A 54,214-nucleotide genomic window follows, 5' to 3' on the forward strand; every position below is an offset into this window, starting at 1 on the left:
ATTAAAAATTAATTAATGTAAATTAAATTACATTTTGATAATTTTAGTTTTAATAATTGGCGGTCACAAACAAAAATGAAAATTATATACCAAATCAACAGGTTACTTATAAAAAGTAACCTTAATATAAAAATAGGTAGTATAAACACTAAAATAGATAATGTGAAAGAAAAACTTAAATGTAAAAAACAGATTAATACTTTTTTAAAAGTAAAAACAGAACAAGCATTTTCTTGTTCAGCAATATTAAAATTGGTAAAATAATTTACGACTCAAATGCATATAAATCGCAAATAACTTTAAAGAATTTGATTCACATTTAAGATCTTAAAGATTTTAAATGCTAAAAGTTAAGATTTAAAACAAAAGACTTATTAAGTGATTATTTACAACTTTAAAAATTAAGTTTTACACTTATAACTTTTTTTGCTTAAAACAAGCTGATATTAATTTATTATAAATTGCGCTAATATTTTACTTGTCAAGACTTATTATTAGGAGATAATAAAAATATGAAAAAAATTTTAACATTAATATTGATTTTTAGTTTAACAATTCAAATCTTTGCCACACAAAATAAACAAGATAGAATTGAAAAAGGCATTGAAAGTTTTAATAAATACGAGAAAGAGAAAAAAGGTCCAATCGTACCATTCCTTTTGAATTTATTTTTGCCTTTTGGAATAGGGTCCTTTGTCCAAGAAGATTATATTGGTGGTGGATCAGTTCTTGGATTTAATTTATTAGGAGTAATACTTGGAGGAACTGGAATTATTCTTAACATTCGTGAAACACAATTAACTGGATCCATACTAATAGGAGTGGGAGCAAGTATGTTTGCAATATCTTACATAACTTCACTTATTATTCCATTTACATTTGCAAATAGGCATAATGAAAATCTTAAAAAAAGACTAAGCGCTGAGCTTGTAGGTTTTGAGCCTAATTTTGATATTGGAACAAATGGATTCCAACTGTCGTTTAAAAAAAGTTATTAAATAAATGTAAAACAATAATTTTTATAATCTAATATTAAAATTAATTTGCCTAAGAAGGGCGCATTTACATTTTTAACAATTAATAATAACAAATACTAATTAATATATTCTAAACATCATACTAAAATGATATAATTAATAATTATATTATTAAATAATATTAATAATTAAAACTACTTTTAAAGGAGACTATTTTGAAAAAAACGATTATTATATTTGCCATATTGGCATTTCTGTTTAATTGTACAAACAAAGATAATGATACAAAGCTAAATAATGGTGCGGAGGAAGACTCTCAAACACTACAATCTAAATCAGATTTAGTTGATGAAGATAGAATTGAATTTAGCAAAACAACACCTTTAGAAAAGTTAATAAGCAAATTAAATTTAAATTCTACTGAAAAAGAAACACTAACATTTTTGACAAACTTATTAAAAGAAAAACTATTAGATCCAAATGCTGGTTCAAATTTTAAAAATACCGGTGGGGATGAGAGCAAAATAGAAGAGGCTATACATCAATTTCTATCAGATCTGAAAGAAGATGAAATAAAAGAAATGCTTGCAAAAATTAAAGAAAATAAAGACAAAAAAGAAGAAAATTCTGAAGAGTTAAATACTTATAAAACCATACTTGCTAGTGGATTCGATGGAATTTTTAATAAAGCAGATTCAAAAACTGTATTAAATAATCTTAAAGACGCTGTATAATGCTAAACTAAGCCTAAAATTTGAAATTACTTTAAAAAAAGCTAGCAGTTAAAACTGCTAGCTCTTAAAACAACTTTCTAGTTAATCAACGAATTAAATGTTAAGCTTGTATTTTTTATATTAGGATATTTTTCAATTATTTTTTTCATAGTAACATTAAAAAGCTTAGAATCAAGTGAAATTCTGTAAACTTTTTCATTTTGTGGAGGGTTCTTAGACTTAATGGTAATCTCGGCAATCATATCGTTCCAAATTCCATTATTATAAAGGGCAGTAAAAGCCTCAACCACTCTTTTAGAATCACTAGAACCAAAAGGATACGCAGTTACAAGCCCAGATTCAACTGATTTTTCAGACATTGGGATTCCCCCTAAAAATCCCCCCTTATTGTCATTAAAATTTATATCGCTTCCTTTGTTTATTAATTTAAATCCAGAAACAGAATAAAAAGGATCACTTTCACTAGTAGTTTCAAAAATTATTAAAGGCATAGCATAAGAAATGTAGCTTCCATCAATAGGAGAAACAAGATAAGAATACTTAATGCCATTAAGCTCTTTAATACAATTTCCACGCTCATCACACAAATCTCTGGCTTTAATTTTCACCCAGCGAATATAAGTCGACCAAAGATACAAATTGACTGATTTTGTTCCTTCTAAAAACTCTATTTGGTTGTAATTAATAAATTTATTTTTATTCTCAAGCGCTTTTAAAGGCTCATAATTTTGGAAATTGGATCCCATCCCAGAATCATCTAACAATGACCTAAAATTCGATGAACCTAAAGCCCTTTTTTCTTGACCTAGTCTATCTGATCCATTTTCTTTAAAACCGCCACCCTCATTCTCCATTTTTGAATTATTATCTAAAGAACAACCAAGAATTAAAATCACGACGAATATAATGACTATTTTCAAAACGCTCCCCCTTAAAACTTTTTTATAATATTTAAAATTCTTAAATTATATTATTAGAAGCAAATGTAGAGCAATTAACAAAAAAAGCAAAATAAAAAATTTAACGTCTACTAATTTCTTTTATCAAACCGTTTAAAATGCGATTTATATAATCATAAAGTTTTTTATTTTTGCCAATATTTTTATAATAAAGTTTAAAAATTTCTAAAAGGGTATTTCTAACTTTAAGAATTACTATTCTTTTGTTTTTATTCTCAACAGACCCTAATGCCTGTTTGAAAGATTTGGTTGATTTCTCCATTTCTTTTAAAAATCTATTAACATTATAATTTAGCGTTATTTCTTCTAGCTTTCTCAATATCAACCTAGAATATTCTTTTCCAAGTCTTTTAAATAAATCATCAAGATTCTCAGAATCTAATTCTCCGTCTAATAAAACCCTACAAAATTGTAACGTCTCGTCTTCTTCGTCTGTTAAATTCCGCTTCCAATTTAAATACCAATCAAGCTCTGACTTTGTAGTAAGAGAAAAATTTTTTAATTCAAGAAGCTCTTTGCTAACGCTACTAATTTGTTGATCAACTGTTTTTTCAAGAGCAACAAGAATGTCTGTGTTTGAACCACTAGCATTAATTTTGGTTAAGTAAAATTGTTGACACAAATTCATATCTAAGAGAGAAATTTCATCTTCTCTATCACTTTTATCGGAATAGTTTTCAATCAATCCCACTAAAATACTTATTTTAGAAGACAAATCTCCCCAACGCTTTTTGCCTATATCAATCAAGAACTGATTAACATCTTTTTCGCTGTACTTATACTTTACTAACACCTCATCATTGTTTAAAAGCCATCCACCAAGAGCATATCTATTCTCATCATTTTGCAAAGATTTCTTGAAAAACTCAAAATTTTTATCCTCTTCCAAGTTTAAATGGGGAATCAAACTATCATCATGAGAATTTTTCAGCAAAGCTTTACTGTATCTTGATTTACCAATACTGTGCTTTGAAGAAGTTTTTTGCAAAGACTTATAATTATCTAAATTATTGCTAGCCTGATCTAAGTTTTGCGACATTGAATTTTTAGAATTTCTTAAAGTTTGTAAATCCCTTTTAGAATCTTTAAATTCTCTTGAGTTTACTTGGCTATTTTTTTTGCTTTTAAAATTACTTAAATTGGGATCTTTAGGCTTATTGTTTTTAGAATCCAAAGATTTTTTTTCATTAATGATTAAGTTTTGTTTATTGCTAGAAGTGGTAATTTTTGAATCTTCTTCTAAAGATTTGCTACTGCAATTAATAAACAATAGAAAACTAATAATAAATGAAATTCCTATTTTATTCATAAATTAAATTTCCTCTATTTAATTATAGGTTTAAATAAAAATATAGCTCACTTTACATACACTAAATGTATACAACATTTTATTTCTTATAATACAAGAAATTATACTTGCAATTGTTTTAAAAATTGTTTTTTTAAAACAAAAAAACGAATTAAAATCGTGCAAACAAAGCATTAAGCTTAAATTATTCTAATAATACCTTTTAAAACAAATTGGTATTAATAATACCCATTATTTTAATACGTTGTAAAATTTCAAAAATAAATAAAAAACATTAATACCAGCCAAATCATCTAAATTTGAATTTTTAAATTCAGATATATTTACAACGTAATAAGCAAAAATAAACATATGGGGAAAAATTAACTCTCCAAGGGAGAGTTAATCAAACAATTAATCAGCATAAAAAAGTTAAAACGAAGCAGATGCATCATAATTTTTCACAAGATTACAAGCTTCTTCAATGCTCTTAGTAGTTATAAAAGATTGTCGCAAATTATTTATGTAGGTTTTTTCAACCTGTAACAACTGCTGTTTAGCATTAGCAACATTTGCATCATTTGAACGCTCAAGCTTTATTTTGGCATTTCTTTTAGCTTGCAAACACTTAACAACAGTAGCAAGCATTTCTTTTACTTTGTCTTCATTCAAATTAAAAATTTGATTAAACTTATCAGGATTACTATCAAGAACCACTTGCTCAAGAAAAAACAAAGCTTCTTTTTGGTCATCATTCAAAGAGTTTACAAAAGACATTTCAACCTCTCCATTTAATGCGCTAGAAGAATTTAAAACCTTTGAAGATCTTCTCCTAATATCAGAATAATTAAATTCTTTACAAGAAAAGAATAATAAAATAATAAATAATAAAATATTTTTCATACAGTCTCCCACACCGTGATTACACAAATATTTAAATTAAAAAATTAAATAAACATTTTTTAAAAAAAAATATAAATTATAATATATCTCAACATTTAAAATAATAAACATTTTGTAAAACTTTATAGTAATATTGAATAAAATATGTTAAAATGACTTTGGTAGTTAAAAATGGATATTAAAATTGACGAAAAATTTAATATAGTATTTAATAATGACTTTAAATTAATAGAAAACATTGAAGAACAAAAACAGCGTTTATTCTTCTACCTTAAGACACCAAAAGGCAGCTTAAAAGAAAATCCAAATTATGGGTTTGACTACAGCTTTTACTTTAAGCTTTGCAAAGCTAATAAGCTAGAATCTATTAAAAATTTTTTTTTAAACCTTTCAAAAGAACTTAAAATAGATCTTATTAATGTAAAGCCAAGTATTAAAAACAAAACAATAACAATAAAATTTTTCTTTCTAGGAAAAGACACTTTAAAAATGGATTTTAAAATATGAGTATAATTTTTGATAAAAACTTAGGAATATTAGAAAAAACAATAGAAGAAATTCAAAATGAAAAAAAACATATCCTAAGAACAAAATACGGCATAAACATTAAAGACAATTCAATTTACGACATAATAAACTTTCCAAGCTCAAGCATTGACAAACAAATATCAGAGGTCTTGAGAGAACTTTTTTCCAAAATAAAAGAAAATGGAAGCTATTTTAATGCACTCAAAGAAGACTTAAGCACACCAAAAAGCTCAACTTATGAGGCAATAAGAAAGGCTCTGCTAGGCGTTGAGAAAGTTAAACACATAAATATTGTAAGTGGACCTGGAACAATTGCCCTCTACTTAATACTACAAGACGATTGTTTTCAGGATAAAGAAAAAAAACAAATTAAAATTGAGACTAAGCAAAACATTTGGCAAGCAATATACTATACAGCACCAAGCGGAACTGTTTTTAAAGGTGATATTGAGATTGAATTTTTAAACAAACACAATCAAAAAAAAACATACAAATTCAGCTTGGGTGAGAAAAAATATGCATATCTTAAAGCAATCTACAAAACAGAAGCAAAAGACGCAATCTACAAAGAAATAGATACTCAAATTAGAGACATTTACAATAAAATATTAACCGAAAAATACACCGAAATGGGAACATCTCTTAGATACCAAGACTTTCTTGCGCCAGTTAGCATTATCAGGGGAATAAAAGAGCTAAGAATTGGAACTTGCATTAAAAGTGATGATACAAAAAAAATCACAGAACTTAGTGAGAGTGATTTTACATTCAATAAAGACGAAAACATTAAAGAGAATGAAATTATCATTTTTGATACAAACAAAAGACTGCTTATTAACAGAGAATAAAAATGAACAAAGAGATACCAAAATTTTTAGAAAATACTCAAATTGAAAAGTTTATCTACAATGAGCTTAATTACAAAAAAGAGATATTAAAAGAACTAAAAGAACTGCTTGAAAACTTCAAAACAATCAATGTTAAAAACAGTATTAACTCTAAATATATTACATTACTAATGCTTTCAATATTTAACGCATTCCACTTTAAAAAAGAGTTAGATAAAAATCTTGTCAATTCTTTAAACGCCATTATTTTTGCAATCAAATCTATTGGTACTGATGAGAGCTTTATTGTGCTCTTTAAAGCCTTTTTACACGCAAATATTGAAGTCAGCTCAAACCAAGACGCTCCAGGAGAAATAATAATCAAATTGCTTGGAAACATTAAATCCCCGATTGAATTTAATATTGCAGCAAAAAATCAAAATAAACTAAAAAAAATAACTATAAAACACGCTGGATTTAAAAAAGCTCTAATTTCTCACCATATGCCCAAAGATTACAAAAATTCAGTATATGAGTTTATTAAAATATTAATTCCTATAGGAAGAATAGTAAAAATCATAGACAAAGAACAAATAGAAATAAAAAGTACAAGAACAAAACAATTTTACAAAGTAGATCATTTTTTTTGATCCACCAAAGTATAAATAATAATTTAAAACTAAAAGAAATTTAAAAGGAAAATTTATGAATACCAACGAACCACAAGAGAGTGTACAAATAAAAGATTTAAACAGAAAAACAAAAGTTAATCAAAGCGATCTTATTCCTATTGATGACGTAGTAGAAGATACTTGTGCAATCACGTATAAACATCTCCTAGAACAAATACAAAACGATACATTTTACAACAATGAATTTCGCTGCTTTAAAAAAGCAATAAAAGACGTAATTAGCAAGGAACTTTTAGAAAACACAGAATATATAAAAAACATTTACATTAAAGTATTTTCTACACTTTTAGGACTAAGTGCCCCACTTGAAAACATAGATTTTGATATTGTTTTTAGAAAAGTTCAATCTATGTTTATTTCAAGCTTAAAACATACAAATACAAAATTAACTTCAAATAAAATCTCAATTTACAACACAACCACAAAAGATCTTGAACTTATTCAATTTGAAATTTTTGTTGAAAGTTTAAAAGAAGTTCTTGCAGAAAAATCTGAATTAAATCAACTCAAAAGTGATTTAATCAATTATTTACAAATAAACGATTTTACAGATAAATTCCTAAACTCTTTCAAATCAATACCTAAAAAAACTTTTGATACAAAAAATGAACAAATTGTAAGCTGTTATCAAAACGGAATCCCACAAATTGTAGACACTCCTATTTGGTGGCAAGGAAAACCATATGGCTTTGGGGGACTACACACAATAGTTGACGACTCTGCAATATTAGAATTCCAATATAAGAACAAAGCCACAACCATTGTACTTAAAAACAAAAGCAGCACATCAATTATAATAAACGAATCGTACAAAGGAAGTTACATTTATTTACAAATTGACGCAGAAATCAGGTATTCAAGCTCTACAGAAGATCACAACAAACAATTTTATCTTCAATTCGAAAAAAGCTCTACTAAAATACTAATAGCCTCATTTTCTTCGCAAAACATGCCTACACTCAAAACACCAATTTACAATGGTTGGTACTACGTTGGGTCAGGCAGCCTAAACAAAGGCCAAGAAATGCCAATACTAAACAAAGTATAAAAATAAATTAAAAGGAGATATTTATGGATACAATACTTATTTTTTTGTCAACAATTGACAATACAAAACTCATTATATTGGGAGGATTTATTGTACTGGCAATAATGCCAATGATTTTAGCAATAAAGCCGCAGTTTAAAGAAAGCTTAAACTTTCTTATTAAAAAGCTCTTAAAAAATACAAATAAAAAGGAAACCAAATGAATAGTAAAATAAATATCAACTCTGGCGTTGAAGCTTTAAATAATTTATATGATTTTCTAAAAAGTGGCGATTCTCCAACAGAAATTAAAGTAGAAAAGGGAATATATTTAGGACTCAATCTCTACAGCCTAATAATGAGCATTTACAAAGACACAATCAACACCCTTGAAAAAGAAGAATCAATAAAAATATTAAATGACATTGAAAATGTTAATAATAAAATTACTCAACTTATATTAAGCATCAATGATGAGCGAGATGTAGGCATTATTGAGCATTTAAGAGAAGAAAGAAATGAACTAATGAAAATCAAAACTAAAGCACTCCAAGAACAAATACAAGGGTCCTTAGAAGACTTAAAAACCAACACTAATAACAAAGCCCAAGACTTAAAAGGAGATAAAATTGAAAATTAAAAATTTCCCCTTTTTGTTTTTATTAAACACGCTTGTAATCTTTTCATGTTCTACAATAGCAAGCCTTCCAGAAGAGCCATCATCTCCAAAAGAGACAACATTAAAGGCTTTAAGCTTATATGAAGCACATCTTTCAAGCTATATTATGTACTTACAAACATTTCTTGTAAAAACAAAACAAAAAGTAAATAGCAAAAATTATCCTGAGTTTAAACTTTTTGACGCTAGTAAATTAGAAAAAGATCAAACTCTAAAATCAATCAAAGCAAATATTGCTAATTTGAAAAATCACATTGACAAAATAAAACCAATCGCAATGCAGATTTACAAAAAATACTCAAAAAATATACCTTAAAGTTAAAGTCATTTAATTTTTCTTTTTTCCAAAAGTCCCAGAAATGGGACTTTTTTCAATAAAAATCCATATTAGATTTATACCTAATTTAAAATTATTATCATTTTATTTTTTTTTAATTTTCTATTTGTTATTTATTGATCTTATACTATAATTATACTTGTATTAAGTTATATTAATATAATATAAAAAGGAGAATATATTATGAAAAAATATTTATTGGGAATAGGTCTAATATTAGCCTTAATAGCATGCAAGCAAAATGTTAGCAGCCTTGATGAAAAAAACAGCGCTTCAGTAGATTTGCCTGGTGAGATGAAAGTTCTTGTAAGTAAAGAAAAAGACAAAGACGGTAAGTACAGTCTAAAGGCAACAGTAGACAAGATTGAGCTAAAAGGAACTTCTGATAAAGACAATGGTTCTGGAGTGCTTGAAGGTACAAAAGATGACAAAAGTAAAGCAAAATTAACAATTGCTGACGATCTAAGTAAAACCACATTCGAACTTTTCAAAGAAGATGGCAAAACATTAGTGTCAAGAAAAGTAAGTTCTAAAGACAAAACATCAACAGATGAAATGTTCAATGAAAAAGGTGAATTGTCTGCAAAAACCATGACAAGAGAAAATGGAACCAAACTTGAATATACAGAAATGAAAAGCGATGGAACCGGAAAAGCTAAAGAAGTTTTAAAAAACTTTACTCTTGAAGGAAAAGTAGCTAATGATAAAGTAACATTGGAAGTAAAAGAAGGAACCGTTACTTTAAGTAAGGAAATTGCAAAATCTGGAGAAGTAACAGTTGCTCTTAATGACACTAACACTACTCAGGCTACTAAAAAAACTGGCGCATGGGATTCAAAAACTTCTACTTTAACAATTAGTGTTAACAGCAAAAAAACTACACAACTTGTGTTTACTAAACAAGACACAATAACTGTACAAAAATACGACTCCGCAGGTACCAATTTAGAAGGCACAGCAGTCGAAATTAAAACACTTGATGAACTTAAAAACGCTTTGAAATAAATAAGGAGAATTTATGAAACAATATTTACTAGTATTTGCTTTGGTATTAGCTTTAATAGCGTGTTCTCAAAAAGGTACTGAGCCAAAAAGTACTTCACAAGACCATAATGATCAAGAAATTATAAACTCAGACAATACACCAAAAGACTCTAAAAAAGATCTTACTTTTTTAGCAGAAGAAAACTCTGTATCTTTATTTAATGGCAATAAAATTTTCGTAAGCAAAGAAAAAAATTCTGCTGGTAAATATGAGTTAAGAGCAACAGTTGATACGGTTGAGCTTAAAGGGGTTTCTGACAAGAATAATGGATCTGGCAAGCTTGAAGGTACAAAAGCTGACAAGACTAAAGTAGCAATGACAATTGCTGACGATCTAAATACAATAACTGTAGAAACATATGATGCAAGCAATAAAAAAACTGGAAGTGAAGTTGTTAAAAAACAAGGGTCAGTAATAAAAGAATCTTACAAAGCTAATAAATTAGACTCAAAAAAAATAACAAGAGAAAACGAAACTACACTTGAATATTCAGAAATGACAGATTCTAGCAATGCTACAAAAGCAGTAGAAACTCTAAAAAATGGTATTAAACTAGAAGGAAGTCTTGTTGGTGGAAAAACAACCGTAAAATTAACAGAAGGTACTATTACATTAACAAGAGAAATAGAACAAGATGGAAAAGTAAAACTCTACTTAAATGCTACTACATCTGGTAGTACTAAAAAAACAGCAATATGGAACGAAACTACTAACACATTAACAATTAGTGCTGACAGTAAAAAAACTAAAGATCTTGTGTTCTTAACAGATGGTACCATTACAGTACAAGCATATGACACAGCAGGTACTAAACTTGAGGGCAACCCAAGTGAAATTAAAGATCTTGCAGCACTTAAAGCTGCTTTAAAATAACATAAAAGTAAACATCCTACATCGGCTAATACCTTTGTAGGTGTTGTTTATTACAACTTAAAAATTGAATTTATATTTTTCAATTTGTTACTTCTGGGAAAAGTCTCTTAGGAGACTTTTCCTCTTGTAAAAAAGAAAATATAAAACCAATACACAGGTCGGCCCATTTAAGCCTTAAAATCAAACTAAAAAGCTTTAATAAAACTAAAATGCATGACTAAAATTAAGCAAACTAATGGGGCTAATTCCCCCACTCAAGCCTAACTCTTGAATGAAGGATATAAATAAAACAATTTAATCTAAATTCTTAATCATCTTAATCAAATTAAACCCATCGCTAATAAGCTTACTATTTTAAATAAAAATTAACGCGTAAAAATAATTTACTCTTAATATAAGTTAATATTCTATTATATTTTATTACAAAAACTTACTTTTGTAAAGTATATTTAACAAATATGTATTAAATATACTTTTTTTTATATTTTTTATATAAAAATACTTTACTTTTTTAAGAAACTGTACTATTAATTAATTTAGAATTAAAGAAATTACTTATATTAGGAGTATAAAATTGAAAACATCAAAACAAAAATCACCAAACACTACAAAAAGGGTAAAAAAAACTACAAAGAACTTCCAACACAACTTGATTGTATTAATCTCTACTCTCAACTTTATAAACTTAAACTTAAAAAAATACACACAAAAAAACATCCTTTATTTTCTAAATAAAAACCTTGAAAGAAATAAACAAAACCCCATAAAACTAAAAACACTACAAAACTATTTATACACACTAGAGAAAAAATTTAAAATTACACTAAACTACTGTAAACATTTGGGAAAAAATTCTGGAAGTGAAACTTATTATAAACTTAAATATGAAAAAGAAAAATGCTATTCAATAATTAACACATACTTCAAGGAAAAAACAAATAATAAAATTAATGAATTTCTGCAAAGAATAAAAAAATTTAATCAAATAAATAGCAGTGTTAAATGGGAGTGTATTAATAATACTAATAATAATATATATAAATATAAAGAATATAGAAATATATACAAAAATTCTAAAAAAACAACACCTGAGAAAATATTAAATAAATATTTAAGCAAATGCAATTTCAAAACAGAAATTCCATCTCTGATAATGAATTTAGAAACGACACACAAGATTAAAATCTATCATTTAAGAAACTTAAAGCACATTGAAAATGATCTTAAAGAAATAGACCCTAAAAAAATCGAAAAATACCTATCAAACGCAATAAAAGAAAATATAAACAATCCTGGATACTTATGTAAATTTTTCAAAAACAATGGATACAAAAAGTTAATAAATAAAATAAAAGAAACAAATAAAAAATATAAAAACAAAACAGAAATTTTAAAAAAAATACTTAAAGAAAAAATAAAAGAATTAGAAAATGAGCAATATAAAAAAGAAGATCTTGAAAAGTTTTTTAACAAAACATATGAAATTTACAAAATAAAGCCACATTTCATAATAGAATACAAAAAATATCCAGATTTAGATAAATTGGTTCAAAGGGCAAAAAAAGAAATTTGTAAAATTCAAGACAAAATGATACAGCTTAAAAGTATAAAAAACAACATTTTTAGTATATTATTAGAACAGTTAAGGCATAAAGTAGACAATGATAAACTAATCCCTACTTTAAAAAAATTCATTGAGAATGAGCCTGACCTTAAATATAGCAAGGTATTTGACAATTCTTACTATAATAATTTGATTAAAATAGTGAGCTGAAAAGAAAATGCAAAGTTTAGCTCTGATATTAAGGAAAAAGGAAAAAAATGACGGCTTTACTTGAACGATTAAAGCAAAAGCAAAAAGAATTAAAATTAAATACTAATGATAAACCGAAATTCAAAAAAGAAAAAAAGGCAAATGTTTTTTCTAAAATTGAGGAGGTTAAAGGTAGAAAAATATATCATACTAAAATTTTTAATGATTTTTATACATTTGGAATAAGCAAGAATGAACCCACCAAATTTTTCATCTCTTTAAGGGGAATCTTTAACATAGAAGACATAAGTATGTTTCATTTATTTTCCTTAAGAGAAGACGATGAATTTATGGGAATTTATTACGGAATAAGAAAGCTTGACAAAGCGTTTATTGTAAAGAATTTCAACAAAAAAGAAACTTATACATTAAGAAAATGTGAATATATTGAATTTAAGTTTAAAAAAGGTTCTGTTTTTTGTTATTTAAACGGTCTTCATATTTTACTTAAAAAGGATAGGGTCGACAGCCCCTATTATAATACGCTTTTAAATATTATTTTAGAGTTAGAAACCGAACTTTACGCTTTTTATAACAAAAAATTATCAAAAGGGGGAATTATTCCTGAATGGATAAAAAAGAGACAAAAGTAATAACAGTTGCAAGCATAAAAGGTGGTGTTGGCAAAAGTACAACAAGTTTAATTTTTGCCACATTGCTTTCAATCAAATGTAAAGTTCTTTTAATAGATATTGATACTCAAGCTTCAACAACAAGCTATTTTTTTAATAAAATCAAAGATAACAATGTAGATTTAATAAACAAAAACATATACGAAGTGTTAATATCAAATTTGCATATAGATAATGCAATAATAACAATTAACAAAAATTTGGATTTAATTCCAAGTTATTTAACATTGCATAAATTCAATTCAGAATCTATTCCGTACAAAGAATTTAAATTAAAAGAACAACTAAAGCTACTTAGTAATCATTATGATTACATAATACTTGATACAAATCCCAGCTTGGATTTTACTTTAACGAATGCTCTTGTATGCAGCAATTATATAATAATACCAATAACGGCAGAGAAATGGGCTGTTGAAAGTTTAGACTTGTTTACTTTTTTTATGAACAAGCTATTATTAACTTTGCCAATGTATTTAATCAATACCAAATTTAAAAAAAACAACACACATAAAGAACTTTTAAAGGTTTTAGAGAAAAATAATAATTTCTTAGGGACAATATCTGAGAGAGAAGATTTAAATAAAAGAATAGCAAAAAACGACAGATTTGATTTGACGAAGGATTACATAATAGAGTACCAAAACACGCTTGACGCGTTTTTAAATAAATCAGGTTACGTACACTAAGTGTACTCGATTGTAAAGGAGGAGCACAGGTGGATATAAAGATAAATAAAAGGAATTTATCTGAGAGTGTTAGAGAAGAAGAACAAGCGCTTATTCATTATAATAAGCTTAAAGAAAAATTAAATATTAATTTTCAAAAAGAAATTTATTGTAAACTAGAAGCAATGAAGGTTTTAAAAGAAATTAAAGATAAAGAATATTATAGGCTAGACAACTATTCTAATTTTGATGATTTTGCAAAAGACTATAGGCTTGCTAGAACTCAAACATATAAGTATCTAAAAATTGCAACAGCAATAGAAGAAGGTTTGATTGAAGAAAAGTATGTAGTTAAAAACGGGATTAATGAGACAATTTGTTTACTTAAAACAAAAGAAAGTCCGAGTTTAAAAAAATCTACCCAAAATCCAATAAAACCACTAAGATTTCAGCTCAAAAAGGAAGAATCTTATTCTTTTTATAAAAAAAATGCTAAGCTTACGAGCTTTCTTTTAGAAAAAATTTTTTTCGAAGAAAAAGATTTTTTATTAAAAATAATTAACGAATTTGAAAGTTCAAGGAATAAACGAAAATGAAATATTTATTTGCAAAACTTAAAAAGTTAGTGTATACTTTATAGGTACAGACTGACACGCAATGTGTCGCTCTTAATATAAGGACCTGTTACCTTAAAGGGTTTATTGGGGATTCTTTAAAAAGAAATTCCAGTAAACCCTTTAATTTTTGATTTAGTGTTTTTATTTTTAAACATTAATTTTAGAAAAATTTAGAAAAGTATTTACAAAACATAATTTTTTTTATACTATAATATTAGTAAAAAACTTATATTAGGGGTTAAGATGAAAAGGCTTAATAAGATTAAAAGGAAAGGATACTACAAGTTTTTAATTAAAATTTTTGCCATTAAAAACAATGGGTTTGAATGGCTTGGTTTTAGCAATATTAAAGATTATTCTTAAACTAAATATTTTCTTATTAAGCTTTTGGATTCTAAATTGAGATTTCTTCTTGCTGTAAGACCATTAAAATATAAAAAATAAAATATTGGATTGTCGATGTTTGCGCAAGTTTAAGAGTATGTCTTTATAAGAGATCTCAAATGTGTGTTCCTTATAAATAAAAATGGAGCAGACATGTTTGATTATTTAAAAATAATATTTAAAAATTGTTTATTTTAAAATATGTGAAAAACAAATTGTGCGTGCAATCACAATTTGTTTTAAGACAAGTTTAATTTTAAATAATAAACATTTTTACAATTTAAAGTTTCAGGAGAATTAAAAAATGTTTATTGAAAAAATATTACAAAACAATAAAGAGCTTTTAAAAGACATTCAGAAGTCCGGGTGTTATTTTTTATCTCTGCACTATTGGATATTTATTTTAACAGGTTTTGATTTTACGGAAAAAGACGTTAATTTAAACTACGAACGGTTTTTAAAATTAGGCTATATTAGAAATGATTGCTATATTTTAAATCCATGTAAAATTCTTAGTTGTTATAAAATATTTTCTCAGGTCAGATATGAAAGTCCGCTTTATTTGCCTGTAGCAGGCAAAGAGTTCGAAATAACAGAGATTAAGCTAAAAGATCAGGTTTTTGTTCATTTTATTGCAATGGATAATAATAAGGTACTTTACGACAGTCTTGATTTAAGGTCTAAAGGAAAGAAATTTGAAATAATATCAAAAAGAATATTTAATTATTTTGTTTGAAAAGAGGAATGTTAGCCAAATTGCATTAGCTTAATAAGGCCAAGCAACTTAAAACCTTTAGATTGCTTGGCTTAGTGTTTCAATTAGGTATGAAAACAGTGTTTATGTAGTAGCATTATTTTTGATTTTTAGTTTGTTTTTCTTTAATGTTTTCCACTTTTGCTTTCATTACTTTTACAATCGCAATTATCCCATTAGCTGTAGTTTTAGGATTTTCTTTAGCGGTATCTTCGACCGCTTGTTTCACTTTCATCCCAATTTTTTCTACTGCTTCTGCGGTTCTGTATATTAAATCATATATTCCTGAGAATTCATCTTCCCCCGCTCCATTTTCTTTAAATGTAATAGTTTCCTCTTCTGTTGCTTTTAGAAATTCGATTGTTAAGTCAGCGACGAGCTTTTTTGCGTCTCTTATTTGAGAGCCCGCCACCTTGCCACCTGTTTGTGTTTCTGTGAACGCGTCTGTATTTACACCAGCGTCTTTAGCTGCTTTTATAGCTTTATCTATTTCATTTGTAATGTCTTTAACTGATGATTCCAATCTAGCTTTTCCTGTTAAACTACATGCTGCTAACAGGCTAGCAAGTAAAGTTAGTGTAAGTATAATTTTATTATATTTAATCATAAAATCCCCTTTTTGAATTTAAATTTTAATAAAAGCATTTAATGCATTAAATTGTAAACATTAGGACGAGCTAAAACGTTATTTTTAGCTAATTCTAATTACAATGTGTTAAGATTTATTTCTTTTTTTTGCCTTTATTACTTTTTCTCTCCTTATTAAGATTTTGTTTTTTCTTAACCTCTTCCATCTTATTTTCTATTTGCACCTTAACCTCAATTAATCTTTCAGATGTGCTTATAGGGTTACATTTAGCTTCCTCTGAAATAAAGTCTTTTAAGCCTTTTATTCCAATCGGTTCTAATGATTCTAAAACTTCAAGCAGTAAGTCAAACAGCTCCAAGAATTGACCACTATTTCCATGTTCTTTAAGTTTTAAAGCCTCTTCTTCTATTCTCTTGAGAAACTTTTCCACTTCATTAATTGCTTGTATTTTTGCTTCTCTTAAAGCTAATCCCCCATTTGTCACTTTAGAACCGGTTTCACTGCTTGTAAAAGCTGCAAAATTTACACCCTTGTCCTCAGCGTCTTTTTTTATTTGTAAAATTTTATTTTTCACATCCTTAGAGGATGATTCAAGCGCTATTTTTGTTTCTTCCATTAATCCAAAATTACAAGCTGTTAATAGAATAGCAAACAGCGCCTCAATTATTAAATTGAACTTTTTCATTTTTTCTATAGTTGTTACCTCCATATTAAAAATAAATAATTTTAAATCTAAATTTTAGCCCACTTTATTAGAAATAAAATAAAATGAATTTTTCAATAAAGGCAAAATAATTTTTGGATTTGTACTGGATGTTAAAATTTTATTTTAAAGTCTATTATTTTAAATTTTATTTTGCCAGGGGGCGTAAATTTGTTTTATCTAAATATAGCAATAATATTATTTGGAGTTATAAGCTAGCTTAAAATGCAGTTTTTAATTTTAAGATTCAATGCCAGTTTGTCAAAATATTATAAATTGGTTATTTTGTAAATGCGATCAAAGATCTAAAAAAAATTAGATCTTTTTAAAAAAAAAGAGAAGCCATGCTCCCGCAATTTACTGGCTTCTCTTTTGACTCTTTTGACTATTTTGATTACTATTTTTTATTAAGGGGTAGTAGAGGTGGAAGCAGAGGCAGGTGCAGCGGGTTTAGAGGGCATAACAGCATCTTTCAAGCCTTTAAAGAATCGCCCTGTTTTATGTGCTCCAGAGACTATTTTATTTTTTCCTCTAATTATTATGTCTAGCAAACTTTCATTAGATGTGTTGTTACCAGCAGCTTCTATTAAGCTTTTTAATGCCTCATTTTGTTCTCTAACAACGATTTCTTTAATTCTTGTTTCTTGTTCTTGAGAAAATCCCCTACTGTCCATATTACAGGATAATATTAGCGCTGGCAATAAAATATATTTTATTTTAAACATTTCTTTCTCCTTTACCATTTATTTTGTTCTATTTAAAAATATAGATCTTTAAATTAAATATTCACAATAAAAACATTTAATTTTTCTTGAGTTTTTAAAAAAACTTAATTAAAATAAAATAATGATATTTAAAAATAGAAAAGAAGAATATATTTTTTTATTTAAAAAAGGTTTAAAAGATTTAGATATTGCTCAAATTCTGGGTGTTGGCGAATCTTTTGTAACAAAAGCACGAAACAAATATTTTAAATCCAATGATTCTGTTTGTAAAAAGAACTTTTTTTCTAGTGATTCAACAATAGAGAATGCTTCTAAAGCATCCTTTAATCAGGACGATTTTGACAATTTGGCGCTATTTGCTATAAAAAAGTCCTTTGAGTTAGAAAATGCTAAAAATGAGACTGAAAGATTATTTTATGAGATAGTTTGTTCTTTTATTGATTCCCATCACAGATATAAAAATCTCAGTTTAAAATCAATAAAAAAAGAGGCATTAATTTTAGACTTAAAAATTAGTAAGCTTCAAAGTGAGATTGAAAGCAATAAAAAAAGAGGCTTTAAAGGTGATGAAGGGCTTGAAATAGAGCTTACTTCCAAGATTAAAAAGAGAGAAGAGCTTGAAAAGGAGCTTATTAACATTTGCATGAGAGAAGATTATGATACCCTTGTTAAACTTAAATCTATTTTAAGTAGTAAGAATTTAAAATTGGAGTAAAATTTGAAATTTTCAAGATCTTTAATCTTTCTCAATCTTCAGAAAAAGTTTAAAAATAAATTTAATATCAATATTTTGGATTATATTAAGCCAAGACCAATCAATATTGGTTTTAAAGATTTTGAAAACCAATATTTAACCACTAAGCAGAAAGAAGTGCTTTTTGACATAGAAAGTCATACTTATTCAAAAGTAATATTTAGTGGCGGGATTGCAAGTGGTAAGACATTTTTAGCCTCATATTTGCTTATTAAAAAGCTTATTGAAAACAAATCTTTTTATGAGCAAGATACTAATAATTTTATTATAGGCAATTCTATTGGTTTGTTAATGACAAATACTATAAAGCAAATAGAAAAGATTTGCGGGCTATTAGGAATTGATTATCAGAAAAAGAAAAGCGGGCAATCTTTTTGTAAAATAGCAGGGCTTGAGCTTAATATTTATGGGGGTAAAAACAGAGATGCTTTTTCTAAGATTCGAGGGGGCAATAGTGCAATAATTTATGTAAATGAAGCAACAGTAATCCACAAAGAAACTTTGCTTGAGGTAATGAAAAGGCTTAGAAAGGGCAAATCAATTATTATTTTTGATACAAATCCCGAAAGCCCAGCACATTATTTTAAAACAGACTATATTGAAAATACAGATGTTTTTAAAACATATAATTTTACAACGTATGACAACCCTTTAAATTCAGCAGATTTTATTGAAACCCAGGAGAAGCTTTACAAACATTTTCCTGCTTATAAGGCCCGAGTACTTTATGGAGAGTGGGTGTTAAATGAATCTTCATTGTTTAATGAAATGATTTTTAACCAAGATTATGAATTTAAAAGTCCAATAATGTACATTGATCCTGCATTCTCAGTAGGTGGGGACAATACAGCTGTTTGTGTTTTAGAACGCACTTTTGATAAGTTTTATGCATATATTTATCAAAGCCAAAAACCAATAAGTGATAGCTTAATGCTTAGCTCTATTCAAGTTTTAATAGAAAATTTCAATGTAAATACGGTTTATATTGAGGAGAGAGATAGTACCAAAGGGGATGGAATTTTGACCAAAACAATTCTTTTTCTAAGAAATAAGAGTTTTTGTTATTTTAGAGTTGCGCCAATAAAACCCTTGAGCAATAAGTTTAAAAGAATATGTGCTTTAATTCCTTTGTTTGAAAGCCGCAAAATAGAATTTTTAAAAATAGTAAGCAAAAATGTAATAGCTGATATTTACAGCTACAAAGGCGACGGCAAAACAAAAGATGATGCACTCGATTCTCTTGCAAATTCTTATCTTCTTTTAACATTAAATTATAAAGAAAAATTATTACATTTTGGAAAGTTTAAATATTTATAATTTGATCTAAATTTTTAGTTATTAATTTAAGTTTGTAATTAACAACCATTTTAAAATTTTTTATTTTTCGTACTCTCTTTGATTAAAATTGGCTTTGCCCCAAGCTAAGGTAAGATTAAATAAATTTAAAATAATTAAATATTTTTTTAAAAAAATTGCAATTTTTTTAAAAAAAACAAGGCCAAAATTAAATATTTTAAAATCTTTGAAAAATTAATTTTTAATTTAATTGTTTGGTAAATTTTATTTACATGAATTATAATTGAATTTCTATAAATTCTTATTTTAAGGAGTTGTTATGAAAAACAGATTTTTTTTTATATATTTATCATCAGCTTTAGTTTTTTTGTTTAGCTGTAATGGTTTTTTGACACTTGAAAGCAAAGAAAGATCAAGCTTTACAGATAAACAAAGAATAAGTATTTTAGAGACCATCAAAAACCACTATAATGGCGACTCTGAAAAAATAGCTAGAGTTGACAAATATTTTGATCGATTAGAGGATTCTCAAAAAGATGTTTTTTTACAATTGTTTTCGGCTGGATTTGACTATATAAACTCTAAAGAATCAGAACCTAAAGAATCAGCAAATAGAAGAGCTAATTTAGATGCTTTAAAAAGTAATTTTGAATCCAAACTAAAACAGCTTAATTACACAGAAGAAGATTTTAATAAATTGGTAGACGACTTTAATGAGTTTGTTGATCCTAAGCCCACTTCTTAGCAGAATATATTTAATTTAAGAAAATTTAAACAAGTTGATTATAAAAATGTATTATTTAATAGTTTTGATAATTTAAAAAGACCAATTAGGCATTTTTTATCTATTCAAATTGTATTTCAAGGGGAGAGAAATATGAGAATGGCCTTTTTACTTTTTTTTTTAATATGGCTTTTTGGTTGTAGTTCTTTTAATGCGCACAATAAAGATTCATTAGCATCCCATAATAAGGAGAAAACCTCTAATTATAACAGAGAATATTATCAGAGGAACAGAGAAAAACTTAAATTAAGAGCAAGAGAGCGATATCGTAGAAATAGAAGGAATTAAATTAAATATAAAGAATTAAACTTATTAAAAATTTAAAAGTAATTTTAATATTAAGCAATATATTTAAGTTGATTGGTGAATTTATGTAAAAGATAGATGTGTTAAATATTTAGAATATTTTATGGTTTTGAAATAAATTGAATTTTAATTAGGAGAATATACATGAAGAGATATATTTATGTGTATATATTGGTAATAATAGTAAATTCTTGTTATTTAAATGATTTTTCTAGTATGAATAAAAGTAGCCTTAATAAATATGATTTAAATTTTAATAAACTTTCTTTACCTGAAAGAGAAAGTGCTATTTTAAAAGTTCAAAGAAAATTTAAAAGTCTTAATGATAAAATAAGCTCTAGAATTTCTAATTATAATGAGATTAAGGTTAGTAATTTCTTTAACGAATCTAATGAACAAAAAATTAATCTTTTAAATAAAATATTAGAGATTTTAAAAGTACAGCACGGTTTAATGGAAAAAAGTAGTAATAGTATAAGCAAACTTAACATGTCAAGTGGAGGTAATTATACTGTTTTTGATCCACAGCCAGAATTACGACTTTTAAATCAAAAATATTCAGATATAGATGAAAAATTAAAAGAAATATGCAATTACATTCTTAGTAACAATGTTGACTTTAATGAGGTTTTAAAAGATCTAACTTCTTTGAAAGAGAGCTCTTTAGCACTAATGCAAAAATAAGTTTTAATTTATTAATTTTTAAAGGCTCATTTTTAAAAAACCTTTAAAAAAATAGAGCCATTTTTTTGACTCTATTTTTTAAAAATCATTTAATCTTCTAAAGGTTTTATTTCTGATAGGGCAAATCTTTCTGAATTGTTGGTGTTCCACCCCGTCCATTTATCATTTCTAAAAAGATAGTTTCCCGCAGCGCTGTATATTGGAATTACTGGGTAATCATTTTCAATAATTATTTCTTCAGCCTTTTTAAACAATTCTAATCTGATTTTTTCATCCACTTCAAACTTAGATTTACTTATCAGTTCGTTAAGCTCAGGATTTGAATATCCGTAAGATGAAAAATGAGTGTTTTCAGTTTCAAACATATTAAAGAATGCCATGGGATCTAAATAATCTCCTTGCCAGGACCTTATTGAGATCTCATACTGTCCTTTTAAAATGTTTGATACGTAATTATTCCATGTTTCAGGCTCAGTTTCTATATCAATATTTAAAACTTTTTTCCATTGGCTTTGAATAAAATTAGCAATTTCCTTTCTAAGGTCATTTTTATTATATTTTATTGTAAGGGTTGGAAATTTTTTTCCATCCGGATATCCAGCTTCGGCTAAAAGTTTTTCTGCTTTTCGTGGGTTGTATAGTTTTAATTTTTTCCCATAATTATAATTATTAATATTAGGAACCATTTTTCTTGTTGCTTTAAAGTTATTATCAAGCACTCTGTAAACCAATGTTTCTCTGTCAATCGCAAGAGACAATGCTTCTCTTACTTTTGGATTGTTAAGAGGTTTAACATTTGTGTTTAATGAAAGAAACCCAATTTGGTTAATGTCAGTTGAATAAAAGTCTTCTCTTAAGATAAGCTCATTAATAAGGCTTAAGGGGATGTTGTTAAAAATAGCATCTATTTCGTTGTGTTCATACATGCTGTAAATTCTGCGGGCGTCGTTTATAGTAACAAATGTAAGCTCACTAATAGCAACGTTTGCAGCATCATAAAATTTTTTATTCTTTTCAAGAGATATTTCTTCGTTTAAGATTCTTCTTTTTAGTTTAAAAGGCCCGCTTGTGACCATGTTTTCTGCGCTTGTCCATTTATTTCCAAACTTTTTAATAATATGGATAGGAACAGGCATAAATATTGGGTTTGTAAGTATATCAAGAAAATATGTTGTTGGTTGAGAAAGAGTTATTTCTAAAGTTTTCTCATTAATTACTTTTATTCCAACTTCATCTGGATTTAATTTTGTTTCGTAAAATTCTTTTGCATTTTTTATTTTTGATGTTAATAGGCTAATATTTGGCAGGCTCTCTTCAGTTTCTAAGGCCATTATGTATGAGCTTTTAATAGTATCTGCTGTTATTTTAACACCATCACTCCAATAAATGTCGTCTCTTAAATGGAATATATAGCAAGTGTTATCGTGAGAAATTTCCCAGTTTTTTGCAAGTCCTGGTCTGTATCCACCTGTTTTAGGATCTCCTCTTAAAAGTCCAATAAATAGTTCATTTATAATTAAAGTGCCAAATTTATCACTACAAAACTGCGGATCAAGTGTTGTTGGTTCGTTTCCAATTCCAACTCCAAAGATAAAATCATCTTTTGTTTTAGAAATTGTACACGAGTTTACAAATATAATTAACAGCGTTAAAAGTGGGATTTTTTTTTTGTTCATAATTATAAGCTCCTCTCTTTATTGTCAATAATTAATTTATTTTATAGCAAATTATATTGCAATATATTTTTTTAAAATACATTTTACATTTTTGTTAAATATCTTAAAAGGTTTGTTTGGTTTTTTTGGTTATTAATTTAAACGTTTTCAGTTTAATTAAGATGCAATTGAATCTAAAAAGAGCAAAAGAGAATATTCTTTTTTAAAGAAAAAAAAAGATTAATTGGGTTTAAAACTACAAATAGGGCCTTAAGGCCCTATTTGTAGTTTTAAAGAAGTTTTCAATGAATTGTTAATTTATAACAATAAACAAGTATATATCTCACTATAGTTTTTTTCAAATAAAATTTAGACTTTTATTTTGGGCCTTAGAACTTTTGTAAGAAATAAAATTTAAGTTTTGATTATTTTATTTTTAATAGCAAAGAACAAAATTAATCAGGGTGATTTTTTGTATTGTTTGATAATGTTGAAAAATGAACTATAATGGCGACTTATTTCATGGGAGGTTTTAATGAAAGGAATAAGTATTTTATCATTACTATTATTGGCATTTTCTTGCAAACAATATGGTAGTGTTAAGGCACTCACAGAAATTGCTTCTGATTCTGGAGATAATAATTCTCTTGTCGTTAGTGATAATTTAGCAGCTAAAGAGCTGATTGCCGAAAAAGGGCCTACTTTAACATCACAGGAATCTGAAAGATTAGAGGCTTTAAAAACCTTTTTAAAAGACGCAATGGGTGTTAATGGTAAAACAGGCGATACAAAAGCCGAGTACGACAAATCTTATAAAGAATTTTTTGATTGGCTTTCTAAGGATGTTAACAAACAAAAAGAGTTTGTAAGTTGTTTTAACAATATTTGTGGCATTGTTACTAAAGCAGTAGATGCAAGCAAGCAAAGGTATAAGGGCAATCAACAATCCTTAGGTTTTAATGAATATGTTTGTTATGATATTAAAACCAGAACTGGAGATGATTTAAGTTTGTTTTTCCAAAAAGTAGCTGATGCATTTGGTACTGAAGAGTACAAAAAGAAAGATGAGGATAATGATGAGAATAATCAAAAGCCTGAGAAATGCAATGAAGAGATTTTCAAAGTAATCAAAAGAGTGTTTACAGAAAGTGATAGTAATAATGAATTGAGAGATTTGAAAAATTTAAATAGTTATAATTTAAAGAGTAATAAATAGGAATGTTTAACATTTGAGGTATGTTTTATATAAAAGGCAGGTTCTAATGAGAACTTGTCTTTTTTGTGCTTTAAGAGACTTTTGAAGTACCTTTTCAAGGTTGTATCTTTTTAGGTTATGGGTGATAATAACAACGCAAAGAGTAATTTTCAAGATTTTAAATTTAATAATGTTGAATTTGCCAAAGAATTATCAACGCAAGTTATCAAGGCTTCTTTAACAATAGAGGCCAATTTAAATAAAATTTTAAAGACAAAAAATTTGGATGATGCTTGCTTAAAGGCCGAAAACTCAAAATTAAAACTTATTTCTACGGTTAAGCTAGCTAAAAAACTAAACAACCATTTACTCTTAGAATTTGATAAAATTCCTTTTGATTTTGATATTCCCATAACATTTAGCATTGTTGACAAGATTTTAAAAGTATTTTATTGGACAATAGTCAATTTTGATTCTCATACTGTAAATGAAATTGAATTAATAGGGTTAAAAGAGCTGGAGTTTTTATATGAAGAGGAAGAAGGAATGAAATCTGCAGAAGAAGAGATTAGTAATATTAAAAATCTTAAAGAAAGAGAATTTCTTTCCGGGTTGCTTTTAGTTATGAAATTTACATTTCAAGCAGACAAAGCCTTAATAAAAGCAATCAAGGCGTCTCTTTTAGCAACGGCATTTATTGCTCAACGGGGAATAGAAGGCAAGCAGATTTTATTTTTTTATATTTAATGTATATTGGTTTGATTTTCAAATGTGTTTAAATATTAAAAGGTAGAGAACTGGCTCTCTACCTTTTTAATATTTATTGGGATTGGATAAAGTATTAATTTATTTTCTTTTTAATATCAATTTATAATGTTCATCTTTTAACAATGCGTGTAACAGTAAAGAGAATATTTTGTAAATTTTTACTTATATTCTTAAATTAATATTAGCATAAATATGCTAAAACGTATTAGTTTTTTATAAAATTTTAAATGAATTTTGATATTTAAATCATATACATAAATATTATTTGATAATTCATATTAAATAATAATAATTTGCACAAAAGACAGTTTTTGATATAATAATATTTAATGATATTTAAAAAAATGATTGATGAATTTAAAATGGAAATAAAAAACAATAAATCCAAAATTAATCCTGTTGATGTTTACCGGTATTCAATTTTTTTTAGGAATTACATAGACAGTACAGCAGAAGATGCGCTGAAAAATGGAATTAATTTAAGCTTACTTGAAACTTCTTGTTTAAAAGAAGGTAGAGATTTTCTTTCAAGCTTAAAGGTGGAATTAAAAGAAGCTCTTCTTGAAGCAATGATAAGCTATAGATTTAATGGAGCAGGTTATATTTTAGTAAAACCCAAAGGTGAGGATGAAGATTTAAGTAAAAAAGTTAACAACGAATTACCTACGGGGTTTAAATATTTAGATTTTCAAAAGATTGTTAACAAAAGAGAATCTGAGTACATAGAATATTTCTCCAGTTCAAAAGACTTAGATGGTGTTAATGAGAAGGCAAGGGTTGTAAAAATAGATAAAAGTAGAGTAATAATTTATGAAAACTATGATTATGTTTTAGGTTCACACGAACCCTCTTATACACAAAGTTTACTTCTTAATATTTGTCTTTTAGAACAAATTTATTTAGAGATAGAAAAAAGAATAAGAAATTATAATTTTTTGTTCTACAAAGACGAGCATTTAGTAGGGCTTGTTGAATCTTTAGAGCTTGCAAAAGAAGAAATTAGCGTTTTAGCAAACAATAATAAAGGCATATTTTCCACCTTTTTTAAAGGTCAAGATTCAAACAAAAGTTGCTCAGCATTAAGTAGCGCTTCTGAGCAGCTTACCAGAGAGCTTAGCAAGATTAAAAGCACCCTAAACAATGATGGAATTTTTTATACAGCATCAGAGAATGCACGCCTAGAAGTAATAAAATATGATTTAGAGTTTTTAAAAGACGCATTTGAACTTGTTAAAGCAAAAATTGGTGCTGATACTAAAGAGCCGCTTACTAGAAGTTTTAATGAGCAGGTCAAAGGACTTGGCAGCAGTGGCAAGGGAGACAAAAGCAATTATTACGACTATTTAAAAGGCGTACAAGAATCTGTTGCTAATGCGTGCAATCTTAAGCTTAACAAATATTACCGATTAAATATGAAGTTTAACGAGCTTGAAGTTTTAAGCTATGAGCAAAGACTTGAGAGGGACAATTTACTTCTTGATGTTTATTGCAAATATTTAGAGTTAATTAAAAATGAAAATCTAAGTCACAAGGCAAGAGAAAATTTAAAAGAACAATTAAGTTTAGTTATTTAAAAGGAGTAATTATGGAAGAAATGGCTTCAAGTATAGATTACAAAACTAAAAGCGACCAAGAAGATTCAAAAAAGTTAAGTTTAAACAATGAAGTTTTAAATAATGCTTTGCTTGAGGAGTTTTTAGAATATAAAAATCTTAAAAGCGCCAATAATAATTCAATCAGTTTTTCTCACAATGATCTAAGAGAATCTGTTGAGATAAATAAACTTGCAAATGATAATTTAAGTTTTGAGTATAATACAGAAAATCTTTTAGCAAAAGGGTATTCTTTTAAAGAAGTTGTAAAAGGCCAAGCCGAAGAACTTATTAGAAAGTATGTAAAAGCAACTCAAATCTTAGCAATAGCTGGAACTAACAATCTTGATGAGATTGACTTATCGTCTCGTGCAATACTAATAAGGGTTGCAAAGACCAATATTGATCAGAATAAGAATGCTGAAAATTCATACAAAATAATAAATTTTCAAAGAACAAACTTAAATCAAAAAAACAATTTAAGAAACAAAAATGCTTTTTTTAGTACACATCATGATTTAAGAAAAGCAATGTTTAACGAATGGGAAGAGCTTAAGCGTGAATTTTATTGTAATAAAAAAGTATTAGCTTAAATTTTTGCAATTTAAGCTTTTAATAAAAAATTAATTTAAAAAAGGAGATTATTAATGAGTGATTCAGTTGATTTTAAAAAAGAGATAGAAAAACTAAAAGCATCAAAAGTAGAACTTGAGAGTCAGCTTGAAAGTTTAAAAAAAAATCAAGCTCAAAAAATTGTTTTAGACAAATTACAAAGTGTTAATGCTAACAGTTGCCCTGTGTTTGAGAGCAATTCTAAGTTTCAAGATGAGGGATTTTATTTTGCTCAAAAAGGCGGACTTAAGAGATCTTCTGCTGATAAGTTTGAAAATTACCAAGCTCAAGATTTTTGCTACAAATGTGGGGTTAAGCTTATTGTTAATGGTTCACATTTGCAAATAGCAAGAGGCGGCGGCAGTGATCTTTATGGGGTTTGTGTTGACTTTGATGATTTTTCAAGAACCGGGACAGTTGTTCCAATAACTTGTAGTTTTGAATGTGTTTTGATTGCTAAAGATAAAACAATTAAAGCAGGAGATAAATTAATAATAAACAGCGAAGGGTTTTTAGAAAAAGCTTTTGAGAATGCATCAATTATTCACGCTTTAGCATTAGGATCTGCTGAAGAATTTAAAGACAAAAGAGATGTTTATGGTGTTAGAGTTCTTTTTTTGGTCAAGCAAATAAAAGATGCAATTTAAAATAGGAGAATTTAAAATGGATGAGAGTATATTAAATAACGATGAGTATGTAAACGTAGTAAGGGATGTTTTAGTGCAGGAGTGCCCAATTCCGGAATATTATCATTTTTTAGATTCACAGCAAATAGAAAGCAGTAATATTTCTCTTGGAAGCGATAGAATTATCAAGTGGTATTCTAATTTAACAGACATTCCCACACTAAAGGTTAATGATTTTAACACAGTCTCAACAATAAAGTTTCAAAGACAAATAGTAAAAATCAATTATTTACCTTTTCAGTATGCATTTACGTACTATGCACCAGACGGGAAAGTTAGTGTAGAGGCAAACACAAATATTAACATGAGAGAAGGACTACTAGGAGCAATAATTGAGATACAAAAGTTAATGAGTGCTCATTATTTAAAGGGCGGACTTGCACTCTCAAAAGGCAATAAAAGAACGCTTCTTGTTGATGAGTCTAACAATGAAACTATGTACGGACTTTTGAATTTGCCAAATCAAATAGATAAAACAGTTAAACAGACAAACATATTAGATCAAATAAAATCAATAAATGATGATCTTGGAAAGATTAATTTAGAAGATGAGAGAAAAGTGCCTTTTAAAATACTTACAACTAGTAAAATCAAAGGTCGTTTACTTGAGAGGCTCCCAAACAATAATTATTCATACAAGGACATGCTTTTTGATTTTATAAGTGCAATTAATAATGATGCAAATATTGAGCTTGAGACTACAAATTTATTAGACGATGAAATTTTAATATATCCAAGAAGCAGTAAACTACTACTTTTGAGAGACGGTCACCAGCCGATATTAAATTCATACACAGAAATCTCAAGTAGCAATTTTAGAACAAGTTTTCTTGACTTTTCTATTGGAACAATTTTGGCAACAAAAAATTCAATCCTTAGAATAAAATTGAGCTAAAAATGAATGAAAGCAAAATCGATACTGATCAGGTTCTCAGCACAAAGTTAAAAACTCTAGATAGCGAAAATCTAAGCCCAGCTTTACAAACAGTATATGAGCAAATACTTGAGCTTTTAATGCTTGACTTTAAAGATCTAAGCATTAAAGAATTTTCTTTGTATTTAAATTTACTTGAAAATATTTTAATTCTTAAGCGAATAAGAATTAAAAGCTTAAATGATTCTACAATGTTTGTTTTAATTTATTATTTTATTGGCTGTGAGTTAAAAAAACGAAACAGATTAAAAGGTTTTAATTTAAATAGCATCAAGTCTGAAAAATTTAAAGAGATATCATTAGAATATTTTCCCACAACGCTTAGTGGTAAAAGTTGTGGGGGGGATTTTTGTGAATATTTAGATAGTTTAATAGAAGAGTTAAGAGTAAAAGACTCTTTAATAGGAGTAGTTAAGTGAAGTCTTTAGAAATGAAATCTTTAGAGATGATTAATTTGGGTTTAAGTAATATTATAAAAACATATTCACAAGATCTTTTTTTTTGTAAATTTAGAACAATCAAAGATCCAATGAATGCATCTTATGAAACCAGATTTCAAAGTTCTGATACTGTTGCTTTTAAAGGCATGTTTTTATTAATAAGTCCAGAAGAAGTAGTTGAGATTGAAGGTGTAAATATTTTTGACAAAAATAGTTATGCCAAGGTGTATACTCTTGAGAATTTTGAATTTGAGTGTGGAGATTTGATTAAGGCCCATGATGATTTTTATTCGATCTTAGGGGTTCAAAAGAGCTACAAAGAAGGTTTAAATTACAACACGCTAGTTTTAAGGAGTTCTTGTTGAGTATAAAAATTAGATTTAAAGACATTTATTCTTTTAACACAGAAAATAGTGTTAATATTAAATCGGAAGAACTTGAGAAAGAGATTACTTTTAAATTAGCAAAGGTTGCGTACAAAGAGTTTTATTCTAATATTGTTTCAAACAAGGGAATAAAAACTGCTTTTAGGAAATCTATTAACAAAGGGCTTGTTGAAATAAAAGATCAGTTTAGAGTTTTTTGTAAGAATTATTTACTTAGCAGGCAAGGCCTGCAGTCAAAAAGAGCTTTTAATACTAAAGAATTTAAAAATTTGATTAACAATATTGAAAAGCTTAATCTTTTAAAAAATAAAACAAAAGGACAGTTATGATTGTAGGACTAAATGAATCTGTACAGTTTTTAATAAAAATACTTACAAAATTTAAAGAGTATTTAGATCTTAAAGAAATAGAATTAGAAATCCTAAATACCTACAACCACCCTTATTTAGAAAAGTTTGCTACAAATACCAGCAATTTAATTGTATTAAAAAGCGAATCTTTTGAAGGGCTTACTCCTAGAAATCTAAGGGGTAGAAATTTCTGTAAAACATCTAATGAGTTTAGATTAAGGTTTTCGCTTTATTTTTTGAGTTTTACGGTATTAAAAGCTTACAAACATTCTTATGAGAGTGTATGCAGAGTGTATGAGCACTTTTTAGAATTTTTACATGAGAATAGATTTAGGTTTGAATTTACAAAAGAGCTTGATAATGTTTCTTATTTGCTTTTAACTTATTATCTTTCTTCGATTAGTGATTTAAATAATGATGGGCTACTTGGTGTTTCGAATATGAGGAGCAATATGTGTTTTAGTTTTAATCAGATTTTTGTTGCAAACATACAGGTTTTAAAACAAGAGAGATAAATATTTAAAAAATAAAAAATTTAAAAAATAAAAAAATTAAGTTAAAAAAGGAGGATAAATGCCAAAAGATACAATAAGCGTTAGTTTGGCGCAAAACAGACTGGTTACCAATAATATTAATTATTACAATCCGCTTTTAATCTACAAAAGTAGTGTTTTAGCAAGTAAATATTTGGCATTAAGTGTTACAAATTTTGAAGATCTGCTTAAAAAACTTGAGATACAAAAGGGTCAAGAGTCCGATTCTTCTAAGAAGAAAATAGCAGAGGAGCAGTTAATTGCTTTACAAAAAGCAATGGGTGATTTTTTTGGACAAGACGGACTTAAGTCTGTTGATTTTTATGTTTACAATCAGATTAAAGAGATTAAAGATTTTTTAAAATCCAATTTACATCCGTTTGTAGTTTTTGTAAATGAAGCAGAAGACAGTATTAGTGGTGATTTTGAAGCTATTAGAAAAGCTTACAATTTTATTGTAATTTCCACTAAAGACAATACATTAGTGAATGTTTTAAAAGGTAAAGACAAAAGTGAGTTTAAAAATATTATTGCTATTTACAGCGACAATGAAAATTTGCATCTTAAGTTTACAGCAATGTATTTGCATCAAGCAAGCATTTTCCATGCTGTTAATCCTTATGGGATGATTTTAAATTCTACTCCTATTTATGATGATTCTCTTATTGATTCTCTTAGAAAATCCAATATTAATTTTTATTCTCTTCTAAATGAAACTGGCAATGATGGCGTTTTAGCTTTCAAAGAAGGAGTTAGTCTCTCAGGAGATCCAATTGACGAGGCTTTTACGCTTTATTATATTAAGAATGAATCAATCAAAGAGCTTATTAGGATCTGGAATAAAAACAGTAGAGCTAACAGTAAGCTTAGTGCTTTAAATTTGGACGGCAGTTTACCAAATGAATACACAGCAGGGCTTGAATGTTTTTTCCACGAACTCAAACAAAGAGGTCTTATTGTCTTTTACAAAGAGATTAAAGTCAAGATCAATTCTTCTCAAGGTTTGAGTTTAAGCTTAGAAGTTGCGCTTAAGTATAATGACAGCTTTAATAGTGTTAATTTAATAATCACTGCACAAGAGATAAATGAATATTTAAGGAGAGCATCATAATGAAAGAATATTATTCATTAGATTTAATATTTTTTAGCTTTAATGACAATTTAATAGACAGAGGTATTCTTGAGTACAGTACAGAGCCTAATATAATGGCCAAGGCAAGCACAGAAGACAGAAATTTTCCAATTCCAAGCTTTAGAGATCCAAGAACCGTTGTGCATATTTTTGATTTAGAGGTAAGCAAAGGATCTTTTGATTACAAGCTCTTAACAAAGCTAAGCAATGAGCAATTTTATGGGAATTTATCAAAAGCTCAAAAGTTAAAAAGATTAGTGTTTAACGATCAAATGGGATTAAAAATCATTTCAAATAGTGCATTTTTTGCAGAAATCCCAACTAGAAAGTATTCAGCTGACAATGATACGGTTAAGTTTACAATTCATGCAATCAATTGCGATGTTGAGAAAGCAAGTTAATTGAATAATAAAAATGTTTTATTAAAGGATAAAAATTTAAAATGAGATATAAGTTAAAAATATTAACCAGAGCCAAAACACATACATACATTTTAAAAGATATTCCTATGTATGAGTGGGACAATGTTTTAGGATTTGATGTTGAGCGAGATGAACTTATTAGCAAGCTTAACGATCTGCAAACATTAAAAGAAATAACTAAATTAATGATCTCAAGGGGATTTTTAGATGAATTTTATGAAATCCTAAACAAAGAGAGAAGATATTCTGAGCTTTATAAGTATGCTCTACCCACAATTCTTTTTTCAGTTCAGTATTCACTTTTCCAAACAATAGCAGGTTTTAAACAACCCGGTTTAGTTTACATTGAAAGTTATCAAGATAAAAACGGCGATTATATTAAGTACGATTACATTGACAAGCGCTGGAGTTATGATTTTTTAATTACAAATAGCAACTCTTTAGGCGCAAATCAAGAAGATTCTCTAGAAACCGGTCTTGAGTCTTTATTGCAAGAAGGTGTTAATGAATAAGGCAGAGATTGCAACCAATTATTTTAAATACATAGATTATTTGACAAGAGAAGCTAATAAGTACTATTTCCCTATTGTAATGGGCATTTGCACATACAAAGACGTTAAGAAAATGCGCTACAAAGAGCTTTTAGAGGTTAATCGAGTAGCTAATTTAAAGCTTAACAAAGAAATGTACGAACGGTTTTTATCCTTTAGTGGCATGCTTTAAAGGTTTTTATGTACGAAGAAAACAATAATGAGAATAAATTTACAATTACATTAGAAGGCGTGCTTGACAGAAATGCCACTAAGAGTAATTTAAAAAAAGAGCTTTTAAGTTTAAAAAAGGAAATTTTTTTTAATCAGACTGGTTTAAGTTCTAAAGGTGGTAAGGATTTTTTATCCTTAAGCCTTGAGAAACTAAAAAGCCCCGAGAGGCTTAAAAACGACAATCTACAAAAATCATCAAATTTTAAATCAAGCATTTTTAAAGGCAATCCTTTTAAGGATTTTTTCAGCCTAGATCTTTGGAAAAACAACTCAGAGAGTGTTTTAAAAGATTTATATTCTTCAAAAGAAAAAATCGGTTTAGCTGGTAAGCATTCGGCTGACAAAAAGAACAATATTAGCTCTTATTTAAAGCCAAAAGTAAATAAATTAGATTTAAATTCTAAGAGTCAATATTCATATTTTAAAACTGAAAATATTAAAAATACTTTTAAGCAAAATTTAATTGACAACTTTAATAAAGATCAACCTAATGCAACATTGAAAGATTTTAGATTAAATTCTAATTTTGACAAGGTTAAGCTTAGCTTTGCCAAAGATGATTTACAAAAACCATTAGGTTTAAAAAACGAAAATAATCAGATTGTTTTGGAAAATTTAATGTCTTTTAGAAATCTCTTAAGAGATTCAAGTCCGGTTGATTTTTTGAATATAAGAGATGGTTTTAGTGATTTTAAATTGTCTTTAAAGGAATTTCAAAATTTAAAAGACAAAAAGATTTTCCAACTAAGTCTTGAAAATTTTATTTGCAAAGATGATCAAAGAGAAAGTGTAAATAAAATGCTAAAAGGGCAAAGATCTTTTGAAACAGAGTTTGAGAGAAATGATTTTTTAAGAAAACTTTATATTCTTCAAAGTTCACAAAATTCTAATTTAAATGATCTCTCGTTTATGGTTGAGCTTGCGCAGAAATTGAAAAACGAAGGTCATGCAAAAAATGATTCAAAAGCTATTAGCCTAATAAGCGATTTTCTCAGCGGCGAGAATAATTTAGAGAAAGTTTTAAGCTTTAGCATGCCAACGATTTCTCTAAAAAATCAGTTTAAAGGTGAGCCTGAGGTTTTAAATAGCAGTAAAATAATCAACAGCGCTTCTGAGCCAAGATTAGATCCACTTTTAGAAAAAACTGTAGAACTTTTGGAATGGGCTAAAAGTTACGATTTTACTAGCAGTGTATTAGAGCCTTTAAGAAATACTTTTTCAAATCTTGGCAATCTATTAGGACAGGCATTTGAAAGCTTGCCTTTGGTTGAGTATATGACAAATGCATTAAGAGACGGTGCTGGATTTAGTGCAAGAGGAATTAATGATGATTCTAGAATGCCTTAGTAAAAAATAGTAAATCAAAAGAGGTTTCAAGTGATTAAAAAACAAGCTACCAGATTAATAGAAGATGTTGTAAATCAAATTTCAAGCTTATCAAGTATTTCTAATTTTGTTTTACTTTTTCCAAGGCTTGATTTTAAAGGACTTGGGTACATTCCCCAACTGTTTTTTATTTTTGTAAAGCATGATCTAATAGAAGAGAATCTCTCAAGCATAAGTTCAGACCGTGCGGTAATTGATTTTACAAATACAAAAAGTGAATATGTGAACTTTAATATTACAACAAGGCCTGAGATTGTAACAATTAATAAAGGGATTTTGTCATCTATTTATGATAAAACTTTACTAAGAGCGCTAAAAGAAACCCCTTTTATGAATAGTGTTTTAGAATTTAATAGTAATTTTATAAAAATGCAATTTAGGCAGAGGTTTAACTTAGGGGTTTATTACAGCATGTACAGTCCTTCAGTAGGATTTCACGAGGTAGTAAGTATTAATTTGTTAAAGCTTAAAGACACAGTTTATTTAGAAGAGGTAGAAGTTAGTTTGCAATTAAAAATTTGCAAAACGTTTAATATTTTAACCTATAAAGGTTAAAATATTAATTAAACATAACTTAATATTGGGAGAATATTAATGAGCCAATTTAAGCTTATTTTGATATTTGTTTTGTTTATTGTTTCAGCAACATATGCAACTGTGACAAGACCATTTGATTTTAAAAAATGGAATTTTAAAAAAGATATAGATTTGGCCTATGTATTAATGTATGATATTGATAATGGGATTTTAATCAAATCTCAAGATAAAGCCGGCAACATTAAAAGTCAAGAAATACTTGCTAAACTTAATAAGTTGAATGTTTATTCTAATAGTTTGCATAAAACAATAAAAAAAAGACTTGCTAGGCGTAGATTCCAAAAAGAAGTGGAATTCCCGCTACTTAAGATCGTTAGAAAATATAAATATTTAACAAAAAATTATAAAAATAAAAGGTTTATTGAAAATCCAGAATATACAAAACTTATTGTAGAAAGAAGTATTAAAAAAGTTCTTTTTTTGGAAAACTATTTTCAATCTAAGTTTAAGAATGTGAAATTTCGTAAAAAGATTAAAAAAAGAATAGATGCTAATCAGAGTAGCTTAAAGTCTTTAAAGGGTAAAACTAACAGTCCAGTTGGATCGAAGTTTTCAAAGTCTAAAACACCAAAAAGATTACAAGGTTTAAAAAAATGCAACAAAAAACGAATCTTAAACAAGTATAATCTTAATAAGGTATATGACGAGTATAAAGACGAGCCAGAAAGCAGTACTTCAGACGAGCCAGAAAGCAGTGCTCCAGACGAACTAAACGGCAAAACCTCAGACGACGAGCCAGAAAGCAGTGACTCAGATGAAGACAGCCAGTACAATGGGTTTAATGAAGAGACTGAAAGTGAAGATGAATTTTTTGATCTTCAAGAAGATCAATTTAACTAAATTTTTTTAATTGAATATTTTATTTTGCTTTACTTTATAAAGCTTATCAAGCTAAAATAATTTTTATTTGGAGAATATTAATGAAAAAATTAATTTTAATTTCTTTTTTTATTTTAAGCGTTACTGCGTATTCTTACGATCTTCAAGATGATGAAGAGATTGCAGTCAAGTTTTTATACGAAGAAGTGAAAATTAGTGGCAATTTAACCGAAAGCCATTCTACTATTCCTTCTATTGAAAGTTTAATACAAAATATAATTAATAAAATAGGATCTGAGAATATTTTAAATATTGAGCACAATATAACTTTTAATGGTATTTCTGTAATGGTGACCTATAAAGTTAAAAAGCGCAGTTAGCAAGATTGCAGGTTTAAGGTGAAAGATTTGTGAGAGAAGTTTTTTTAATTTTTATTTTATTTTTTTGTTTAGCTTGTAATTTACATTCCTATACTATTGGGAATGATGAAATTGTTAAGGTTGAAATTTTCAATTTTAAACTAAATCAGCAAAGATCTTTTGAAGAATTGGAGAGAGATTTAAAACTTTTCATTCAAAAGATAGGTTCAAAAAATGTTTTAGACATTAATCATAAAATCTTGTTCACAGGAGTAGAGGTTGTAGTGATGGTGATTTATAAATCAAATCCAGAAGAAGATTAAATTTTGCTAGTGATGTTAATTATTAGTTTGTTAATTTAAAAAAGGAGTTTTATTTAAAAAGGATGTTAATATTTCAATATGATTTTAAGATTGAATTTTACAATACAGTCGATTCTAAGAATAGTATTGGTGGGAGACTTGCAGGCTTAAGGCCCAGAGTTGTTATTGTCACTCAAAATGGTGCTCCCGATTTGAATATTGTTATTCAAAATACATATTCTTTGAATAATTTAATAATTAGCAAAAAAACCAAACTTCAAATTTTTAATGTACCTTTAAATTTTTCTGATTTTAAGAGTGCAGATATTGTAAAAATTTATTATAAGAAGTTTACGCATCAGCAAGAGTATCAATTTATTATGGCTGGGTATTTAGGAGCACCTGTTGAAAAAATTGGCGGGTCTGAGAATTTTAGTTTTGAGTGTGAACTTTACCTTTTATCCAGGGATACCTTTTTAGAGAGAAAGTTTGAATATAAAAATTTTAAGGGGAGTACTATTGCTGATGCAATAAATTATGTGTTTAAGGACAAAGCAATCTTTTGTATGAATGAACTTGAAAAAACAAAAGTAATTAATGAGAGCTTTGCTTGTAATTCTCCAAAAGGATTAATAGAGCACTTAATTCGACTAGGATACGTTGATTCTGTTATTGTTGAGATTGGAAATCTTGGGCAAGACGTTGATTCGAAATTTATTTTTACGAATTTTGGACAATTTATTTCTGGTGAGTACAAAAGACTTGAAGATTATGGACTTTTGTTTGTCCCCCAAAGAGATTCTGAAGTTTTTAAGAATCCTAATTTAAGCTTATATCAAGCACAAGTAATGTTTACGCACAACATTAAGATTGGAGACAATCTAAGCTTTAAAGACAGGCAAGGGAATAATATTTATTGTAAGGTTAAAAATACTAGTGCTAGACTAAGTAGCACTAGGGAGTGTGTTTTAAATCTTGAGCTTTACTGTGAAGATAAAAAAGGAATGTATTATGGAAAATAATGTTTATGGGTTGGGTAGTTTAAAAGGTTCTTCTGTTGGCGCGTTAAAGCAGTATTTTTTTGAGAATGTGTTTATTTGCAGAGTAGGTATTATTAAAAGTTTTGATTTTAAAACCCAAACAGGGATTGTTACTATTAAAGAGTATGAGGGGTTAGAGATTAGTACTAGAAATATATCTAATTTTAATCTTGATTTAGCAGAAGAAGATGAAGTGGTTTTGCTTCAAAGTAATTTTAATATTTTCCAAGAAAGCGATAATAATCATTTTGACAAAAATTATTATTATATTTTAAGTGTTCTTAATCCCAAGAAAATTGGTATTAAGCTTAATGAGCTTAAAGTGAGCCTAGAAGAGTTTGATACACAAAGCGAAAATATAAAATTTAAAGGGAAAAAATTGATTATTGATGTAGATAGTATTGAAATTAAAGGTAATTTAAAGATTAATGGAACTAATTTCGAGAATCATATGCACAGTTCTGGTACTTTAACGTATGTTAATAGCAGTGGTGCGCCAACAGTTACAACTGGAAAAACAGGTCCTCTTGTTTGAATAAGTACGCAAAATCACTAATTCACAACTTAAGATTTAAGTATAAGCTTGTTAACAAGGTTTTTAGTGGGCATTTTCTACTAATGAGATTAAATTTCTTACTTGGCTTGTAAACTCTTTTGTTGCGTCAATTATTTTGCTGATATTGCTGGTTGTTAATTTAGAGTGAACTTCTAGCTGATCTTTTGTGTTTTTGTATTCATTTTTTACTTTGGTAAATTTTTCAGCCAAAACTTTATACTCCTGGGCTACTGATTTGTTGTAAAGCTTTGGGTTTGGATGAAACTTTGATCCTAAGTCCCAGTTTATTTGGCTTGAGTTTTCTTGTTCTTGCCATTTGTTAGCAGCATCCAGGACTTGTTTTATGGTGCTTGTTCCTAAAGGATCTTTAGTCTCTTCAAAAATAAGTTCACTTTTTTTGAGCTTTTCAAGCAATTTATTTTTTGTTTTTTCTATATTCTCAGTATTAATATTATTGGCGGACGTGTTGTTTGATGTGTTTGCAGAGCTTTGCTCTTTTGATAAATTTTCAATTTCATTCTCAATCTCAAGATCTTTGGATGTTTCTAAATTTTTTATTGCATTTAGTGTTTTATCTAGAGATTCTCTAACTTGTTCTGCGTATTCTTTTGTTATAAAGTTGCCATCTTCGCTTAAGTATGTGCTTTGTTTTTGGAATTGAATTTGTGTAGAGGTTTTTGTACTTTCGTTTAAAGTGCTATTTTCTTCTTTTTGGTCAAAGATTTTGTCTTTGATATTAATGTTAGTCTCTTCTTCGATTGGATTAAGTATTTCTTGCTCTTCGGCGTTGCTTGAAATTTTGAATTCTATTGTGGTTAGATGTAAAGGCTTTTTATTTGGGTCTAATTCTTGCTCTGCAATTTCATCAGGAGCCCCGATTAACAATAATTTTTCTTGTATTTTTGCAATTTCTTCTTCTGATTTGGCTATATTTGTGTCTTCTAGTGGGATTAAGATTTCGCTGTTTGATTCGGATTTTAATGGAAATTCTTGTTTTCCAAGTTCAATTTTTTCAATTTCTAAAATAGGAGGGGTACTTTTATTTATATTTGCTTCAAGTTCTTTTTTAAAGTCTGATTCAATTTGTAAGCTATTCTTAATGACTTCTGAAATATTTTGTAATTTATATTCGTTTAAGGCTTTGTTTTTGTCATTTGTATTCATATTAGCATTACAGCTAATAATCAGCAGTGGTGCAAGCATTAAAAATTTGTTTAAAATTTTAATAAGCTTGTCTTTCAAAGCCTTGTACTCCTTTTAAAACAGAATATTGAGAAACATTATACTACATTTTATTGGATTTTGATTAAGATTTTAATATTAAAACATAAAAAATCCCCTATCAAGGGGATTTAAGGGGGTATCATAGATTTTATGTTATTTTTTTTAATTTTTTATTCTTACTATTTGTAGAAATTCAATACTTTTTAGTGTTTTACCTTTGGTTTATCTGTAATTTGGCGTCGAAGTACTGGCGCTGCTTTAAATTATTTTTACATAATTTTTTCAAAACTCTCAGCACCATGCTTCTCTTTTAATATTGATGCAAAGGATTTGCTTTGTACTAAGTGTACAGCATACTTTAAATTTTTCAGATTTATTAACAAAGGAGAACATCGGAGGTAATTCGATGTTCCTTTGAATATATTAAAATATATTTTAATATAAGCTTTAAATTATTAATCTTATTAATCTAGTAAAATATTTTTTAAATATTAAAATGATTTGATTATTTTACTCAAGCTCTTCTGCAGCATTTTCGTCGCCGTCTTCTTCCTCTTCTTGATCATTGGCATTTTCTTTAGTTTTGGACTTTGAGCATGAACTTTTATTTTGTGCATCTTTTTTTTCTTGGTCCAATTCGTTCACCATATTATCAAGAAGATAATCTATTAAAACCCCACGACCAATTGCGCTACAAGACATCATAAATATTAAAAACGAAATAAGTATTATTTTTTTAACCATTTAATCATTCCTTTAACCTAAGCAATTTAAATGTAATTATATATCATATGATTTTAATTATCAATTAAATAGATGTTATTTTAAAGTTTAATATTATTAGATATATTCATTTTGAATGACCGATTTTAGATTATTTTTATCTGTTAATATTTCTAAGATTTTATTGAAATTTTTGTTCATTTTAAAGATTTGATTGTGAGGCAATAGGTCTAATTCTATGCTGTTTTCGCGAATAGACACTTTATTGTAATCTATTGAATGGTAATCTTTTTTATTTTTTATTTGGAATCTATAGATAGGATTTGTGTACTGCTCACCCACACCCTTTTTAATTATATCTTTAAGTCCGAGTAAAACATAATCTTTGGGCTTATGGAAGTCGTTTGGGGGATTGAGCATAATGTTAATAATATTGTTATTATTTTCGGGTTTAAGGTTTAAAACAAATAATAGATCTTGATTTTGGAAAAAATTCTCAATATTTTGAATTTCTTTAAGTTTTTTAAAAGTAAATCCTTTAGTTTGTTTTGAGTCTAACAATTCTTTATTTATTAAGATGCTCAAAGATTCTACTTTTCCTTGTGTAGATAAGATTTTATCCTCTGCTTGTTGAAATTCATGTTCTCTGTTAATGCTAAAATCAATAGTGAATGTTTGAATCGGATAAGCTTGTTTATAGTAATTTTTAATGCTTATTGGGTTTTGATTTGATGCTCTTATTTCGACTCTTTGAATCGATGCTACCGAGATTATTTTTGCTGCGGGTTTTTCTTCTTTAATTTTTTCTTCTTTGTTTGTAAATAGATTACAGGACAATATTAGAGTTTTTAACAATATTAAAATTACCTTTTTACCCATTTATTGCTCCTTACCCTTTATATATATTATATATTATTCATAATAATTAATAACTTATATTAAGTTTTATTAGATTGAAAATATTAAAAATATTAAAAATATTAAAAAATAGTAGACATTAATTTTTGCAAAAAGAAGTTCTTTAATACAATATAAGAACTTCTTTGGAGGTATTAGAAAGTATAGTGTTATGTGTATTATTTTAACAAGCCACAGTTTTGGTATAATGTTGTGGTTATTAAAGTATAGCTCATTTTTTAAAAGATGAATTTTTACTTATTTATTGAAATTTATACAAAGAGGACTCGCAGTAAGAGCCTCTTTGAAACGTGTGTGGGAAGTGTTTAATAATTGATTTTTTATTTAAATTATTTGATAAATTCTCTTAATTTTGAAGCATCGGTTAATATTTTTAGTGTATCGTAAATGTTTTGACTTACTTTGATGTAATATTTTTTATTAGAATAAGGAGAGTAGATAAGTTTAACCTTGTATAGGCTTTTTTGGAATTTAGTAAAGTTTAGATATTTCCAGCTATAATTGGTTGATACATAAAATGAGCTTCCAAATTGCAAATCACCAGATTTATCTTTATTTAGGATAGCTTGATTTATGCTTAATAAGCTGTGGTAATGAAACAAAGGCATTAAATTGATTTCTCTTTTTTGTTTATCTTCAAAATTCAAACAACATCTTATGTAATTATTTTCATAAAAATAATTAAAATCATCATGGTTTTTCAATTTAAGTAGATTTTTCAAACCTTTTTTATCCATAGTATTTTTGTGAGCCAATATGCTTATTGATTTTAGCTTACCTTTTGTGAGTGTGATTTTGTCGTATTGACCTAAATATTGTGCTTCTGATTTTATTTCAATTGATGCATTTGATTTGATATTATAAGTTCTAATATAAAATTGTGTAAAAAGAATAGGATTTAAGGGTTTTATATATTTTCTTTTGTAAACCAGATTATTTTTAAATAATACATTCATATTTATCTCTTATAATATTAAAATTGTTTAATTTTTTTTTAAAACTGTTCAAAGTTGTGTACATATCAATAATTTAATTATTCCTCAGTCCAAATCTATTTACATAGAATATCATTTTATACAGATTTTATCAATAGTTTGTACATCATTTTATAATATTTTTTTTTGAAATAAAAAACTAATTAATATTGATTATTTTAAAATTATATTTTAATATAGTATAAATTCTAAATAAGGAGAATTAAATAATGACAAAATTAATGTATACTATGTTTTTAAGTGCAATATTATTTGTTGCTTGCGAAACTACAAAAATTTCAGATGAAATGGAAAATACTCTCGAAGAGGATTCAAAAGTTACAACTCCAATGCCAGAGAAATCTATGAAATCAACAACTAAACAACCTATGAAGTCAATGAAAAAGTAATAAGTTTTACTTTTTCATGAATTTAGAACACAATACTAGCAATTATTTTAAAAAACTTTTTTGATAAATTTTATTAAAAAAGTTTTTATTTATTACAGTTTTTATGTATTACCATTAATAATAGAAAAGTTTTTAAAAAAATTAAATATAAAAAAAGAAAGAGACCCAAAGAGTCTCTTTCTCATTTTGGATCGCAAACCAATATTACTGAATTGGAGTAAGAATATTGGTGGTTGTGTTAATTAAATTTAAAATTATATCGTGAGTATCTGCGAATAGCGCTTTTGAATTTTTTAGTTCCACATTGTCATGTAATTTTGAAATGTCAGTTCGTAATTCGGGATTAGCATTGTAGTCTTTAATAATGTCATCTACATCTTTTAGCCATTTTTCTTTAAGTTTTTCAAGTTTGTTAAAATCATAGTAGAGTGTTTTCAAATCAGGTTTGTTTAGATGTTGGATTTTGTCTTTTACATTCAATACTTTCAAGCTGATTTCTTCCATTGCTAATTGAATACTAAAGCCTCTGTTTATAAGAGTTTCTTTAACTAAGCTTCGGTAGTTTGAATTTTGGCTTAGTTTTGATAAAATCTTTCCAAGATTTAAAATTGTGCTTTCGTTGAAATTTAAAGATGTGTAAAGCATTCTTCTTTCATTTAGATATTCGTTTTCGTCAAAATGTACTGTTGAACCTGCATTGAAAAATATTTTACTAAATATTTCTGCTTTCATTCCAAATTGGTCATCAGGTTCGCCTTTGTTAGAATCAATTTCGCCTATTTGAACAATATTCTCAGATCTGTCTAATATTTTTTGTATTAACTCTTTAGCCTCAGGATCTACTATTTGTTTTGGAATATTAACATTAGCATTTGCATTGTTAGGCTGCTTTAAGGCTGCTGGATTTGCTTTGTTTTTAATATTGCCAGCTGCGATTTTTGGTGGGTTTTTTAAAGCGTTAATTGCTGTAAATAGATTATCTACTGTTGGTTTTCCATTTTTAGCGTTTCGAGACGTTTTTTTAATGTTTAATGAGTTTTTTTTATTTTTAATTATTTTTGCTTTTTTATTTTCTTTCTCTTTATTATCATCTTTGTTGACTTCTAGCGAGCAAGAAAGCAAAATTAGCACAGTTAATATATGCAATAAAAATATTGCAATTAATTTATTATTTTTCAAAATGTTATCCTTTAATAAAAATTTTAAGTAATTAATTATTAATTAAAAATTTTAATTACCCAATTAATAACTTTAATTCAAAATTGCTATTGTGCAAAAAAAATCAAAAAAAAAAGAGAGCCAGCGCTCTCTTTGGGTTTAAGGTCTTACGTTCCCCAGAAATTTTTTAATTATTATTCCATTTAAATAATGTGTCCAAGGAAATTAATGCTTGCTCGGATTTCAAGCAAAGAGAAATTATCTTATCTTTATATAGTTGTTGAATATGGTCATGTAGCTTTTCTATATTGTTTTGTAGCTCTAAGGTAGCGTTTGAACTTTTAATCAATGTTTCTATTGTATTTAGCCATTCTTTTTTTATTTCGATTAAATCAACAATTACAGCATAAATTTCTTCTAAAGTATTTTTATTTAAAGCATTTTCTTTTAGCGTATTCATGTTAATTGCTAAATCTTCAAGCGCAACTTCAAATCTTTGTTGAATTCGTATGCCCCCAGATATATTTTTTATTGTGTCGTGGGCTTTCGGGTCCTTGTAAAGCTTGTTTATAATCTCTGCTAAATTAAAAATGTCAGTAGTGTTGTAGCTTAGGGATGAATAAAATTGTCTTCTCATTTTTTGAGATTCAAATAGGCTTGAGTTCATTTTTTCTTTGAGTTTTGCTCCAGTTTGAGAATCTGTTTTGTAAACATTGATTAGTTCAAACATGCTATTTTTTAGTCCAAATTGGCTAGATATTTCTGTTTGAAGCTTGTCTCTTTTTATTATTGCCGTTTCTCTTTCTAATATTTCAAAGAGCTTGTCAGTTAGATTTGTTTTGTCTTTATTGGGAATTTTTAAGTCTTTTGTTGATCTTTGATGTTCTTGTTTTTTTGCATCTTTTTGAAGATTTAATTCATCAAATTTAGTTTCTGTGAAACTTGCTACTTTGTTTTGAATATCTTCGTAGTTTAACTTACAAGAGAACAATATTAGTATCCCTAATGTTATAAATATTGATAATTTTGTATTATTCAAAATTTACTCCTTTAAAAAAATTAAGTAATTTTAATTATTTAAAATTAATACTTAATGATTTAAATTTAGTTCAAATTTGCAATTGAACAATAAAATAAAAGAAGAGATTGACTCTCTTCTTTTATTAAATAGTTGTAAAATAGTTTATTTTCGTTTTTTAAATAATCTATTTAAATTCTGTTATACTAATGTATAATTCAAGAACAGCCTCGCGAGAACTTTCCATTCTATCTAAATATCTGTTTTGAATGTATTGCGCTAAAGTATTAGAATCGCTTAGGCTTGTATTAGAGCTTACATTGGTAATTAGAGCGTCAACTTGTTTTGACCATTCATTTCTTTCAATTAATATTTGGTTTAATTTGGAGTCAAGCTCTTTCATTTTAGCGTCAAAGTCAAAGCGGCTAATTCTATTGTTTGAATACTCTTGGCTAAAGATTTCAATTTTTTTCCCTAACTCTTCTAGTGAATGCTCTAAAGAAATTTGTATTCCAAGTCCTGATATTATTAATGATCTGATTAAGCTGTGATTTTGATTCTCTTGGTAAAGAATTTCCATTATTGATCCAAATTGTGTGGTTTTTGATTGATCAAAATCCATAATTGCATAAAATTTATTTCTTTCATTTTCTGCTTCTGGTGTGTTTGAGTTAAGCTGTGGTGCGTAACTTCGATCAAAAACTGAAATATTTGAAATAACATCTAATAGCTCAAATGCAGAGTCTTTCATTTTAAATTGATCGTAAGTTTCTCTAAATCCATTATTGTTTTGTATTTTGTTTTTTTCTTCATTAATTCTTCTAAGAAGGTCATTTTTTGACGCTAGTGATTGACTAATAGTAGAAGATGTTTGAATAAAGCTTGGTTGAGCTTGTTTGAAAATTATAGAAGAATTATTGTTTTGTAGATTATTAAAGTTTGATTGGCTTGAACCGTGATTAAGGGCATATTTTCTAGGCTGTCCAAATCTTAATCCTCTAGTAGGAATAGTTTTTACACCTTTGCGTGCAGTTGTAACGGTTGGGGTAGGTGCTATTTGTTTTAGTGGTGTGCTTTGTGCTTTTGTTGGTACATTTCTAATATTCTCCTTTGGTTGACTTGCTTGGTTTACTCGATTTACCCGATTTGCTGGATTTGCTGGATTTACGTTGTGATGCACAATATGTAAGCTTTTGTCTTTTAATTCTGGTTGTTTTTGTAGCCCCGCTACTTGTGCTGCTGCTTTATTAGTGTTTGTTTTGTTTTTAGCAGCATTTGAGTTTGTTTTAATACCTATTGTTGTTTGATCATCTGTTGTACTATTGAGAAGTTCTTCTACTTTATTTTTATAATCTTCGTTTAGATTAGCATCAATCGTGCAAGAAGACAAAAACAAGGCTATGAACTTTAAATGTATTAATGATTTAATTTTCAAAATATTATTCCTCGATTTATTTTTAATGAATTTTAATAATTAAAATTAATTAAAATTTAAAATTAATTACTAATTAATAAAAACTTAGTGCAAATTAAGAAATAATCAATAAGTATAAAAAAAGAGCAAAGGTCTTTGCTCTTTTTTTGTGGTGTGCTTATAAGTTTTCTTGCAATTCTCTTCCAATTTCTATCATTAAATCGTAAATTTCATTTGAATCCGGTTTTAATATATCTTCATAGGTTGTTTTTAGGTAAGCTTCTAATTCTTCGCTATTGGTTTGAAGAGTTGTATCATCATTGTAAGTGATAATAATCCTATCTATATTTTTCATCCATTGTTGCTGCATTCCCAGAATTTTGTTGATTTTATTTTTAATGTTGTTTAATTTTTCTTTGTTATTAAAGTTAATAAGATCATCTTTTCTTTGATTTATTTCAAGAATAGCAGTTTCTACTGGATTTTGAACAAAAAGTGATCCTCTGTCGATTATTAACTTGATCAAAGGTACAAGTTCAAGCTTTTTTGTTATATCTTTTTCTATTTCTATAGCTTTATAAAAAATTTTTATTATGCTTGTAATTCTTATTTTATTGTACCCAAGAGATGAATAAAACTGTCTTCTGTAATCTTTGGAAAGTTCATCGTTTTTTTGAATAATCGCAAAAATAGTTTCTCTTTCATCAAATTCCAATTCTTCTTCTTTGTTGTCGCTTTCTATTTTTTCTACTACGGGTTCTATTATTTTTTCTATTTTCTCGGCAAGTTCTTGTTTTGAGCCAATTGAATTACATGAACACAAAAATAATATTATTGCTGTAAGTTTAATAAACCCTAATTTGTATTTTTTCAAAGTATTCTCCTTTTATAAAATGTATTAGATTGTTTGATTTTAAATAAATATGAAAAAAATGGACCAGCTTTAACATATTAATTTTGATTTCCAGGTATTGTTAAAGTTGGCAAATTATAATTAGGATTTAATATTTCTTTTATTTTTGTAATTTCAGCTGTTGCATCATATTCTTCCGGGTTAATTTTATGGCTAATATGTTCTGCCAAGCTGTTTGCGTTTTCTTTAATTTTTTCTAAATTTTCGTTATAGTTGAGAATAATCTCGTCTACCTTTTTGATCCAATTTTGTTTGATTTTAAAAAGTTCTTTTATTGCAGTCTCAAGAGTTTTTAGGTTTTCTTTGCCCAGATTTTTTAATTCATCTTTATCATCAAATATTTTTAAAATCGTCTCTTCAAGGGTTTTTTGAATGCTAAAATATCCTATTTCAACAACCTCTTCAATTAGTTGATGGTATTGTTGCTGTTTGTAAAGTTGTGTGAGTATTTTCCCAAAGTTTACAATTCTTGCTTTATTGTAATCTAGAGAAGAGTAAAATAGCAGTCTTTCATTTTTTTTTGAGTCTGAGTTGAGCTTTGCAAGCTTAAGGGCACTCTTATCAATATTAAAGACTGAATATTTCATTCCAAATTGATCAGAGTCTTCAGTTTTGTCTTTATATTGTTCTACTTTTTCTTTAAATCTTTTTATTTCTGTGGATATTCTTTCAGTTATTGTTCCTTGAAATAAGCTGCAAGAGCACAAAAGAAGTATTGGAATGACAATATTAGTTAATATTAAATCATTTTTTTTCAAAATATTCTCCTTTTATAAAAATGTAATAATGCGATACAAAATAATTTTTAGTACATATTACAAATGTATATCAAATTATTCAAAGTTTAAGTTTAAACTTTAATAAAAATTAAAAACATTATTGTTTTAATTTGAATTTAAATTAAGTTTTTTTTCAAAAAAAAAAGAGAAGAATTAACTTCTCTTTTTTAAAAAATATAAAGTGCAACGTATTAATTTTTTGTTTATTTAGTATTAGATGGGTTTTAAAGAAGTAAATTCTTCGTAATTTTCATTCATATGGGCTGCTAGTTTATCCTCATTAGTTTTAATGCTTTCTGAATTTTTATTGTAAGCCGCAATAGTTTCGTTTAAGGTTTTTTTAAACCTTTGTTTTAGTATTAAGTCGGATTTTACGTTGATTAGTAATTCCTCGGCTTCTTTTTGGCTTAGAGTAAGCAATTCATCTTTTATTACTTTTAAATGTTGGTTTAGGCGGAATTGAATACTCCATGATATGTGATGAATAAATCTTCCGAGTATTTGATTGTTTGTAGATTTTTTTTTAAGTTTTTCAAGAATTTCTTCTAATGTCTTTATTTTTTTTGTTTCGTAATTTAAAGATGAGTAAATTATTCTTTTCATTTCTATTTGATTCTCTTTTACAACAAGTTCAAGAGGACCAATTTTAAAAGTATCCAGGAAATCAGATTGTTCGGCAGTAATTTTAGCTATTCCTTCGTCTTCTTGCTTTTTTTGAGCTTCTAACTTCTTACCAATTGCTTCTAATTCCAAGAGTATAGTTTCTAGATCTTTAGATTCTTGATTTGAAGGTGCTAGATCTTTAGATTCTTGATTTAAAGGTGCTAGATCTTTAGATTCTTGATTTAAAGGTGCTAGATCTTTAGATTCTTGAAATAAATTTTGGGTTTTTTCTTTTGCATTGGTGTGTTTTTTTGGTTTAGGATCAATTTTATTAATAGGCGCGCATGAAATGCAAATTAAAGCTAATATTGTTGTAATTATATTAAGCTTAATTATATCTGATTTAGTTTTTGTCAAAATATTCTCCTTTTATATTAAATTAATATTTATTAATTTTAATATAAAAAGAGAATATAATCATATTATTTTATTTATTAAATAATATGATTATTATTTAATATTCAAAGATTAAGCGATTTTTTTTAAAAAAAAAAGAGAAGAATTAACTTCTCTTTTTAAACAATAATAATTACAACGTATTTTTTTATTTTTATTATTAATTAGTAGGCTTAAAAGAATTAAGGTTGGTGTAATTTTCATCCATATGTTTTACTAGTGCTTCCTTATTGGTTTTAATGTTTGCCAAATCTTGATTATACTCCTCAACAGTTTTGTTTAAGGCTTTTCCAAAGTTTTCTTTTAGCTTTAAGCTATATTCTATTTCCATTAGTATTGCCTTATAATTTTTTTGGGTTAAGGTGTTTAATTTATTTTTTATTTTTTCTAGCCCCGCATTTAGTTGGGATTGAATAATTAGTGATATGGAGTAAAGGAATCTTTCAAGTATCTTTTGGTGTTCAGAATTTTCTTTAAGTTTTTCAATAATTTCTTTTAATGTTTTTATTTTTTCGATTTCGTAATTTAAAGATGAGTAAATTATTCTTTTTATATTCATTTCTTCATTTTCGCTAAGATCTTTATAGCGTTGAGTTTTTAAAGAACCTAGGAAATCAAATTGTGCAGTATCAATTGTAGCTATTTCTGCAGTGTCTTTTTCTTCTTGAGTTTTCAATTTTTTGCCAATTTCTTTTAATTTTGAGATTGGATCTTTTTCTTCTAGAGATTTTTGATGTGAAGTTTTTAGATTTTGAGATTCATTTAAAAGATTTTTAGTGTTTTCTTTTGGATTGGTTTTGTTTTTTGATTCTGAATCGATTTTATTAACGTCACATGAGATGAAAATTAAAGTTAATATTATTGTAAGAATATTAAGCTTAATTATATCTGGTTTAGTTTTTTTCAAAATATCCTCCTTATAAAATAAAACTAATATTTAATAAATATAATACAAAATAATACTTTAACTATATTATTTTATGTGTCATATAATATTAGTTTTAATTTGTATTAAAAGATTAAATTTCTATTTTCCGTTTTTAGGTTTTTAAGGCGCATTTGCTTGTTTTTAGTTTTAGCCTAGATTAAGCGAGTTAAAAAAAAAAGAGAAGAATTAACTTCTCTTTTAAAAAAAATATCAAGTGCAATGTATTTTTTTATTTAGATTACTAATTAATGGGATTAAAAGAATCAAGGTCTTTGTAATTTTCATCCATATGTTTTGCTAATTCTTCATCATTATATTGAATGTTTTGAGAATTTTGATTATAAGCCTCAAGGGTTGCGTTTAAGGTTTCTGCAAACCTTTGTTTTAGTTTTAAGTCAGATTCTACTTGCATTAGTAGCTCTTCGGCTTTTTTTGGGTTTAGAGTGTGTAATTTATCTTTTATTGCTTCTAGTATTAAGGATAAATCTATATTTAGTTTGTATTGAATAGCTGGCGATATTTGATAAATGAAGTGTTTAGCTGTTTGTTTGTGTTTAGGATTTGCGTTAAGTTTTTCAAGAATTTCTTTTAATGTCTCTATTTTTTGTTTTTCGTAATTTAAAGATGAGTAAAGGATTCTTTTTATTTCTATTTCTTCATATTTGGAAAGCTGATCATAATGATCGGCTTTAAAAGTGCCCAGAAAATCAAAATGTGCAGTGTCAATTTTAGCTATCCCCATATATTCTTGTTTGTTTTGATCTTCTAAGTTCTTGCCAATTATTTCTAATTTTGAGGCTTTAGTTTTTTGAGATTCCTGAAATAAATTTTGGTTATTTTCTTTTGAATTGGTGTGTCTGTTTGATTTAGGAGCAATGTTATTAACAGGTGTGCATGAAATGCAAATTAAAGCTAACATTATTGTAACAATATTAGGTTTAATTGTATTCAGGTTGGTTTTTGTCAAAATATTCTCCTTATAAATTAAAATCAATATTTATTAACTTTAATACAAAACAATATTATAACTATATTATTTTGTATGTCAACTAATATTAGTTTAACTTTGTATTAAAAGATTAAATTTAGATTTTGAACTTTGATTTTTGTTTTTCAATATTTAATCCTTTAATACACACACTACTAATTAGTAGTGTGTGTGGTCACAACAGGCTTTTAGCAATGTTTCAATATCATTTGCAATTCGCATACTTTCATCTGGGTTTAATTTATGATCGTATTCAAGCCTTAACATTTCTCCTAGAATCATTCCGTCAGCTTTGACATTTGCTATATTGTTGTCATATTCGTCAATAATTTTCTCTACAGTTTTTATCCAATCATTTCTATTTTGCATTAGTTTTTCAAATTTTTCTTGAATATCTTTTACTGTTTTTGTATCAAAGTTAAACATTAGGCGTCTTTGTTCGTTTTTAGTTAAAAGATTGACAGCTTTTTCAAATGATTCTTGGGTTTTAAATCCTGTCCAAAAAATTAAGCCAATAACATTATAATGGTAGCCAGTTGAGCTTGATGCTTGTTCAAGTATTGAGATCAATTTTTTGATTTTATTTTCATTATAATCTAGAGATGAATAAAATAATCTTCTAATTTGATTATCTTTTAATGTTAAATTAAGTATATGACTTTGAGTATTTTCCGGGAATGTGTTTTTATTTATTCTAAATTGATCAATGGGTTCGATTTTTAAAACATCTTTATTTATTTTCGGAGCAAATATAGAAATATTCGGTCCTATTTTTTGAATTAATTTTTCATTTTCATTTAATCTTTGTGTAAAGTTTTTAATTACCATTTCCTTTTCATTGTTTAGGAGCTGGTTTTGTTGTAAGTTTTGAATATTTTTAAGATTTTCTGTTTTCCCAATCCCAGAGTTTTTAATTTCAATGGAGTTTTGTTGTAATTCACTTATTGCTTCTGTGTTGTTTGATTTAGAATAAAAAGAACATGAGAATAGTAAGGTTATTGTAAATAGCTTTAATATTTTATAAACGGTATTTTTTTTCAAGACATAATCCTTTAAAAAATTTAATCATTAGCGTTATTTATTTGGCAAGCTCAATATTTCTATATAGAAATATATTTCAATTTATTTAATTTTCAATGCTTGTTTTAGTTATTTAAAATAAAAGATATTAAATTAATCATTTAAAATAATTTTTTTTTTAAAAAAAATTAAAATTTTTCGTTTGATTTTTCAATTTATTTGTAGTGCCATTGATATGGTGTTGATATTGTACTTGATAAGTTATATTAATTTTAAAAATTTTTATTGAAAGCTTTGTTTTTGCTTGGGATTGCATTATATTATTTCATGTGTTATTTTATAATAATAATAAATCTAACTATTATAAAATAACACCGTTCTCCCCATATTAATGTAAAATTAAAGTTTTATAATTCCCGTTAAAAATCTTTGTTTTTGGAGTCTGGATCTTTACTTAAAAGAGTTAATTATATGTTTTTATATAAATATGTATTGATTCTAATTTAGTAATGTTTTAAAATATTAAAAATAAAATATTTTAAATAAGGAGAATTAACAATGACTAAAATATTTAGGAATTTAATAATTAATGGATTATTGTTTGGATTTGTAAATTTAAATGTGTTTGCAGATTCTAACAATGTAAATATTGTTCAATCTGAATCCAACGTTTTAGAACAACCAGATCAAAAAGATAATAAAACCTTAGATCAAAAAGATAGTAAAACCTTAGATCAAAAAGATAGTAAAACCTTAGATCAAAAAGATCAGGTTAATCAAGCCCTAGATACTATTAATAAGGTAACAGAGGATGTTTCTAATAAATTGGAGGGGGTTAGAGAATCATCTCTTAAATTGGTAGAATCAAATGATGCAAGCATAGTTAAAGAGTTCGTAGGTTCAATGTCTTTGATTTCAGATGTTGCTAAGGGAGCTGTTATTGCGTCAAAAGAAGCAACAGTTGTAGCAAAGTGTTCAGGAATGGTTGCTGAGGATGCAAATAAGGTTGTTGAAATGTCTAAAAAAGCTGCTCAAGAAACCCAAAAAGCTGTTTCTGTTGCAAATGAAGCTATGTTTTTAATAGAAAAACAAATAATGTCAAATAAATCTCCAAATAATAAGGAATTGGAATTGACAAAAGAAGAATTTGCTAAAGTAGAACAAGTTAAAGAAACTTTAATGGCTTCTGAAAGGGCTTTAGATGAAACAGCTCAAGAGGCTCAAAAAGTTCTCAACATTATTAATGGTTTAAATCCATCAAATAAAGATCAAGTAGTAGCAAAAAAAGATGTTACAAAGGCTATTTCTAATGTTGTTAAAGTAGCTCAAGGTGCAAGAGATCTTGCAAAAGTAATGACCATTTCTTTATATATGAGATAGTTTGATTCTATAAATTATTTATAAATAATTAGAGGTTAAAGCAAAAAGGTTTGAGGCTAATTATAGTAGTCTCTGCCTTTTTTTATTTTACTAAGATCGACATTGAGCTCCCCATTAAGGCTATTCTTATGATATAATGTTTGCATCCTTGGTTTTGCATTATGAAAAAAAGTTGACAAATTTGTCTTTAAGTAGGAGTATTAATTTTTGAATAAAGAATATAAAATTCTGGATAATGGCTTTATAAAGCTTATTGATTTTATGGGGAATGATAAGAGAATAGTTGAGGCCGCAAGGATTTCTTATCGAGGAGACAGTGTAAAAAGGAAAGATGAGGAACTTATTGACTATTTAATAAGAAATGGACATACAAGTCCATTGGAGCAGGTGGTTTTTACATTTCATGTTAAAGCTCCAATATTTATTGCAAGGCAGTGGATGAGGCACAGAACTGCAAGGATTAATGAAGTTTCTGGATGTTATAGCTTAGCAAGAGAAGAATTTTATGTCCCTTTAGAAGAGGATTTGAAGTATCAAATTTCTAGTAATAGTCAACCCAAAAGAGAATTTGATTCTTTGGAAAAAAAATTATCAGACAAAATAAAATATCATCAAAAACATTCTTATAAGCTTTATCAAGATATGGTCAATTCCAATATTCCAAAAGAACTTTCAAGAATAGTTTTACCCTTAAGTTTATATACTGAATGGTATTGGCAAATTGATTTAAATAATCTTTTTCATTTTATTAAATTGCGATTGGCTTTAGATAATCCAAAAGAAATTAAAGAGAATTCGCCAAAAGAAATGCGTGAATATGCTAAAGCATTGATAAGTATAATAAAAGAAATTGTTCCCATCTCTTTTAACAGTTTTGAAAATCATTTTTTAAGGGGAAAGAGATTTTCTCGTGAAGAGATAATAGCAATTGTTAATGCTTTAGACTTAAACAAGCTTAGTATGGATGCTGAAAAATTAGACTTACTGAAAGATAAGTTGGGAATTGATTGATTTTTTGGGGTATTATCTTTTTATTTAATAAATAAAAAGATTGAAAATTTAGAATTTGCGGCTAGAATTGATACTGTTAATTAAAGATGATGTATATTTATATGTTTATTAGTAAGCGTATATTATACTAATAAATACTTAATATATTAAGTATTTATTAGTATAATATACGCTTACTAATAAACATATAA

65 protein-coding genes are annotated in these 54,214 nt (G+C 27.1%); 45 read left to right on the top strand and 20 right to left on the bottom strand.

Translation table 11 applies throughout. The features are described 5' to 3' along the window. The first annotated feature begins 75 nt into the window (after positions 1-75). From HNP63_RS04270 to HNP63_RS04280, 3 genes are all read left to right on the top strand, one after another. Positions 76-264 carry a hypothetical protein gene (locus HNP63_RS04270; protein WP_011703763.1) on the top strand — a complete coding sequence of 63 codons (189 nt, stop codon included), beginning with the start codon at positions 76-78 and terminating at the stop codon, positions 262-264. Between the two features lie 248 nt (positions 265-512). Then, entirely contained in the window at positions 513-998 is a 486-nt protein-coding gene (locus tag HNP63_RS04275) for a P13 family porin (RefSeq protein ID WP_011703764.1), read from the top strand. A 194-nt stretch (positions 999-1,192) separates the two neighbouring features. Beyond that, a complete protein-coding gene (locus HNP63_RS04280; RefSeq protein ID WP_011703765.1) occupies positions 1,193-1,711 on the top strand; it encodes a BBA03 family outer surface lipoprotein in 519 nt (172 codons plus the stop codon). A gap of 77 nt (positions 1,712-1,788) precedes the next feature. Here the strand turns inward: HNP63_RS04280 and HNP63_RS04285 are convergent, their stop codons facing one another. From HNP63_RS04285 to HNP63_RS04295, 3 genes are all read right to left on the bottom strand, one after another. Further along, entirely contained in the window at positions 1,789-2,631 is an 843-nt protein-coding gene (locus HNP63_RS04285; protein WP_073999280.1) for a S2/P23 family protein, read from the bottom strand. Between the two features lie 100 nt (positions 2,632-2,731). Continuing rightward, positions 2,732-3,979, bottom strand: a complete 1,248-nt coding sequence (locus tag HNP63_RS04290; protein WP_011703767.1) for a hypothetical protein — start codon at positions 3,977-3,979, stop codon at positions 2,732-2,734. 411 nt (positions 3,980-4,390) lie between these two features. Beyond that, complete coding sequence (locus HNP63_RS04295) at positions 4,391-4,861, bottom strand: BBA07 family lipoprotein (protein ID WP_073999281.1); 471 nt, start codon at positions 4,859-4,861, stop codon at positions 4,391-4,393. Positions 4,862-5,032: 171 nt separating this feature from the next. Here HNP63_RS04295 and HNP63_RS04300 point away from each other — a divergent pair, with 171 nt between their 5' ends. The 14 genes from HNP63_RS04300 (at position 5,033) to HNP63_RS04365 (ending at position 15,719) form a co-directional block, all read left to right on the top strand. Then, positions 5,033-5,368, top strand: a complete 336-nt coding sequence (locus tag HNP63_RS04300) for a contractile injection system sheath initiator (protein ID WP_011703770.1) — start codon at positions 5,033-5,035, stop codon at positions 5,366-5,368. After that, positions 5,365-6,237 carry a DUF276 domain-containing protein gene (locus HNP63_RS04305; RefSeq protein WP_011703771.1) on the top strand — a complete coding sequence of 291 codons (873 nt, stop codon included), beginning with the start codon at positions 5,365-5,367 and terminating at the stop codon, positions 6,235-6,237. Before HNP63_RS04300 ends, HNP63_RS04305 begins: the two co-directional genes overlap by 4 nt. Positions 6,238-6,239: 2 nt before the next feature. Next, complete coding sequence (locus tag HNP63_RS04310; protein WP_011703772.1) at positions 6,240-6,866, top strand: DUF735 family protein; 627 nt, start codon at positions 6,240-6,242, stop codon at positions 6,864-6,866. Between the two features lie 55 nt (positions 6,867-6,921). Next, entirely contained in the window at positions 6,922-7,956 is a 1,035-nt protein-coding gene (locus HNP63_RS04315) for a DUF685 domain-containing protein (RefSeq protein WP_183227304.1), read from the top strand. 23 nt (positions 7,957-7,979) lie between these two features. After that, on the top strand, positions 7,980-8,159 hold the full coding sequence (locus HNP63_RS04320; protein WP_011703774.1) for a BlyA family holin: 180 nt from the start codon (positions 7,980-7,982) through the stop codon (positions 8,157-8,159). Continuing rightward, positions 8,156-8,575 carry a BlyB family putative holin accessory protein gene (locus tag HNP63_RS04325; RefSeq protein ID WP_011703775.1) on the top strand — a complete coding sequence of 140 codons (420 nt, stop codon included), beginning with the start codon at positions 8,156-8,158 and terminating at the stop codon, positions 8,573-8,575. Before HNP63_RS04320 ends, HNP63_RS04325 begins: the two co-directional genes overlap by 4 nt. Next, the gene (locus tag HNP63_RS04330) at positions 8,565-8,930 is read left to right on the top strand and encodes a BBA14 family lipoprotein (RefSeq protein WP_011703776.1); all 366 of its coding nucleotides are present in this window, start codon (positions 8,565-8,567) and stop codon (positions 8,928-8,930) included. The genes HNP63_RS04325 and HNP63_RS04330 overlap by 11 nt, the downstream gene beginning before the upstream one ends. A 204-nt stretch (positions 8,931-9,134) precedes the next feature. Further along, the gene (gene ospA, locus HNP63_RS04335) at positions 9,135-9,956 is read left to right on the top strand and encodes an outer surface lipoprotein OspA (RefSeq protein ID WP_011703777.1); all 822 of its coding nucleotides are present in this window, start codon (positions 9,135-9,137) and stop codon (positions 9,954-9,956) included. 13 nt (positions 9,957-9,969) lie between these two features. Beyond that, positions 9,970-10,869 (top strand): outer surface lipoprotein OspB, encoded by a 900-nt coding sequence (ospB, locus tag HNP63_RS04340; protein ID WP_183227305.1) that lies wholly within the window; start codon positions 9,970-9,972, stop codon positions 10,867-10,869. A 574-nt stretch (positions 10,870-11,443) separates the two neighbouring features. After that, on the top strand, positions 11,444-12,643 hold the full coding sequence (locus tag HNP63_RS04345) for a plasmid maintenance protein (RefSeq protein ID WP_011703779.1): 1,200 nt from the start codon (positions 11,444-11,446) through the stop codon (positions 12,641-12,643). Between the two features lie 47 nt (positions 12,644-12,690). Next, complete coding sequence (locus HNP63_RS04350) at positions 12,691-13,275, top strand: DUF226 domain-containing protein (RefSeq protein WP_011703780.1); 585 nt, start codon at positions 12,691-12,693, stop codon at positions 13,273-13,275. Beyond that, a complete protein-coding gene (locus tag HNP63_RS04355; RefSeq protein ID WP_011703781.1) occupies positions 13,251-14,003 on the top strand; it encodes a ParA family protein in 753 nt (250 codons plus the stop codon). The genes HNP63_RS04350 and HNP63_RS04355 overlap by 25 nt, the downstream gene beginning before the upstream one ends. A 29-nt stretch (positions 14,004-14,032) precedes the next feature. Then, entirely contained in the window at positions 14,033-14,578 is a 546-nt protein-coding gene (locus HNP63_RS04360) for a chromosome replication/partitioning protein (protein ID WP_011703782.1), read from the top strand. A gap of 709 nt (positions 14,579-15,287) precedes the next feature. Next, positions 15,288-15,719, top strand: coding sequence for a DUF261 domain-containing protein (locus tag HNP63_RS04365; protein WP_012615061.1), 432 nt, complete (start codon positions 15,288-15,290; stop codon positions 15,717-15,719). Positions 15,720-15,834: 115 nt separating this feature from the next. Here the strand turns inward: HNP63_RS04365 and dbpA are convergent, their stop codons facing one another. From dbpA to HNP63_RS04380, 3 genes are all read right to left on the bottom strand, one after another. After that, complete coding sequence (gene dbpA, locus HNP63_RS04370; protein WP_183227308.1) at positions 15,835-16,344, bottom strand: decorin-binding protein DbpA; 510 nt, start codon at positions 16,342-16,344, stop codon at positions 15,835-15,837. A gap of 115 nt (positions 16,345-16,459) precedes the next feature. After that, positions 16,460-17,011 (bottom strand): decorin-binding protein DbpB, encoded by a 552-nt coding sequence (dbpB, locus tag HNP63_RS04375; RefSeq protein WP_183227310.1) that lies wholly within the window; start codon positions 17,009-17,011, stop codon positions 16,460-16,462. Between the two features lie 425 nt (positions 17,012-17,436). Beyond that, entirely contained in the window at positions 17,437-17,754 is a 318-nt protein-coding gene (locus tag HNP63_RS04380; RefSeq protein ID WP_011703787.1) for a hypothetical protein, read from the bottom strand. A gap of 121 nt (positions 17,755-17,875) precedes the next feature. On the opposite strand from HNP63_RS04380, the gene HNP63_RS04385 reads away from it, so the two are divergent. From HNP63_RS04385 to HNP63_RS04400, 4 genes are all read left to right on the top strand, one after another. After that, the gene (locus tag HNP63_RS04385) at positions 17,876-18,469 is read left to right on the top strand and encodes a hypothetical protein (protein WP_183227312.1); all 594 of its coding nucleotides are present in this window, start codon (positions 17,876-17,878) and stop codon (positions 18,467-18,469) included. Between the two features lie 3 nt (positions 18,470-18,472). Further along, on the top strand, positions 18,473-19,825 hold the full coding sequence (locus HNP63_RS04390; protein WP_048830754.1) for a PBSX family phage terminase large subunit: 1,353 nt from the start codon (positions 18,473-18,475) through the stop codon (positions 19,823-19,825). A 298-nt stretch (positions 19,826-20,123) separates the two neighbouring features. Further along, positions 20,124-20,549 (top strand): hypothetical protein, encoded by a 426-nt coding sequence (locus HNP63_RS04395; protein ID WP_183227314.1) that lies wholly within the window; start codon positions 20,124-20,126, stop codon positions 20,547-20,549. Between the two features lie 489 nt (positions 20,550-21,038). Then, positions 21,039-21,578, top strand: coding sequence for a hypothetical protein (locus HNP63_RS04400; RefSeq protein ID WP_012615048.1), 540 nt, complete (start codon positions 21,039-21,041; stop codon positions 21,576-21,578). 89 nt (positions 21,579-21,667) lie between these two features. Here HNP63_RS04400 and HNP63_RS04405 read toward each other — a convergent pair whose 3' ends face one another. After that, complete coding sequence (locus HNP63_RS04405; protein ID WP_012615045.1) at positions 21,668-23,254, bottom strand: peptide ABC transporter substrate-binding protein; 1,587 nt, start codon at positions 23,252-23,254, stop codon at positions 21,668-21,670. Positions 23,255-23,768: 514 nt separating this feature from the next. Here HNP63_RS04405 and HNP63_RS04410 point away from each other — a divergent pair. From HNP63_RS04410 to HNP63_RS04510, 21 genes are all read left to right on the top strand, one after another. Beyond that, entirely contained in the window at positions 23,769-24,449 is a 681-nt protein-coding gene (locus HNP63_RS04410) for a hypothetical protein (RefSeq protein ID WP_183227315.1), read from the top strand. 117 nt (positions 24,450-24,566) lie between these two features. Continuing rightward, a complete protein-coding gene (locus HNP63_RS04415; RefSeq protein WP_011703796.1) occupies positions 24,567-25,175 on the top strand; it encodes a hypothetical protein in 609 nt (202 codons plus the stop codon). A gap of 365 nt (positions 25,176-25,540) precedes the next feature. Then, positions 25,541-26,770 carry a phage portal protein gene (locus HNP63_RS04420; RefSeq protein WP_183227316.1) on the top strand — a complete coding sequence of 410 codons (1,230 nt, stop codon included), beginning with the start codon at positions 25,541-25,543 and terminating at the stop codon, positions 26,768-26,770. Positions 26,771-26,781: 11 nt separating this feature from the next. Continuing rightward, entirely contained in the window at positions 26,782-27,381 is a 600-nt protein-coding gene (locus tag HNP63_RS04425) for a DUF1357 family protein (RefSeq protein WP_044052378.1), read from the top strand. 54 nt (positions 27,382-27,435) lie between these two features. Beyond that, entirely contained in the window at positions 27,436-28,047 is a 612-nt protein-coding gene (locus HNP63_RS04430) for a DUF228 domain-containing protein (RefSeq protein WP_011703799.1), read from the top strand. A 16-nt stretch (positions 28,048-28,063) separates the two neighbouring features. Continuing rightward, positions 28,064-28,981, top strand: a complete 918-nt coding sequence (locus HNP63_RS04435) for a hypothetical protein (RefSeq protein WP_011703800.1) — start codon at positions 28,064-28,066, stop codon at positions 28,979-28,981. 2 nt (positions 28,982-28,983) lie between these two features. Next, entirely contained in the window at positions 28,984-29,439 is a 456-nt protein-coding gene (locus HNP63_RS04440; RefSeq protein WP_011703801.1) for a DUF3890 domain-containing protein, read from the top strand. After that, positions 29,436-29,825, top strand: a complete 390-nt coding sequence (locus tag HNP63_RS04445) for a DUF1506 family protein (protein WP_373477043.1) — start codon at positions 29,436-29,438, stop codon at positions 29,823-29,825. The genes HNP63_RS04440 and HNP63_RS04445 overlap by 4 nt, the downstream gene beginning before the upstream one ends. Further along, entirely contained in the window at positions 29,822-30,175 is a 354-nt protein-coding gene (locus tag HNP63_RS04450; RefSeq protein WP_011703803.1) for a hypothetical protein, read from the top strand. The genes HNP63_RS04445 and HNP63_RS04450 overlap by 4 nt, the downstream gene beginning before the upstream one ends. Then, positions 30,172-30,711: a DUF764 family protein gene (locus HNP63_RS04455; RefSeq protein WP_183227318.1), complete on the top strand. Its 540-nt coding sequence runs from the start codon at positions 30,172-30,174 to the stop codon at positions 30,709-30,711. The genes HNP63_RS04450 and HNP63_RS04455 overlap by 4 nt, the downstream gene beginning before the upstream one ends. 58 nt (positions 30,712-30,769) lie before the next feature. After that, on the top strand, positions 30,770-31,840 hold the full coding sequence (locus tag HNP63_RS04460) for a DUF787 family protein (RefSeq protein WP_183227320.1): 1,071 nt from the start codon (positions 30,770-30,772) through the stop codon (positions 31,838-31,840). Then, positions 31,840-32,262, top strand: coding sequence for a DUF1463 family protein (locus HNP63_RS04465; protein WP_011703806.1), 423 nt, complete (start codon positions 31,840-31,842; stop codon positions 32,260-32,262). Before HNP63_RS04460 ends, HNP63_RS04465 begins: the two co-directional genes overlap by 1 nt. A gap of 41 nt (positions 32,263-32,303) precedes the next feature. After that, complete coding sequence (locus tag HNP63_RS04470) at positions 32,304-32,795, top strand: DUF1473 family protein (protein WP_011703807.1); 492 nt, start codon at positions 32,304-32,306, stop codon at positions 32,793-32,795. Then, entirely contained in the window at positions 32,788-33,006 is a 219-nt protein-coding gene (locus HNP63_RS04475) for a DUF1322 family protein (RefSeq protein WP_011703808.1), read from the top strand. The genes HNP63_RS04470 and HNP63_RS04475 overlap by 8 nt, the downstream gene beginning before the upstream one ends. 8 nt (positions 33,007-33,014) lie before the next feature. Beyond that, positions 33,015-34,394: a hypothetical protein gene (locus HNP63_RS04480; protein WP_011703809.1), complete on the top strand. Its 1,380-nt coding sequence runs from the start codon at positions 33,015-33,017 to the stop codon at positions 34,392-34,394. A gap of 30 nt (positions 34,395-34,424) precedes the next feature. Then, positions 34,425-34,988 (top strand): DUF792 family protein, encoded by a 564-nt coding sequence (locus HNP63_RS04485; RefSeq protein WP_011703810.1) that lies wholly within the window; start codon positions 34,425-34,427, stop codon positions 34,986-34,988. 39 nt (positions 34,989-35,027) lie between these two features. After that, the gene (locus tag HNP63_RS04490) at positions 35,028-35,870 is read left to right on the top strand and encodes a hypothetical protein (RefSeq protein WP_183227322.1); all 843 of its coding nucleotides are present in this window, start codon (positions 35,028-35,030) and stop codon (positions 35,868-35,870) included. Between the two features lie 80 nt (positions 35,871-35,950). Continuing rightward, on the top strand, positions 35,951-36,229 hold the full coding sequence (locus HNP63_RS04495) for a hypothetical protein (RefSeq protein WP_011703812.1): 279 nt from the start codon (positions 35,951-35,953) through the stop codon (positions 36,227-36,229). A 29-nt stretch (positions 36,230-36,258) separates the two neighbouring features. Next, positions 36,259-36,531 carry a hypothetical protein gene (locus HNP63_RS04500; protein WP_011703813.1) on the top strand — a complete coding sequence of 91 codons (273 nt, stop codon included), beginning with the start codon at positions 36,259-36,261 and terminating at the stop codon, positions 36,529-36,531. A 62-nt stretch (positions 36,532-36,593) separates the two neighbouring features. Continuing rightward, a complete protein-coding gene (locus tag HNP63_RS04505; protein ID WP_011703814.1) occupies positions 36,594-37,532 on the top strand; it encodes a DUF693 family protein in 939 nt (312 codons plus the stop codon). Next, positions 37,522-38,085: a DUF777 family protein gene (locus tag HNP63_RS04510; RefSeq protein WP_011703815.1), complete on the top strand. Its 564-nt coding sequence runs from the start codon at positions 37,522-37,524 to the stop codon at positions 38,083-38,085. The genes HNP63_RS04505 and HNP63_RS04510 overlap by 11 nt, the downstream gene beginning before the upstream one ends. Positions 38,086-38,148: 63 nt before the next feature. On the opposite strand, the gene HNP63_RS04515 is transcribed toward HNP63_RS04510, so the two are convergent. The 4 genes from HNP63_RS04515 to HNP63_RS04530 all read right to left on the bottom strand — a co-directional run bounded on the left by HNP63_RS04515 (position 38,149) and on the right by HNP63_RS04530 (position 41,927). Further along, complete coding sequence (locus tag HNP63_RS04515; protein WP_011703816.1) at positions 38,149-39,348, bottom strand: hypothetical protein; 1,200 nt, start codon at positions 39,346-39,348, stop codon at positions 38,149-38,151. Between the two features lie 492 nt (positions 39,349-39,840). Continuing rightward, positions 39,841-40,074 (bottom strand): hypothetical protein, encoded by a 234-nt coding sequence (locus tag HNP63_RS04520; protein WP_011703817.1) that lies wholly within the window; start codon positions 40,072-40,074, stop codon positions 39,841-39,843. A 96-nt stretch (positions 40,075-40,170) separates the two neighbouring features. Beyond that, entirely contained in the window at positions 40,171-40,932 is a 762-nt protein-coding gene (locus HNP63_RS04525) for a hypothetical protein (RefSeq protein WP_183227324.1), read from the bottom strand. Between the two features lie 368 nt (positions 40,933-41,300). Next, the gene (locus tag HNP63_RS04530; protein WP_012615043.1) at positions 41,301-41,927 is read right to left on the bottom strand and encodes a hypothetical protein; all 627 of its coding nucleotides are present in this window, start codon (positions 41,925-41,927) and stop codon (positions 41,301-41,303) included. A 248-nt stretch (positions 41,928-42,175) separates the two neighbouring features. Between HNP63_RS04530 and HNP63_RS04535 the strand changes: the two genes are divergently transcribed. Next, entirely contained in the window at positions 42,176-42,355 is a 180-nt protein-coding gene (locus HNP63_RS04535) for an Lp6.6 family lipoprotein (protein ID WP_011703820.1), read from the top strand. A gap of 204 nt (positions 42,356-42,559) precedes the next feature. Here the strand turns inward: HNP63_RS04535 and HNP63_RS04540 are convergent, their stop codons facing one another. From HNP63_RS04540 to HNP63_RS04580, 9 genes are all read right to left on the bottom strand, one after another. Further along, entirely contained in the window at positions 42,560-43,534 is a 975-nt protein-coding gene (locus HNP63_RS04540) for a complement regulator-acquiring protein (protein WP_011703821.1), read from the bottom strand. Positions 43,535-43,700: 166 nt separating this feature from the next. Further along, positions 43,701-44,552: a complement regulator-acquiring protein gene (locus HNP63_RS04545; protein WP_183227326.1), complete on the bottom strand. Its 852-nt coding sequence runs from the start codon at positions 44,550-44,552 to the stop codon at positions 43,701-43,703. Between the two features lie 166 nt (positions 44,553-44,718). After that, the gene (locus tag HNP63_RS04550; protein WP_183227328.1) at positions 44,719-45,966 is read right to left on the bottom strand and encodes a complement regulator-acquiring protein; all 1,248 of its coding nucleotides are present in this window, start codon (positions 45,964-45,966) and stop codon (positions 44,719-44,721) included. A gap of 157 nt (positions 45,967-46,123) precedes the next feature. Continuing rightward, positions 46,124-46,819, bottom strand: a complete 696-nt coding sequence (locus tag HNP63_RS04555) for a complement regulator-acquiring protein (protein ID WP_011703824.1) — start codon at positions 46,817-46,819, stop codon at positions 46,124-46,126. Between the two features lie 77 nt (positions 46,820-46,896). Then, a complete protein-coding gene (locus tag HNP63_RS04560) occupies positions 46,897-47,616 on the bottom strand; it encodes a complement regulator-acquiring protein (protein WP_183227330.1) in 720 nt (239 codons plus the stop codon). A gap of 234 nt (positions 47,617-47,850) precedes the next feature. Beyond that, entirely contained in the window at positions 47,851-48,657 is an 807-nt protein-coding gene (locus HNP63_RS04565; protein WP_048830763.1) for a complement regulator-acquiring protein, read from the bottom strand. Positions 48,658-48,856: 199 nt separating this feature from the next. Next, the gene (locus HNP63_RS04570) at positions 48,857-49,603 is read right to left on the bottom strand and encodes a complement regulator-acquiring protein (protein WP_032491222.1); all 747 of its coding nucleotides are present in this window, start codon (positions 49,601-49,603) and stop codon (positions 48,857-48,859) included. 262 nt (positions 49,604-49,865) lie between these two features. Next, positions 49,866-50,591, bottom strand: coding sequence for a complement regulator-acquiring protein (locus HNP63_RS04575; RefSeq protein ID WP_183227333.1), 726 nt, complete (start codon positions 50,589-50,591; stop codon positions 49,866-49,868). Between the two features lie 180 nt (positions 50,592-50,771). Further along, positions 50,772-51,653 carry a complement regulator-acquiring protein gene (locus HNP63_RS04580; RefSeq protein ID WP_183227335.1) on the bottom strand — a complete coding sequence of 294 codons (882 nt, stop codon included), beginning with the start codon at positions 51,651-51,653 and terminating at the stop codon, positions 50,772-50,774. A 537-nt stretch (positions 51,654-52,190) separates the two neighbouring features. Here HNP63_RS04580 and HNP63_RS04585 point away from each other — a divergent pair. Continuing rightward, complete coding sequence (locus tag HNP63_RS04585) at positions 52,191-53,012, top strand: OMS28 family porin (RefSeq protein WP_011703833.1); 822 nt, start codon at positions 52,191-52,193, stop codon at positions 53,010-53,012. A gap of 207 nt (positions 53,013-53,219) precedes the next feature. Then, positions 53,220-54,023: an FAD-dependent thymidylate synthase gene (thyX, locus tag HNP63_RS04590; RefSeq protein WP_011703834.1), complete on the top strand. Its 804-nt coding sequence runs from the start codon at positions 53,220-53,222 to the stop codon at positions 54,021-54,023. Positions 54,024-54,214: the final 191 nt, after the last annotated feature.

The sequence above is a fragment of the Borreliella afzelii genome (genome assembly GCF_014202295.1).
Lineage (GTDB): Bacteria > Spirochaetota > Spirochaetia > Borreliales > Borreliaceae > Borreliella > Borreliella afzelii.

Coding starts and splice junctions, on each gene's coding strand:
- HNP63_RS04405 (WP_012615045.1), bottom strand. CDS start 23,254: ATGAACAAAAAAAAAATCCCACTTTTAACGCTGTTAATTATATTTGTA.
- HNP63_RS04430 (WP_011703799.1), top strand. CDS start 27,436: ATGAGTGATTCAGTTGATTTTAAAAAAGAGATAGAAAAACTAAAAGCA.
- HNP63_RS04490 (WP_183227322.1), top strand. CDS start 35,028: ATGAGCCAATTTAAGCTTATTTTGATATTTGTTTTGTTTATTGTTTCA.
- HNP63_RS04415 (WP_011703796.1), top strand. CDS start 24,567: ATGGGTGATAATAACAACGCAAAGAGTAATTTTCAAGATTTTAAATTT.
- HNP63_RS04455 (WP_183227318.1), top strand. CDS start 30,172: ATGATTGTAGGACTAAATGAATCTGTACAGTTTTTAATAAAAATACTT.
- HNP63_RS04355 (WP_011703781.1), top strand. CDS start 13,251: ATGGATAAAAAAGAGACAAAAGTAATAACAGTTGCAAGCATAAAAGGT.
- HNP63_RS04425 (WP_044052378.1), top strand. CDS start 26,782: ATGGAAGAAATGGCTTCAAGTATAGATTACAAAACTAAAAGCGACCAA.
- HNP63_RS04460 (WP_183227320.1), top strand. CDS start 30,770: ATGCCAAAAGATACAATAAGCGTTAGTTTGGCGCAAAACAGACTGGTT.
- HNP63_RS04305 (WP_011703771.1), top strand. CDS start 5,365: ATGAGTATAATTTTTGATAAAAACTTAGGAATATTAGAAAAAACAATA.
- HNP63_RS04320 (WP_011703774.1), top strand. CDS start 7,980: ATGGATACAATACTTATTTTTTTGTCAACAATTGACAATACAAAACTC.
- HNP63_RS04380 (WP_011703787.1), bottom strand. CDS start 17,754: ATGTTTAAAATAAAATATATTTTATTGCCAGCGCTAATATTATCCTGT.
- HNP63_RS04505 (WP_011703814.1), top strand. CDS start 36,594: ATGTTAATATTTCAATATGATTTTAAGATTGAATTTTACAATACAGTC.
- dbpB (WP_183227310.1), bottom strand. CDS start 17,011: ATGAAAAAGTTCAATTTAATAATTGAGGCGCTGTTTGCTATTCTATTA.
- HNP63_RS04420 (WP_183227316.1), top strand. CDS start 25,541: ATGATTGATGAATTTAAAATGGAAATAAAAAACAATAAATCCAAAATT.
- HNP63_RS04365 (WP_012615061.1), top strand. CDS start 15,288: ATGTTTATTGAAAAAATATTACAAAACAATAAAGAGCTTTTAAAAGAC.
- HNP63_RS04520 (WP_011703817.1), bottom strand. CDS start 40,074: ATGGTTAAAAAAATAATACTTATTTCGTTTTTAATATTTATGATGTCT.
- HNP63_RS04400 (WP_012615048.1), top strand. CDS start 21,039: ATGAAGAGATATATTTATGTGTATATATTGGTAATAATAGTAAATTCT.
- HNP63_RS04275 (WP_011703764.1), top strand. CDS start 513: ATGAAAAAAATTTTAACATTAATATTGATTTTTAGTTTAACAATTCAA.
- HNP63_RS04435 (WP_011703800.1), top strand. CDS start 28,064: ATGGATGAGAGTATATTAAATAACGATGAGTATGTAAACGTAGTAAGG.
- HNP63_RS04410 (WP_183227315.1), top strand. CDS start 23,769: ATGAAAGGAATAAGTATTTTATCATTACTATTATTGGCATTTTCTTGC.
- HNP63_RS04495 (WP_011703812.1), top strand. CDS start 35,951: ATGAAAAAATTAATTTTAATTTCTTTTTTTATTTTAAGCGTTACTGCG.
- HNP63_RS04270 (WP_011703763.1), top strand. CDS start 76: ATGAAAATTATATACCAAATCAACAGGTTACTTATAAAAAGTAACCTT.
- HNP63_RS04315 (WP_183227304.1), top strand. CDS start 6,922: ATGAATACCAACGAACCACAAGAGAGTGTACAAATAAAAGATTTAAAC.
- dbpA (WP_183227308.1), bottom strand. CDS start 16,344: ATGATTAAATATAATAAAATTATACTTACACTAACTTTACTTGCTAGC.
- HNP63_RS04475 (WP_011703808.1), top strand. CDS start 32,788: ATGAATAAGGCAGAGATTGCAACCAATTATTTTAAATACATAGATTAT.
- HNP63_RS04325 (WP_011703775.1), top strand. CDS start 8,156: ATGAATAGTAAAATAAATATCAACTCTGGCGTTGAAGCTTTAAATAAT.
- HNP63_RS04535 (WP_011703820.1), top strand. CDS start 42,176: ATGACAAAATTAATGTATACTATGTTTTTAAGTGCAATATTATTTGTT.
- ospA (WP_011703777.1), top strand. CDS start 9,135: ATGAAAAAATATTTATTGGGAATAGGTCTAATATTAGCCTTAATAGCA.
- HNP63_RS04480 (WP_011703809.1), top strand. CDS start 33,015: ATGTACGAAGAAAACAATAATGAGAATAAATTTACAATTACATTAGAA.
- HNP63_RS04530 (WP_012615043.1), bottom strand. CDS start 41,927: ATGAATGTATTATTTAAAAATAATCTGGTTTACAAAAGAAAATATATA.
- HNP63_RS04465 (WP_011703806.1), top strand. CDS start 31,840: ATGAAAGAATATTATTCATTAGATTTAATATTTTTTAGCTTTAATGAC.
- ospB (WP_183227305.1), top strand. CDS start 9,970: ATGAAACAATATTTACTAGTATTTGCTTTGGTATTAGCTTTAATAGCG.
- HNP63_RS04395 (WP_183227314.1), top strand. CDS start 20,124: ATGAAAAACAGATTTTTTTTTATATATTTATCATCAGCTTTAGTTTTT.
- HNP63_RS04440 (WP_011703801.1), top strand. CDS start 28,984: ATGAATGAAAGCAAAATCGATACTGATCAGGTTCTCAGCACAAAGTTA.
- HNP63_RS04470 (WP_011703807.1), top strand. CDS start 32,304: ATGAGATATAAGTTAAAAATATTAACCAGAGCCAAAACACATACATAC.
- HNP63_RS04525 (WP_183227324.1), bottom strand. CDS start 40,932: ATGGGTAAAAAGGTAATTTTAATATTGTTAAAAACTCTAATATTGTCC.
- HNP63_RS04350 (WP_011703780.1), top strand. CDS start 12,691: ATGACGGCTTTACTTGAACGATTAAAGCAAAAGCAAAAAGAATTAAAA.
- HNP63_RS04385 (WP_183227312.1), top strand. CDS start 17,876: ATGATATTTAAAAATAGAAAAGAAGAATATATTTTTTTATTTAAAAAA.
- HNP63_RS04310 (WP_011703772.1), top strand. CDS start 6,240: ATGAACAAAGAGATACCAAAATTTTTAGAAAATACTCAAATTGAAAAG.
- HNP63_RS04510 (WP_011703815.1), top strand. CDS start 37,522: ATGGAAAATAATGTTTATGGGTTGGGTAGTTTAAAAGGTTCTTCTGTT.
- HNP63_RS04585 (WP_011703833.1), top strand. CDS start 52,191: ATGACTAAAATATTTAGGAATTTAATAATTAATGGATTATTGTTTGGA.
- HNP63_RS04295 (WP_073999281.1), bottom strand. CDS start 4,861: ATGAAAAATATTTTATTATTTATTATTTTATTATTCTTTTCTTGTAAA.
- HNP63_RS04300 (WP_011703770.1), top strand. CDS start 5,033: ATGGATATTAAAATTGACGAAAAATTTAATATAGTATTTAATAATGAC.
- HNP63_RS04290 (WP_011703767.1), bottom strand. CDS start 3,979: ATGAATAAAATAGGAATTTCATTTATTATTAGTTTTCTATTGTTTATT.